Annotated in this window: 46 protein-coding genes (2 of these 46 cut by a window edge); 18 read left to right on the top strand and 28 right to left on the bottom strand. The window is 69.4% G+C overall.

The window, feature by feature from the left end; translation table 11 throughout:
• On the top strand, positions 1-360 hold the 3' end of the coding sequence (locus ACO2Q2_RS08685) for a complex I NDUFA9 subunit family protein (protein ID WP_423255369.1). The gene continues 579 nt to the left of window position 1, outside the view; 360 of the gene's 939 nt are visible here — the last part of the coding sequence; its start codon lies beyond the left edge, outside the window; its stop codon occupies positions 358-360.
• 135 nt (positions 361-495) lie between these two features.
• On the opposite strand, the gene ACO2Q2_RS08680 is transcribed toward ACO2Q2_RS08685, so the two are convergent.
• On the bottom strand, positions 496-2,175 hold the full coding sequence (locus ACO2Q2_RS08680; RefSeq protein WP_423255368.1) for a trehalase family glycosidase: 1,680 nt from the start codon (positions 2,173-2,175) through the stop codon (positions 496-498).
• A gap of 101 nt (positions 2,176-2,276) precedes the next feature.
• Between ACO2Q2_RS08680 and ACO2Q2_RS08675 the strand changes: the two genes are divergently transcribed.
• Both ACO2Q2_RS08675 and ACO2Q2_RS08670 read left to right on the top strand, forming a co-directional pair.
• Positions 2,277-3,509 (top strand): multifunctional CCA addition/repair protein, encoded by a 1,233-nt coding sequence (locus tag ACO2Q2_RS08675; protein ID WP_423255367.1) that lies wholly within the window; start codon positions 2,277-2,279, stop codon positions 3,507-3,509.
• 55 nt (positions 3,510-3,564) lie between these two features.
• Positions 3,565-5,778, top strand: coding sequence for a sulfatase-like hydrolase/transferase (locus tag ACO2Q2_RS08670; RefSeq protein WP_423255366.1), 2,214 nt, complete (start codon positions 3,565-3,567; stop codon positions 5,776-5,778).
• Positions 5,779-5,788: 10 nt separating this feature from the next.
• On the opposite strand, the gene ACO2Q2_RS08665 is transcribed toward ACO2Q2_RS08670, so the two are convergent.
• Positions 5,789-6,982 carry a class I SAM-dependent methyltransferase gene (locus tag ACO2Q2_RS08665; protein ID WP_423255365.1) on the bottom strand — a complete coding sequence of 398 codons (1,194 nt, stop codon included), beginning with the start codon at positions 6,980-6,982 and terminating at the stop codon, positions 5,789-5,791.
• Between the two features lie 185 nt (positions 6,983-7,167).
• Entirely contained in the window at positions 7,168-9,303 is a 2,136-nt protein-coding gene (locus tag ACO2Q2_RS08660) for a TonB-dependent receptor (RefSeq protein WP_423255364.1), read from the bottom strand.
• A 380-nt stretch (positions 9,304-9,683) separates the two neighbouring features.
• On the opposite strand from ACO2Q2_RS08660, the gene ACO2Q2_RS08655 reads away from it, so the two are divergent.
• Entirely contained in the window at positions 9,684-10,490 is an 807-nt protein-coding gene (locus ACO2Q2_RS08655) for a hypothetical protein (RefSeq protein ID WP_423255363.1), read from the top strand.
• A gap of 84 nt (positions 10,491-10,574) precedes the next feature.
• A complete protein-coding gene (locus ACO2Q2_RS08650) occupies positions 10,575-11,321 on the top strand; it encodes a pteridine reductase (protein ID WP_423255362.1) in 747 nt (248 codons plus the stop codon).
• A gap of 166 nt (positions 11,322-11,487) precedes the next feature.
• On the opposite strand, the gene folK is transcribed toward ACO2Q2_RS08650, so the two are convergent.
• The 4 genes from folK to tsaD form a co-directional block, all read right to left on the bottom strand.
• Entirely contained in the window at positions 11,488-11,988 is a 501-nt protein-coding gene (gene folK / locus ACO2Q2_RS08645) for a 2-amino-4-hydroxy-6-hydroxymethyldihydropteridine diphosphokinase (RefSeq protein ID WP_423255361.1), read from the bottom strand.
• Positions 11,989-11,991: 3 nt separating this feature from the next.
• Positions 11,992-13,257: a mechanosensitive ion channel family protein gene (locus tag ACO2Q2_RS08640; protein ID WP_423255360.1), complete on the bottom strand. Its 1,266-nt coding sequence runs from the start codon at positions 13,255-13,257 to the stop codon at positions 11,992-11,994.
• Between the two features lie 128 nt (positions 13,258-13,385).
• On the bottom strand, positions 13,386-13,745 hold the full coding sequence (gene folB, locus ACO2Q2_RS08635) for a dihydroneopterin aldolase (protein WP_423255359.1): 360 nt from the start codon (positions 13,743-13,745) through the stop codon (positions 13,386-13,388).
• Between the two features lie 122 nt (positions 13,746-13,867).
• Complete coding sequence (gene tsaD, locus ACO2Q2_RS08630) at positions 13,868-14,923, bottom strand: tRNA (adenosine(37)-N6)-threonylcarbamoyltransferase complex transferase subunit TsaD (protein ID WP_423255358.1); 1,056 nt, start codon at positions 14,921-14,923, stop codon at positions 13,868-13,870.
• Between the two features lie 78 nt (positions 14,924-15,001).
• Here tsaD and rpsU point away from each other — a divergent pair, with 78 nt between their 5' ends.
• The 5 genes from rpsU to ACO2Q2_RS08605 all read left to right on the top strand — a co-directional run bounded on the left by rpsU (position 15,002) and on the right by ACO2Q2_RS08605 (position 18,724).
• Positions 15,002-15,217: a 30S ribosomal protein S21 gene (rpsU, locus tag ACO2Q2_RS08625; RefSeq protein ID WP_017463750.1), complete on the top strand. Its 216-nt coding sequence runs from the start codon at positions 15,002-15,004 to the stop codon at positions 15,215-15,217.
• A gap of 188 nt (positions 15,218-15,405) precedes the next feature.
• Positions 15,406-15,852, top strand: coding sequence for a GatB/YqeY domain-containing protein (locus tag ACO2Q2_RS08620; protein WP_423255357.1), 447 nt, complete (start codon positions 15,406-15,408; stop codon positions 15,850-15,852).
• Between the two features lie 120 nt (positions 15,853-15,972).
• Positions 15,973-16,143: a DUF1328 domain-containing protein gene (locus ACO2Q2_RS08615; protein WP_423255356.1), complete on the top strand. Its 171-nt coding sequence runs from the start codon at positions 15,973-15,975 to the stop codon at positions 16,141-16,143.
• A 137-nt stretch (positions 16,144-16,280) separates the two neighbouring features.
• Entirely contained in the window at positions 16,281-18,065 is a 1,785-nt protein-coding gene (gene dnaG / locus ACO2Q2_RS08610; RefSeq protein WP_423255355.1) for a DNA primase, read from the top strand.
• Between the two features lie 38 nt (positions 18,066-18,103).
• Positions 18,104-18,724 (top strand): DedA family protein, encoded by a 621-nt coding sequence (locus ACO2Q2_RS08605; RefSeq protein WP_423255354.1) that lies wholly within the window; start codon positions 18,104-18,106, stop codon positions 18,722-18,724.
• Between the two features lie 43 nt (positions 18,725-18,767).
• Here the strand turns inward: ACO2Q2_RS08605 and ACO2Q2_RS08600 are convergent, their stop codons facing one another.
• The gene (locus tag ACO2Q2_RS08600) at positions 18,768-21,218 is read right to left on the bottom strand and encodes a CehA/McbA family metallohydrolase (RefSeq protein WP_423255353.1); all 2,451 of its coding nucleotides are present in this window, start codon (positions 21,216-21,218) and stop codon (positions 18,768-18,770) included.
• Positions 21,219-21,602: 384 nt separating this feature from the next.
• Between ACO2Q2_RS08600 and ACO2Q2_RS08595 the strand changes: the two genes are divergently transcribed.
• Entirely contained in the window at positions 21,603-22,586 is a 984-nt protein-coding gene (locus ACO2Q2_RS08595; RefSeq protein WP_423255352.1) for a bile acid:sodium symporter family protein, read from the top strand.
• A gap of 93 nt (positions 22,587-22,679) precedes the next feature.
• Here the strand turns inward: ACO2Q2_RS08595 and mgtA are convergent, their stop codons facing one another.
• From mgtA to ACO2Q2_RS08565, 6 genes are all read right to left on the bottom strand, one after another.
• Positions 22,680-25,334: a magnesium-translocating P-type ATPase gene (gene mgtA, locus ACO2Q2_RS08590; RefSeq protein ID WP_423255351.1), complete on the bottom strand. Its 2,655-nt coding sequence runs from the start codon at positions 25,332-25,334 to the stop codon at positions 22,680-22,682.
• A 155-nt stretch (positions 25,335-25,489) separates the two neighbouring features.
• Positions 25,490-25,654, bottom strand: a complete 165-nt coding sequence (locus ACO2Q2_RS08585) for a hypothetical protein (RefSeq protein ID WP_423255350.1) — start codon at positions 25,652-25,654, stop codon at positions 25,490-25,492.
• A gap of 281 nt (positions 25,655-25,935) precedes the next feature.
• Positions 25,936-26,844 carry a heme o synthase gene (cyoE, locus tag ACO2Q2_RS08580; RefSeq protein ID WP_423255349.1) on the bottom strand — a complete coding sequence of 303 codons (909 nt, stop codon included), beginning with the start codon at positions 26,842-26,844 and terminating at the stop codon, positions 25,936-25,938.
• On the bottom strand, positions 26,841-28,007 hold the full coding sequence (locus ACO2Q2_RS08575) for a COX15/CtaA family protein (protein WP_423255348.1): 1,167 nt from the start codon (positions 28,005-28,007) through the stop codon (positions 26,841-26,843). The genes cyoE and ACO2Q2_RS08575 overlap by 4 nt, the downstream gene beginning before the upstream one ends.
• Positions 28,007-28,603 carry a hypothetical protein gene (locus ACO2Q2_RS08570; RefSeq protein ID WP_423255347.1) on the bottom strand — a complete coding sequence of 199 codons (597 nt, stop codon included), beginning with the start codon at positions 28,601-28,603 and terminating at the stop codon, positions 28,007-28,009. Before ACO2Q2_RS08570 ends, ACO2Q2_RS08575 begins: the two co-directional genes overlap by 1 nt.
• A 15-nt stretch (positions 28,604-28,618) precedes the next feature.
• On the bottom strand, positions 28,619-29,353 hold the full coding sequence (locus ACO2Q2_RS08565) for an SURF1 family protein (RefSeq protein ID WP_423255346.1): 735 nt from the start codon (positions 29,351-29,353) through the stop codon (positions 28,619-28,621).
• 59 nt (positions 29,354-29,412) lie between these two features.
• Between ACO2Q2_RS08565 and ACO2Q2_RS08560 the strand changes: the two genes are divergently transcribed.
• The gene (locus ACO2Q2_RS08560; protein ID WP_423255345.1) at positions 29,413-29,628 is read left to right on the top strand and encodes a twin transmembrane helix small protein; all 216 of its coding nucleotides are present in this window, start codon (positions 29,413-29,415) and stop codon (positions 29,626-29,628) included.
• Positions 29,629-29,756: 128 nt separating this feature from the next.
• Here ACO2Q2_RS08560 and ACO2Q2_RS08555 read toward each other — a convergent pair whose 3' ends face one another.
• The 5 genes from ACO2Q2_RS08555 to ACO2Q2_RS08535 form a co-directional block, all read right to left on the bottom strand.
• On the bottom strand, positions 29,757-30,644 hold the full coding sequence (locus ACO2Q2_RS08555; protein ID WP_423255344.1) for a cytochrome c oxidase subunit 3: 888 nt from the start codon (positions 30,642-30,644) through the stop codon (positions 29,757-29,759).
• A gap of 97 nt (positions 30,645-30,741) precedes the next feature.
• Positions 30,742-30,864: a hypothetical protein gene (locus tag ACO2Q2_RS08550; protein ID WP_423255343.1), complete on the bottom strand. Its 123-nt coding sequence runs from the start codon at positions 30,862-30,864 to the stop codon at positions 30,742-30,744.
• Between the two features lie 48 nt (positions 30,865-30,912).
• On the bottom strand, positions 30,913-32,529 hold the full coding sequence (gene ctaD / locus ACO2Q2_RS08545) for a cytochrome c oxidase subunit I (protein WP_423255342.1): 1,617 nt from the start codon (positions 32,527-32,529) through the stop codon (positions 30,913-30,915).
• Between the two features lie 63 nt (positions 32,530-32,592).
• Positions 32,593-33,531, bottom strand: coding sequence for a cytochrome c oxidase subunit II (coxB, locus tag ACO2Q2_RS08540; RefSeq protein ID WP_423255341.1), 939 nt, complete (start codon positions 33,529-33,531; stop codon positions 32,593-32,595).
• 20 nt (positions 33,532-33,551) lie between these two features.
• Positions 33,552-34,034, bottom strand: coding sequence for a DUF2244 domain-containing protein (locus ACO2Q2_RS08535; protein ID WP_423255340.1), 483 nt, complete (start codon positions 34,032-34,034; stop codon positions 33,552-33,554).
• Between the two features lie 361 nt (positions 34,035-34,395).
• On the opposite strand from ACO2Q2_RS08535, the gene putA reads away from it, so the two are divergent.
• Both putA and ACO2Q2_RS08525 read left to right on the top strand, forming a co-directional pair.
• Complete coding sequence (putA, locus tag ACO2Q2_RS08530; protein WP_423255339.1) at positions 34,396-37,551, top strand: bifunctional proline dehydrogenase/L-glutamate gamma-semialdehyde dehydrogenase PutA; 3,156 nt, start codon at positions 34,396-34,398, stop codon at positions 37,549-37,551.
• Positions 37,552-37,627: 76 nt separating this feature from the next.
• Entirely contained in the window at positions 37,628-39,037 is a 1,410-nt protein-coding gene (locus tag ACO2Q2_RS08525) for a coniferyl aldehyde dehydrogenase (RefSeq protein ID WP_423255338.1), read from the top strand.
• Between the two features lie 77 nt (positions 39,038-39,114).
• On the opposite strand, the gene ACO2Q2_RS08520 is transcribed toward ACO2Q2_RS08525, so the two are convergent.
• Positions 39,115-40,614 (bottom strand): OmpP1/FadL family transporter, encoded by a 1,500-nt coding sequence (locus ACO2Q2_RS08520; RefSeq protein WP_423255337.1) that lies wholly within the window; start codon positions 40,612-40,614, stop codon positions 39,115-39,117.
• Positions 40,615-40,899: 285 nt separating this feature from the next.
• Here ACO2Q2_RS08520 and ACO2Q2_RS08515 point away from each other — a divergent pair, with 285 nt between their 5' ends.
• A complete protein-coding gene (locus tag ACO2Q2_RS08515) occupies positions 40,900-44,298 on the top strand; it encodes an ankyrin repeat domain-containing protein (protein WP_423255336.1) in 3,399 nt (1,132 codons plus the stop codon).
• Positions 44,299-44,431: 133 nt separating this feature from the next.
• Here ACO2Q2_RS08515 and ACO2Q2_RS08510 read toward each other — a convergent pair whose 3' ends face one another.
• A complete protein-coding gene (locus ACO2Q2_RS08510; protein ID WP_423255335.1) occupies positions 44,432-46,267 on the bottom strand; it encodes a monovalent cation:proton antiporter-2 (CPA2) family protein in 1,836 nt (611 codons plus the stop codon).
• A gap of 97 nt (positions 46,268-46,364) precedes the next feature.
• Between ACO2Q2_RS08510 and ACO2Q2_RS08505 the strand changes: the two genes are divergently transcribed.
• Positions 46,365-47,159: a glutaminyl-peptide cyclotransferase gene (locus ACO2Q2_RS08505; RefSeq protein ID WP_423255334.1), complete on the top strand. Its 795-nt coding sequence runs from the start codon at positions 46,365-46,367 to the stop codon at positions 47,157-47,159.
• A 22-nt stretch (positions 47,160-47,181) separates the two neighbouring features.
• Here the strand turns inward: ACO2Q2_RS08505 and ACO2Q2_RS08500 are convergent, their stop codons facing one another.
• On the bottom strand, positions 47,182-48,138 hold the full coding sequence (locus ACO2Q2_RS08500; RefSeq protein WP_423255333.1) for an alpha/beta hydrolase: 957 nt from the start codon (positions 48,136-48,138) through the stop codon (positions 47,182-47,184).
• A 138-nt stretch (positions 48,139-48,276) separates the two neighbouring features.
• A complete protein-coding gene (gene hemB / locus ACO2Q2_RS08495; protein ID WP_423255332.1) occupies positions 48,277-49,266 on the bottom strand; it encodes a porphobilinogen synthase in 990 nt (329 codons plus the stop codon).
• A gap of 222 nt (positions 49,267-49,488) precedes the next feature.
• Here hemB and ACO2Q2_RS08490 point away from each other — a divergent pair, with 222 nt between their 5' ends.
• Positions 49,489-50,985 carry a S53 family peptidase gene (locus tag ACO2Q2_RS08490; protein ID WP_423255331.1) on the top strand — a complete coding sequence of 499 codons (1,497 nt, stop codon included), beginning with the start codon at positions 49,489-49,491 and terminating at the stop codon, positions 50,983-50,985.
• A gap of 10 nt (positions 50,986-50,995) precedes the next feature.
• Here the strand turns inward: ACO2Q2_RS08490 and ACO2Q2_RS08485 are convergent, their stop codons facing one another.
• From ACO2Q2_RS08485 to ACO2Q2_RS08465, 5 genes are all read right to left on the bottom strand, one after another.
• Entirely contained in the window at positions 50,996-52,231 is a 1,236-nt protein-coding gene (locus ACO2Q2_RS08485; protein WP_423255330.1) for an ABC transporter permease, read from the bottom strand.
• Positions 52,228-53,481 (bottom strand): efflux RND transporter periplasmic adaptor subunit, encoded by a 1,254-nt coding sequence (locus tag ACO2Q2_RS08480; protein WP_423255329.1) that lies wholly within the window; start codon positions 53,479-53,481, stop codon positions 52,228-52,230. The genes ACO2Q2_RS08485 and ACO2Q2_RS08480 overlap by 4 nt, the downstream gene beginning before the upstream one ends.
• Positions 53,478-55,373, bottom strand: a complete 1,896-nt coding sequence (locus ACO2Q2_RS08475; protein ID WP_423255328.1) for an HlyD family secretion protein — start codon at positions 55,371-55,373, stop codon at positions 53,478-53,480. Before ACO2Q2_RS08475 ends, ACO2Q2_RS08480 begins: the two co-directional genes overlap by 4 nt.
• On the bottom strand, positions 55,357-56,031 hold the full coding sequence (locus ACO2Q2_RS08470; protein WP_423255327.1) for an ABC transporter ATP-binding protein: 675 nt from the start codon (positions 56,029-56,031) through the stop codon (positions 55,357-55,359). The genes ACO2Q2_RS08475 and ACO2Q2_RS08470 overlap by 17 nt, the downstream gene beginning before the upstream one ends.
• Positions 56,032-56,111: 80 nt before the next feature.
• The gene (locus ACO2Q2_RS08465) at positions 56,112-57,197 is read right to left on the bottom strand and encodes an ABC transporter ATP-binding protein (RefSeq protein WP_423255326.1); all 1,086 of its coding nucleotides are present in this window, start codon (positions 57,195-57,197) and stop codon (positions 56,112-56,114) included.
• A 134-nt stretch (positions 57,198-57,331) separates the two neighbouring features.
• Between ACO2Q2_RS08465 and ACO2Q2_RS08460 the strand changes: the two genes are divergently transcribed.
• Positions 57,332-57,671 carry the beginning of a GH1 family beta-glucosidase gene (locus tag ACO2Q2_RS08460; RefSeq protein ID WP_423255325.1) on the top strand. The gene runs 1,013 nt beyond the window's last position, so the window shows 340 of its 1,353 coding nt (coding positions 1-340); its start codon is at positions 57,332-57,334; its stop codon lies off the right edge, out of view.

Raw genomic sequence — 57,671 nt, 5'->3', positions numbered from 1 at the left:
GCCCGCTGCGTGGCCGACGACAGGCTCTCGCTCGACCGCAGCTTCGAGCTGTACGGTCCGCAGGTGCTGACGCTGGGCGAGATCGTCGCGGCGATCCGCGACGCCGCCGGCCTGCGCATGCGCATCCTGCCGCTGCCCGACGCACTGGGCCGGCTGCAGGCGCAGGTCGCCGAGCTGCTGCCGGGCAAGCCGTTCTCGCTGGACAACTTCCACTCGCTGCGCACCGACTCGGTGGGCAAGGTCGACGGCTACGCCGCGCTGGGCATCGTGCCGCAGCCGTTCACGCCGTGGCTGGCGCGGCTGATCCACGGCCTGCCGCGCCAGCGTCGGCTGGACCACGCGCGCACGCTGCGCCGCTGACCAGGGCGGCGTTGGGTCGATTCCTCCGGGATTGCAACCAGGGTTCGAACGGCTTCAAGCCGTCATTCCCGCGCACGGGAATGACGGCTCTTGTTCCTGAAGAGTCGCTTCCTGATTGGTCGCGCCACGGCTGCATCAATGCGCCGCGGCCTCCGCGACGTCTTTTTTCGTGCCCGCGGCCGCAGGCGCGGCGAGCAGCTCGCGCAGCTTGAGGTACACGCCGTTGGTCCAGCCGAAGCCGATCACGTTGTCGGTGTAGCCGGCGGTGATCTTGACGTCGGCGTTGCCGCTGACCATGTTGTATTTCTCGCGGATGGTGCCGTCGGCGGCGAGGCTGCGGTCGACGGTGGCGGTGAACTTCGCGGCGATGCGGCGCGCGTCGGCGCGGAAGCCGTAGTCGTCCAGCCCCTTGACCGCCAGCCAATGGGTCGGCGCCCAGCCGAACGGTTCGTCCCACTGCGCACCGCTGGCGTCGTCGCTCATCATCAGGCCGCCCTTGCGCTCGAACAACGCCAGGTGGTCGCGCACGGATTTCGCCTGGGCGGGCGTCGCCAGGCCCGCCCACAGCGGATAGAAGGTGGTGAGGTAGGGATCGTCGGAAGGCTGGCCGGTGGTGGTGTCGTAGTCCATGAACAGGCCGCGGTCGGCCCGCCACAGGTAGTGGTTGATGGCGGCCTTGCGCGCCGCGGCCAGCTTCGCCCAGTGCGCCGCCTCGTCCGGCTTGCCCAGTTGCAGGGCGAAGTCGTGCAGGTCGCGCTCGTAGCGGTACAGCAGGCTGTTCAGGCCCACCGCGGCGTAGTGGTGGGTGGCGGCGCCGTAGGGGCCGAAGTGGAAGTTAGTGTCGAAGCCGGATTCGCGCATGGCGCGGTCGCCGGCGTAATAGTCGGCGCTGAGCCGGTAACCGTCGGCCCAGGCCGCGGCGCAGATGGGCGACGCGGCCAGGTCGCAGCTGGTGGTCTTCAGCCGTGCGGCCTCGGCCGCATCGGGATGCTCGCTGGCCTTCACCAGGTAGCCGCGGTTCTTCGCCGGGTGCTTGAGCAGATAGCGGATCACGCCCTTGAGGTAATCGGCGTTGCGATGCTCCAGCACCGGGCCGGCACCGAGATCCATGTAGCGGGCCAGGCCGGTATCGCCGGCGCGATGCGGCCGGCTCAGCCAGATCGCGTGGTCCTTCACCGCCAGCGGATAGGCCTTGCGCAGCCACGCCGCAGCTGCGCCCGCATCGGGGAAGCTGGCCGGATCGTCGAGCACCGCGCGCATCATCGCGGTGAGGAAGGGCGGCTGCGAGCGGCTCAGATAGTAGGTGCGGTTGGCGTTGAGCACGCCGCCGTAGTGGTCGATCTCGTAGAGGAAGTTCTCCACCATGCCGCGCGCCAGGTCTTCGCGGTGGTCCGCGACGAGGCCGAGCACGATGAAATAGCTGTCCCAGCCGTACATCTCGTTGAACATGCCGCCGGGCACCACGTACGGATGCGGCAGGTACAGCAGGCCCTGCACCGGCAGCGTGCGCGCATCGACCTGGCCGAGCGCGGTGACCGGCTGCGGCAGCCTGCGCACGTCCACCTTGCAGCGCTGCTGGGTGGCGGCGAGCGCGGTCGGCATCGGCACGTCGGCCGGCAGGTAGAGCACCGGCTCGGTGGTCAGCTTGGGATCGACCAGCGAGGCGCAGTCGTCGGTGGCGCGGGTTAGCGTGCTCCACGCGTGGTCGATGTAGGCGCGGGTGCGGGCCGGATCGGGCGCGTGGGTCGCGGCGGTACCGGCGCAGGCGGCGGCGAGCAGCATGAAGGCAAGGGTGGAACGGAGCGGATGGATCATCGCGGGAATCCCGATGGCAACGACGGACCCGTTCGAGCATAACTCCCACGCGCCGCGCCTGCTGCGGCGAGAGGTGAAGACGCGCGTGGCAGAATACGCGGATGCACACCAGCTACCTCGTCGGCGGCGCCGTCCGCGATCATCTGCTCGGTCGTCCCGTGGTCGACCGCGACCACGTGGTGGTCGGCGCGCGCCCGGACGAGCTGCTGGCGCTGGGCTATCGCCCGGTGGGCAAGGATTTCCCGGTGTTCCTGCATCCGCGGACCGGCGAGGAATACGCGCTGGCGCGCACCGAGCGCAAGACCGGCCGCGGCTACCACGGCTTCGCCTTCCACGCCGATCCGTCGGTGACGCTGGAGGAGGATCTGGCGCGGCGCGACCTCACCATCAATGCCATCGCGCAGGACGAGACCGGCGTGCTGGTCGATCCCTACGGCGGCGTGCGCGATCTCGAAGCCCGCGTACTGCGCCACGTGTCGCCGGCGTTCGTCGAGGATCCGGTGCGCCTGCTGCGCGTGGCCCGTTTCGCCGCGCGCTTCGCGCCGCTGGGCTTCACGGTGGCGCCGGAGACGATGGCGCTGATGCAGCGGATGGTCGCCGACGGCGAGGTGGACCACCTGGTGCCCGAGCGCGTGTGGGCCGAAACGCGCAAGGCGCTGGCCGAGGCGCAGCCGTCGGCGTTCCTGCGCGTGCTGCGCGACAGCAGTGCGCTGGCGGTGCTGTTTCCCGAGCTCGACGCGCTGTACGGCGTGCCGCAGCGCGCCGAGTTCCATCCCGAGATCGACACCGGCATCCACATGGAGCTGGTGCTGGACGCGGCCGCCGCGATCGCGCCGGGCGACGACCTGGTGGGTTACTGCGCGCTGTGCCACGACCTCGGCAAGGCGCTGACGCCGGCCGGCGCGTTGCCGCGCCACATCGGCCACGAGCACGCCGGCGTGCCGCGCGTACGGGCGCTGTCGGCACGGCTGAAGGTGCCCACCGAACACGCGACGCTGGCCGAACTGGTGTGCCGCGAGCACCTTAACGCGCACCGCGCGCTGGAGCTCAAGCCGGCCACCGTGCTCAAGCTGCTCACCGCGCTGGACGCGCTGCGCCGGCCGGCGCGGCTGGAGACGTTCCTGGCCGCCTGCTGGGCCGACAAGCGCGGCCGGCTGGGCCACGCCAGCGACGACTACCCGCCGGGCGACTACCTGCGCCGCGCCTGCGCCGCGGCCGCGGCGGTGCAGGCCGCACCGTTCATCGTCGGCGGACTGCAGGGCCCGGCGGTCGGTGCCGCGATGAAGGCGGCCCGCGTCAAGGCGATTGCCGCGGTGAAATTCGCTAGCATCTAGTTTTTAGCGCGCCGCCGCCCCCCGGCCGCGCCGCCCCGATCTGCCGGAGTCGTCCGTGTCCCTGAGCTTCCATTTGCCCTCGCCGCTGCGCCAGCGGCTGCGCCCCCTCGGCTGGCTGGCCGCCAGCTATCTGCTGATCGGCGTGGCCACCCGCATCGCCCTGCTGGTGATGACCGGCAGCGGCGTGTCGCCCAACCCGCTGAACTACCTGTACGCGTTCGGCATCGGCGCGGTGTCGGACCTGCTCGCCTTCGTCTACGTCGCCTGGCCGCTGCTGCTGTTCCTGTGGATCGTACCCACCGACCGACCGGCGGTGCGCGGTCCCGGCCGCTGGCTGGCGTGGATCGGCGTGCTGCTGGCCGGCTTCGGGCTGGGCTGGGGCGTGCTGCACCTGATCTGGAAGGCCAGCCTGCACGAGGTGTGGCCGCTGGCGATCGTGGCGATCTACCTGCTGCCGCTGCCCGCACTGGCGTACAACCGCCGCAGCGGCCGCGGCTACCTGTACGGGCTGTGCCTGGCGCTGCTGTTCGGACTGCTGTTCGTGGCGGCGTCGGAGCTGGTGTTCTGGCAGGAGTTCGGCGTGCGCTTCAACTTCATCGCGGTGGACTACCTGGTCTACACCACCGAGGTGATCGGCAACATCCGCGAGTCGTATCCGATCGGCACCTGGCTGGCGCTGCTGGCGGCGGTGGCGGCGATCGTGCTGTGGGCCACGCGCCGGCGCGTGTACCGGCGCGATGCCGGCACCCGCTTCGCCCAGCGCAGCGTGCTGGCCGCGGTGTGGCTGGTGCTGAGCGTGGCGGTGACCGCCGGCATCACCGCCGACATGAAGGACCGCACATCGAACAACTACGTCAACGAACTGGCCGGCAACGGCATCTTCCAGTTCTTCGCCGCGTTCCGCTCCAGCCACCTGGACTACGCCAGGTTCTACCGCACCCTGCCGGAAATCGAGGCGTACACGCGGGTGCGCGAGCTGTTGAAGACGCCCGAGGCGAGCTACCTCAGCGACAACCCGCACGACCTCACCCGCGCCATCCGCAATCCCGGCCCGGAGCAGCACCTCAACGTGGTGCTGATCAGCGTGGAGAGCCTCTCGGCCGACTACCTGGGCGTGTTCGGCAACAAGGAAAAACTCACGCCGCAGCTGGACGCGCTGTCCGACCGCAGCCTGTTCTTCAAGAACGTCTACGCCAACGGCACGCGCACCGTGCGCGGGCTCGAGGCGCTGTCGCTGTCGGTGCCGCCGACGCCGGGCGACTCGGTGATCAAGATGCAGAACAACGAGAACCTGTTCTCGCTGGCGGACATCTTCAACGATCGCGGCTATGTGTCGGAGTTCGTCTACGGCGGCTTCGGCTACTTCGACAACATGAACTACTTCTTCAGCCACAACGGCTACCGGGCGGTGGACCGCAAGGACTTCCCCCCGGACGCCACCATCCACCACGAGAACGTGTGGGGCGTGTCCGACGAGGACCTGTTCACCATGGCGCTGGCGCAGATGGACCGGGTGCATGCACGGGGCAAGCCGTTCTTCCTGCACATCATGACCACCTCCAACCATCGCCCGTACACCTTCCCGGACGGGCGGGTGAAGTTCCCGCAGGGCTCGCGTGCCGGCGCGGTGGCGTACACCGACTGGGCGATCGGCGACTTCCTCAGGCGCGCGAAGGGCAAGCCGTACTTCAACGACACCGTGTTCGTGATCACCGCCGACCACGATGCGTCCAGCGCGGGCAAGTCGAGCATCCCGATCAACCGCTACCACATCCCGCTGTGGATCTACGCGCCGGTGCACATCGCGCCGCGCAAGGTCGAGCGCCTCACCGCGCAGATCGACATCCCGCCGACCCTGCTCGGCCTGCTGCACTTCAGCTACCGCAGCCGCTTCTTCGGCTACGACGTGTTCCAGCTCGAACCCGGCCGCGAGCGCGCGTTCCCGGCCACCTACGAGAAGCTCGGCTACCTGCGCCACAACGTGCTCACCGCGCTGGAGCCGGGCCGCAAGATGGAGCAGCTGATCCCCAACTTCGCCACGGGCGACGCCGCGCCGCACACGCCGGTGGACCAAGGCCTGGTCGACGAGGCGATCGCCTACTACCAGGTGGCCGCGAACCTGTTCAAGCACGGCGAGCTGGCGCGCCGGCCGGAGGACGCCACGCCGGTCAGCCCCGCCGAACCGGCGCCGGCAGCGGCCAGCAGCAGCGTCCACGCCATCAGCAGCGCGCCCAGCGCCACCCAGGTGCGATGGAAGTACAGGCGATGAGGTGCGGCGATCACAGGCGCGCGGCGTGGCCGCCGTCGGTGAGATCGGCCGGCAGCGGCAGCGGGTCCAGGCCGCGGGCGAACAGCATGGCCTGGAAGCGCTCGCCCATCTGCTCGGGCAGGGTGAGCCGCTTCACCTGCTGGGCGAGGCGATAACGCGCCGCCTCGTCCGGCGCGCTCGCGTAGGCCGCCTCGAACGCCTGCGGCAGGCCGGCGCCAAGCAGGAACGCGGACTGCGGCAGGTAGTTGGCGAGGGCAAAGCCGGCGCGCGTGCCGGCCTCGGCCAGCGCGCTGAAATCGACCGAGGCGGTGAGGTCGTTGAGCCCGGGCAGGTACAGCGGATCGGCGTGGCTGCGGTGGCGGTAGTGCGCCATCAGCGTGCCGTCGCGGCGCTCGGGCAGATAGAACTCGCGGCGGGTGTAGCCGTAGTCGACGAACAGCATCAGCCCGGCCTCCAGCGTGCCGGCGATCGCCTGCAGCCAGGCGGCCAGCTGCGGCAGCAGCTCGGAGCGGTAGCCGTCGTCGAACGGCGCGCCCAGCTCGCGTTCGAGCTGGCGCACGGCGTTGACCAGGGCGGCGTCGGCCGGGCGATCCTCGCGCACCAGGCGGCCGTCGTCGCCCAGGCCCACGCACTCCTCCCACACCTCGCCATAGCGGATCGCGAAGCGGGTGGCGGGCAGCGCATCGATCACCTCATTGGCGAACAGCACGCCCCGCCATGGATCCGTCGGTGGCCGGTCGAGCCAATGCGCGCGCGCGGCGACGTCGGGCGGGAGCGTGGCGGTCAGGCGGCTGCGCTGGCGTTCGCGCAGGTCGGCGCTGGGTTCGAGGATGGCGTAGCGGTGCGGCAGCGTGCCCGCCTCGTGCATGGCGCGCAGCGCGGCTTCAGCGAAGGCGCCGCTGCCGGCACCGAGTTCGAGGAACCCGGCCGCATCACCCAACTGCGCGAGTGTTCCTCGCACCGCGTGCACCACGCAGCGCGCGAACAGCTCGCCGAGTTCGGGCGCGGTAATGAAATCGCCGGCTTCGCCGAATTTGGTCGCGCCGGCGCTGTAGTAGCCCAGCCCGGGCGTGTAGAGGCAGCGCTCCATGTACTGCGCGAACGGCATCGGCCCGTGCGCGGCGATCTGCTCGCGCAGTTGGGCGAGCAGGCGCTCGGAGTGCGCGCGTTCGTCGGCGGACGGTTCGGGGAGTCGGTTGTGCATGCGCTCGTTGCTCGGGGAGAACGCGCGCAAGGATAGCGGCTCGTGCGGGCGGCGCCGTGCGCCTTGGCTGACCGGATGGCGGCACGCATGTGGCGGTCGCGCGTCCGGATGCCGCCAAGGTGCTTGCCCACGTCACGACGGCCGGGGGGGAGGAGCCAGTGGTCGTGACGCGGCAACCCGGGGGATCAGAAATCCTTCTGCACGGTGAGGTACACGCCGCGGCGCGGGCCGAACTGCGGTGCGCCTACGCCGATGCCGCTGCCGTCGCGGATCTGGTACGTGCGATCGAGTGCATTGATCAGCGCCAGCTGCGTGTGCAGCGTGCCGGTGCTGTCGAACTGGAAGTCGTGCGACAGGCTCAGGTTGAGCTGGAAGTACGCCGGCAGCGAGGCGCCGTTCGGCACGCTGCCGTCCTTGCGCAGGCCGCTGCCGAACAGGTAGTCGGCGCCCATGCGGGTGCCCTCGTCGAGCGCGTAGCTGATGCCGCCGGACGAGGAATACGCCTGGTCGTGGTCGAGGAAGATCCAATGGTTGGCCACGTAGGCCAGGTCGTCCGCCGCGAAGTTGTACTGGCTGGTGATCACCCGGTTGCCGATCGCCCGGCTGGCCGAGAGATTGAAGTAGGCGCTGAGCGGACCGTTGGCGTAGTTGGCGGTGAACTCCACGCCCTTGATCCGGCCGCGGGCGTAGTTGAAGGTGGAGTACACCAGCGCGGCACCAAACTGGCCCTCGTCCTGCAGGCGCTGCACCTTGCGGTAATAGGCGTCCAGGCCCAGCGTGAGGTGCGGCCCCACGTTCTGCGAGACGCCCGCGTCGAAGTAGTCGCTGCGCTCGGCCAGCGGCGTGTTGTTGCCGTTGTCCGGCAGCGCGTTGGTGGTGCCGTCGAACCTGGCGATGTTGGAGGTGGTGATCGCCTCGGTCGCCGGCGGCGTGAAGTAGCGCGAGTAGCCGGCGTGCAGCACGGTGGAGTCGGTGGCCTGGTACACCGCACCCAGACGCGGGCTGAGCTGGCTCTCGGTGCGGAACGCCTGGTACTGGTCGCCGCGCAGGCCGTAGTTCACGGTGAGCTTGTCGCCGATGCTCCACTCGTCCTGCACGTAGGCCGACCAGGTTTTCGCGGTGAGCCGGTTGCCGTCGAGGATGCGGATCGGCGTGGTGCTGGCCTGGCTGCCGTCGGCGTTGGCCGGGAATACGTACGCGTCGTTGCTGCTGGGCGCGCGCTCGAAGCTGCCGTAGACGCCGTAGCGCAGGGTGTGGCGATCGCCCAGCGGCGTGGCGAAGTCGGCCTGCAGCGTGCTGGCGCGGTTGCTGCGATCGATGGTCGAGGCGACGCCGTTGAACATCAGGTCGCCGATCGGATCCGGCATGAAGTTCAGGCTGGAATAGCGCTGGCCCAGCGACACCTGGTAGTCCGTCGATCCGGCCTTGCCCTGCAGCGACAGCACGCCGAAGCGGGTGGTCTCGCGCTGGCGCTCGTCGAGCAGGGCCGAGTTGAAGTCCACCGTGTCCAGATAGCCGAAGCTGGGCTGCTGGCCGGGATTGTCGGGAATCTGGAAGCGGCTGTTGGCAGCGCCGAACAGGAAGCTCAGGCGCGTGTCGTTGTCGATCAGGTAGGAGATGTCGCCGAATGCCTTGACCTGGTTGGTGTGGTCGTGGATCGGCTGGCGGCTGGCCGTGGGGTTCTCCACGCCGACGTCGTTCTCCAGGTAGTTGGCGGTGAGGAACCAGCTCCAGCGATCGGTGCTGCCCCAGATCGAGGCATTCGGGTTGAGCGTGCCGAACGAGCCGCCGGTGATGCCCACGCTGCCGCCGTGGCCGAGCTCGTGGCCGTTGCGGGTGGTGATGTCCACCACGGCCGCGGTACGCAGGCCGTACTGCGCCGGCAGCGCGCCGTCGAGCAGCTTGATGGTGTGGATGGTGCGCGTGTCCAGCGTCTGGCCGAAGCCGGAGATCGACTCGGGAATGATCACCCCGTTGATGCGGTACTGCAGGTTGGCGTGGTCGCCGCGCACGTGCAGGCCGCCGTAGGAATCCTGCACCACGCCCGGCGCCTGCAGCAGCACCTGGTTCACCGGCGTGGCGTCACCCAGCGGCAGCTGCGCGATGGCCTTGCGGTCGATCACGTACTGGCTGGAACCGGTGTCGGGTGACAACGCGTTGCGCGCCTGGTCGAGCGCCGCGGACACCGAAACCGCGCCCAGGTCCTTGACCGGCCTGGCCTGCTGCGCGGCACCGGCATCGCCCGGCACGTGGGTGGCGGCAAGCGTCGGCATGGCCACGAAGGCCAGCGCGAGACTGGCGGCGAGCAGGTTTGGCTTCATCGGGTAATCCGGGTGCGTGGAGGCGGCGAGGCGCCGTGATAGATATGTTATAACATTACTAAAACACCCGGTCGGCGTCGTAGGCCAGAAGTCACGGCCGCGCATGAGCCATGGCCGACTGCACGCCCTTGAGGCGGCTTTCACGCCTGGCGCCTAGGAGCGTGGGCCGTAGAAACGTTCGCGGCGAAGAGTTTTACAACAGCGAAGCTGGTCAAAGTCCTCTGTGCGAGGACAGTTTTTCGGCGGTTTGCCGGCCCATGGTGGTTCCATGGGCCAAAAAGCGACGGAAAAAATGGACCGCGCGGAGGGCTTTGCAGCCCGAATGATTTCTACGGCCCACGCTCCTAGACTCGGGTGCCTCCCCGCACCGGTTCGAGCCCATGCCTACTTCGCGCAAGACGTCTTCCGCCACGGCCGGCAGCACCCAGGTACCGGCGGTGATCGCGCCGGAGGACCACAGCCGGGTCACCCAGGCGATCCTCGATTTCGTCAGCCATATCCCGCCGAGCAGGCTGGGCAGCAGCGCCGACCCGCATGCCGAGGCGCGCCAGCTCGGCCAGCGCGCGGCGCAGCGCGCGGCGCTGACGGCCGGATCGCTGGCGCTGCCGCCGGGCCCGCTGGGCTGGCTCACCGTGCTGCCGGAGCTGATCGCGATCTGGCGCATCCAGGCGCAGATGGTCAGCGACATTGCCGCCGCCTACGGCAAGCAGGCCACGCTGGGGCGCGAACAGATGCTGTGGTGCCTGTTCCGCCACACCGCGGCGCAGGCGTTCCGCGACCTGGTGGTGCGGATGGGCGACCGGCTGCTGTTCCGGCGCGTGTCCTACGCGGTGGTGGAGCGCATCGCCAGGCAGGTCGGCGTGAAGATCGGCCAGCGTGCCGCCGGCAAGGGGCTGGCGCGCTGGCTGCCGGTGGTCGGTGCGCTGGGCGTGGGGGCGTATGCGTACTACGACACCGGGCAGGTCGCCGCCACGGCCATCGACCTCTTCAGCAGCGAGGCCATGGACGAGGCGGACACCCCGCCGGCCGCGCCGGCGAAAAGCCCGGTCCGCGCCGCGCGCAAGGCGGCCGGCGCGGCCATCGACAAGGCGGTGGCCAAGACCGTCCGCGGCGTGGCGAAGGCGGTCAACGAGGCCGGCGAACGCAAGGCCGCGCGCAAGCGCAAGACGCCGCCATCACCCGATTGAGGCGCTCGTCACCGCCGCCCCCCGATGACCTGTCATCGATGTTGCGGCAAGCTGCGTTGTCATCCCCCCCCTTCGGAACCGCCCATGAGCCCGCCGCATCCGCGTCCCGTCGCCCTGATCACCGGCGCCGGCCGCCGCGTGGGTGCGGTGATCGCCCGCACCCTGCACGCCGCCGGTTACGACCTGGCCCTGCACTACCGCCACTCGGCCGACGCCGCCCGGACCCTCGCCGAGGAGCTGGAGCAACAGCGCGCGGACAGCACGACGCTGGTGCACGGCGAGCTGGCCGAACTCGACGCGCTGCCGGTACTGGTGGGCAACGTGCTGGCCCGTTTCGGCCGGCTCGATGCCTTGGTCAACAACGCCTCGGCGTTCTATTCCACGCCGGTGGACAGCGCCACGCCCGCGCAGTGGGACGAGCTGTTCGCCTCCAACGCACAGGCGCCGTTCTTCCTCGCGCAGGCGGCCACGCCGGCGCTGCGACAGGCCGGCGGAGCGATCGTGAACCTGGTGGACATCTACGCCGAGCGGCCGCTGGCCAACCATCCGATCTACTGCATGGCCAAGGCCGCCCTGCTGGCGATGACCCGCGCGCTGGCGCTGGATCTCGGCCCCCAGGTGCGGGTCAACGCGGTGGCGCCCGGCGCGGTGATGTGGCCCAGCGAGGGCAAGGCCTACGACGACCAGCAGGCGATGCTCGAACGCACCCCGCTCAAGCGCGCCGGCACCCCGGAGGACGTCGCCAGCGCCGTACTGTGGCTGCTGCGCGACGCGCCCTTCGTCACTGGCCAGGTGATCCGCGTCGACGGCGGCCGCACGCTGTCGGTGTGACGCTCAGCCCTTGGGGCGGAACGCCTGTTCCAGCAGCGCCGGCGGGAAACCGTTGCCGGCCTCGCCTCCCTCTGCATAGCGATACAGCGCTGCGGCGTAGATGCCCATGGATTCCCCTCCCCGGTTGGCGCGGTCATGGTGGCGCAGGCCGGGGGTGCAGGGAAGATCAGCCGGCGGACGGCTCCGGCCACGACTCGATCGTCATCGGCTCGGTCTCGGCCGGAAACGCCGCCCACAGCTCGGCCATGGTGCGACCGGTCACCGGATGGGCGAACTGCGGCGCGATGTCGGCGATGGGCCGCAGCACGAACGCGTGCCTGAGCTCGTCGCGCGGAATCTGCAGGTGGCTCGGGCCCTCGGTGACCAGCGCGTCGTAGAACACGATGTCCAGGTCCAGCGTGCGGTCGGAGAAGCGCGGCACGTCACGGCGGCGGCCGTGGCGATCTTCCAGCGCGTGCAGCCAGTCGTTGAGGTCCTGCGGCGACAGGTCGGTGTCCAGGCCGACCGCGAGATTGACGAAGTCCGCGCCGTCGAAGCCCACTGCCTTGGTGCGGTACGCCGGCGACACCGCCAGCGCGCCGAAGCGCGCGCGCAGCTCGTCCAGCGCCGCGCTCAGATGACGCCGCGGCTCGACGTTGGAGCCGAGGCTCAGGTAGACACGGGCCATGGATCAGTCCCGGGCGAGGGCGGGTAGCGGATGCTCGCCGCCCCGCAGCGCGGCGCCCAGCCCCACGCGCAGGTCGTTTCCGCTCGGCGGCTGGTACAGCGCCAGGCCGAACTCCGGCAGCAGTGCGTAGAGGTGGTCGAAAATGTCGCTCTGGATGCCTTCGTAGGCGGCCCAGTCGGTGGTGTTGGTGAAGCAGTAGAGCTCCAGCGGAATGCCCTGCGCGTGGCTTTCCAGCTGGCGCACCATGCAGGTCATCTGGTGATGGATGTGCGGGTGCCCGGCCAGGTACGCGCTGACGTAGGCGCGGAACGTGCCGAGGTTGGTCAGCCGGCGCCGGTTCACCGCCTGCTCGCCGGCCTCGCCCAGGCTGCGGTTCCACTCGGCCAGCTCGGTGTGCTTGGCGCCCAGGTACTCGCGCAGCAGGCGGAAGCGGCCCAGCCGCTCCAGCTTCCCGGCGTCGAGAAAATGCACGGTGGCCGCGTCGACCAGCAGCGCGCGCTTGATCCGCCGCCCGCCCGACTCGGCCATGCCGCGCCAGTTCTGGTAGCTCTCGGAGATCAGCTTCCAGGTGGGAATGGTGACGATGGTGCGGTCGAAGTTGCGCACCTTCACCGTGTACAGCGTGATGTCGATGACGTCGCCGTCGGCGCCCGCGCCGGGCATGGTGATCCAGTCGCCCACCCGCAGCATGTCGTTGGAGGCGAGCTGGATGCCGGCGACGAAGCCCAGGATGGTGTCCTTGAACACCAGGATCAGCACCGCCGACATCGCGCCCAGGCCGGACAGCAGCAGGCCGATCTTCTTGTCGGTGACCGCGCCGATGATCACCAGCGCGCCGACGATGAACAGCAGCAGCTTGCCGAGCTGGATCACGCCCTTGATCGGCCGCTGCGCGCTGCCCGGCGTGGCCCGGTACATGGTTTCCATTGCCGACAGCACGGCGCTCAGCGCCAGCACCAGGAACAGCACCATCAGGCCCAGCGCCAGGTTGCCCACGAGCCGCGCCACCCCCGGCGGCAGGTCCGGCACCAGCGATATGCCGAACTGCACCACCACCGTGGGCACCAGCCGTGCCACCCAGCGGAACACGCCGTGGCGGAAAAGCTCGTCGTCCCATTTCCATGCGGTGCGCACGACCATCGTGCGCACCATGCGGAACAGGATCAGCCGTGCCAGCAGGCCGGCCAGCCATGCCACCAGCAGCAGCGCGGCGGCGGCCATGGCGGTATGCATCGCGGGTGTGTGGACCCAGTCGGGCAGGGCATCCAAAACGAAAGGTCTCCTCGTGCAGGCCGCGCCGGGGCCCAGGGGCGCATGGCGCAGCGGCAGTCGCGGGCAGGCGCACGAGGAGGCTCGGCCTCAGCGTGCGCGGCAGCAACGAATGGTAACAGGCCGCCCTACTGCGGCCGGATGCCCCGCTCGATCCGCACGCCGACCGCCTTCGCCCCGCGCACCGCGCCGGGCTTGGACAGTTTCAGCCGCACCCAGCTCACCCCGAACTCCTCGCGGATGATCGCCGCGCAGCGTTCGGCCAGGGTTTCCACCAGGCCGAAGCTGGACTTGTCCACGTAGGCGATCAGCCGCTTGGACACGTCCTTGTAGTTGAGCGTGTCGGCGATGTCGTCGGTGGCCGCGGGACGCGTGTTGTCGAACGCCATCTCGATGTCGAACGACAGCGTCTGGCGCACCCGCCGCTCCCAGTCGTAGATGCCGATGACGGTGTCGATGCGCAGGTCTTCGATAAAGACGATATCCATGGGGAGCCGGGAATCGGGATTAGGGAATGGGGAATCGTAAAAGCAATGGCCGGCTTACGGGGAATGCAGGGGCTTCCGATGCCCACCGGCCGAATCCCGAATCCCGAATCCCGAATCCCGAATCACGCCGCAGGCGGCAGGCTTTCCAGGTCCCAGCGCGGGAATACCTGCACGGTGGCGTTCTGGTGCTGGCCGTGGGCCAGCCGGATCGCGCCGGCCAGCGCGATCATCGCGCCGTTGTCGGTGCAGAACGCCAGGCGCGGAAAATAGGTGCGGAAACCATCCTTGTCGCCCGCCGCGGCCAGCTCGTCGCGCAGGCGATGATTGGCGCCCACGCCGCCGGCGATCACCAGCCGCGTGGCGTCGCTGGCCTGCAGCGCACGCCGGCACTTGATCACCAGCGTGTCGACGATCGCCTCCTCGAACGCGCGGGCGATGTCGGCGCGGGTGGGCTCGCTCCGGTCGCTGCCCTGCCAGGCCAGCAGCACCTGGGTCTTCAGGCCGGAGAAGCTGAAATCCAGCCCGGGGCGATCGGTCATCGGGCGGGAGAAGCGGAACGCGCCCGGTCTGCCCTGCCCGGCCAGCGCCGCCAGCGCCGGGCCGCCCGGATACGGCAGGCCCATCAGCTTGGCGGTCTTGTCGAAGGCTTCGCCGGCGGCGTCGTCCAGGGTGTCGCCGAGGATGCGGTAGTCGCCGATCGCCGCCACTTCCACCAGCATCGAGTGGCCGCCGGACACCAGCAGCGCCACGAACGGCGGCTTCGGCGGGTCGGCTTCCAGCAGCGGGGCCAGCAGGTGGCCCTCCATGTGGTGCACGCCGATCGCCGGCACGCCCAGCGCCCAGGCCATCGCCCGCGCGGCCGAGGCGCCCACCAGCAGGGCGCCGGCCAGGCCGGGACCGGCGGTGTAGGCCACCCCGCCCAGATCCTGCGGGGTCAGTCCCGCCGCGGCCAGGGTCTCGCGCACCAGCGGCAGCAATTTGCGCACGTGGTCGCGGCTGGCCAGCTCCGGCACCACGCCGCCGTAGTCCGCGTGCAGCTTGATCTGGCTGTACAGGGTGTGGGCCAGCAGGCCCTCGCCGGGCGCGTCCGGCTGCCAGCGCAGCAGGGCCACGCCGGTCTCGTCGCAGGAGGTCTCGATGCCGAGCACCGGGCCGGTGACGGCGGTTGCCGCGGCCACCTTTGAAAATTCTGTGGTACCCACGTTATACTTCGCGGCTCGCCCGATCAGATGGGCAGATTACCACTCGGAGATTCCATGCCCAACGTTAAAGTTCGCGAGAACGAGCCGTTCGAGCTTGCTCTGCGCCGTTTCAAGCGTACCTGCGAGAAGGCCGGTGTGCTTGCCGAAACCCGCAAGCGCGAGTTCTATGAAAAGCCGACCCAGGAGCGCAAGCGCAAGCGCGCCGCCGCGGTGAAGCGTCACCTGCGCCGTCTGTCGCGCGACACCACGCGCCGCACCCGGCTGTACTGAGTCAGGCGCGTCCGCCCACGAGCGGACGCCCGGATCGCGACGCCCCGCGTCGATCACGTTCCCTCGGCAGCTGGCGCGTTCATCCGCCGCCACTGCACTACGCTTCGAACACTGGCCGACGCTGCCCGCGCAGCGCCGGCCTTGTGCGTTTGTGCCCTTCCCATCGCCGCACCACGGAGCCCACCGCCATGTCGACCAAACTGCAGCTCACCGAAGACATGAAGACCGCCATGCGCGGCGGCGACAAGCACAGGCTCGGGGTGATCCGGCTGATGCTCGCCGCGATCAAGCAGCGCGAAGTGGACGAGCGCGTGGAGCTCGATGACGTCCAGGTGCTGGCGGTGCTGGAAAAGATGCTCAAGCAGCGCAAGGACTCGATCAGCCAGTACGTCGCCGCCGGCCGCGAGGACCTGGCCGAGGTCGAGCGCGCCGAGATCACCGTGATCGAGACCTACCTGCCGGCCAAGCTGTCCGAGGCCGAGCTGGACGCGCTGATCGAGGCCGCCATCGCCGAGACCGGCGCCAGCTCGGCCCGCGACATGGGCAAGGTGGTCGGCATGGTGAAGGCGAAAGCCGCCGGCCGCGCCGACATGGGCGTGGCCTCGGCCCGCATCAAGGCGCGCCTGGCCGGTTGAGGCGATCATCGGCAACCGCCCGTGCATCCTTCTGATGCACGGGCTTCACGGCCGGCCCCGTACAACGACGCTCGTTGATTCCGTGCCGCCCCGGGCGGCCACCAATCCAGGGAGTGTCACATGCTCAAGTGGGCCATCATTTTCGCCATCATCTCGCTGGTTACCGGCCTGCTCGGTTTCCGCGCCGTGTCCGGCGCCGCCGCCACCATCGCCAAGGTGCTGTTCGCGATCTTCGCGATCCTGTTCCTGATCGCCCTGCTCGCCGTGATCGGCGTATTCCACATCCTCTGACCGTCGCAGCCCGCGATCCGGAAAAAGGCGCCGCAAGGCGCCTTTTCCGTCTCCGCCGGAAGCCGCCGCCCGGGATGGCGGCCGTGGCCATCGGGCAAGGCGAAAGCCGCTCGCCCACCGGCTAGACTAGACGGCCCATGCGCGGCCGCATCCCAGACAACTTCATCGATGAACTGCTCGCCCGCGTCGACATCGTCGACGTGATCGAGCGGCGCGTGCCGTTGAAGAAGGCCGGGCGCGAGTGGACCGCCTGCTGCCCGTTCCACGACGAACGTTCGCCGTCGTTTTTCGTCAGCCCGGCCAAGCAGTTCTATCACTGCTTCGGCTGCGGCGTGCACGGCAGCGCGGTGAAGTTCCTGATGGAGTACGAGCGACTGGAGTTCCCCGACGCGGTGGAGGAACTGGCGCAGTCGGTCGGCCTCACGGTGCCACGCGAGGGCGGCCGCGACGAGCGCCCGCGCGAGGACAAGACCGACCTCTACGCCCTGCTCGACGCCTCCGCCAGCTGGTACCAGCAGCAGCTGTCGAAGAGCCCCGACGCGCAGGCGTACTGCACCAAGCGCGGGCTCGACGCCGACACCATCGCGCGCTTCCGCCTCGGCTGGGCGCCGGCCGGTTTCGATGGCGTGATCAAGGCGCTGGGCACCAGCGACAAGCGCCTGCAGCTGCTCGACGAAGCGGGCATGGTCGCCAGCAACGAGCGCGGCAGCAAGTACGACCGCTTCCGCGAGCGGCTGATGTTCCCGATCCTCGACCGTCGCGGAAGAGTGATTGCCTTCGGCGGAAGAATCCTTGAAAGGTCCGGCGATGGATCGCCGGCTCTTGATTCCCGCGCGCCGGACGCGCGCAAAAGTGACGGCCCGAAATATCTGAATTCGCCCGAGACACCGCTGTTCCACAAGGGCCGCGAGCTGTTCGCGCTGTGGCAGGTGAAGCAGGCCAACAGCAAGCTCGGGCGCATCGTGGTGGTCGAGGGCTACATGGACGTGATCGCCCTGCACCAGGCCGGCCTGCCAATCGCGGTGGCCACGCTGGGCACGGCGACCACGCCGGAGCACACCGAGGTGCTGTTCCGCGCCGCACCGGACGTGGTGTTCTGCTTCGACGGCGACCGCGCCGGCCGCGCCGCGGCGTGGAAGGCGCTGGAGTCGGCGCTGCCGCGGCTGCGCGACGGGCGCCAGGCGTATTTCCTGTTCCTGCCCGACGGCGAGGATCCCGATTCGCTGGTGCGCAAGGAAGGCAGGGACGGCTTCGAGAAGCGCATCGAGGAAGCGATGCCGCTGTCGGACTACTTCTTCAACGAGCTCTCGCACGACGTCAACATGAGCAGCCTCGACGGCCGCGCGCGGCTGGCCGAGCGGGCCCGCCCGCTGATCGCCAAGCTCCCCGACGGCGCCTTCCGCGACCTGATGGCGCAGGAGCTGGAGAAGCGCAGCGGCGCGCGCGCCACCTTCGAGACAGCGGCCGCGCAGCGCGCCGTACAGCGGCCGGTGGCGGTGCAGCGCTCGCTGGTGCGCAGTGCAATCGCATTGCTGCTGGCGCAGCCCGGCCTGGCCGACCAGGTGGAACGCCCTTATGGTTTCCTGCGACTGGACAAGCCCGGCGTCGGGCTGCTCGCCGAACTGATCGACCTGGTCCGCTCGCGCCCCGGCATCCACCCGGCCTCGCTGGTGGAACACTACGCCGAACGCCCGGAATATCCGGCGCTGCAGAAGCTGATGGCGGCCTCCGCCGTGGGCGAGCCGGAGACGCAGCGGGTGGAGTTCTTCGAGGCGCTGGCGCGGATGGAGCAGCAGGCGGTGGCGCAGCGCCGCGACGCGCTGGTGGCCAAGAGCCGTGAAGGCGCGCTGAGCGATGCGGAGAAAACCGAGCTGCGCGAACTGCTGGCCGCCAAGCGCGCACCGATGGCCGCGGCCGAGTGATCCGGGAGTGAGCATGCGGCATCGACAAGGGCGTGCCGATGGATCTGCTTGAGCGGCTGATCGGCATCTTCGCCGAGCACGGCTACGCGTCGGTGTTCATCGCGCTGCTGCTGTGCGGTGCCGGCGTGCCGCTGCCGGAGGACATCACCCTGGTCGCCGGCGGCGTGATCGCCGGGCTGGGCTACGCCAACGTGCACGCGATGGTGGGCGTGACGATGGTCGGCGTGTTGCTGGGCGACGCGTCGATGTTCCTGCTCGGCCACCATTTCGGCGCGCGGCTGCTGCGCCTGCCGCTGTTCGCGTGGCTGCTGCCGCCGGCGCGCTACGCGAAGGTGCAGCAGAAGTTCGAGCGCTACGGCAACCGCATGATGTTCGTGGCGCGCTTCCTGCCCGGCATGCGCACGGCGGTGTTCATCACCGCCGGCGCCACCCATCGGGTGTCGTTCTGGCGCTTCCTGCTGCTCGACGGCCTGGCCGCGCTGATCAGCGTGCCGCTGTGGGTGTACCTGGGCTATCTGGGCGCGGACAACCGCGACTGGCTGGCTACCTGGATCCATCGTGGCCAGGGTAGCCTGTGGATCATCGGCGGGGCCTTGCTCGCGATTGCCGCGGCGCTGTGGTGGCGCCACCGCCGCCGGCAGTGCGCCGAACGCTGCTGAAGCACGTGCGGGAGGCTCCATGATCTCCCGCACGCCGGGTCGCTTACTGCGTCTTCACGCTGACGTCGTCGACCACGAACGAGGTCTGCAGCGAGCCATCTTCCACGCCGTAGAAATTCACCTGCACGGTCTGCCCCTTGTACGCGCCCAGGTCCAGCGTGCGCAGCACGTAGCCGCTGGCGGCATTGACGTTGGAGTAGGTGGCGAGGGTGATGTACTTGCCGGTGGAGGTGATCACCTGCACCTTGAGCGTGTCGTAGGCGGTGCTGCCCGATTCGGCGGTATCGATGTGCAGGTAGAAGCTCAGCGTGGCCGAGGTGACGGTGGAGGGAATCGTCACGCTCTGGCGCACGTAATCGGTGTGGCTGGAGCCGTAGCCGTCGAGCCAGGCCTTCCAGTTGCCGGCGTGGGCCGCTTCACTGGTGTCGCTGGTGATCACGCCGCCGGTCTGCGTCCACACCGTGGCGCCGCTCTCGAAGCCGCCGTTGCCGATCAGTTCGGTCGTGCCGCCGCCGGTGCCGTTGGACACGCTGAAGCTCACCGTGCTGCTGGTGCCCACGTTGCCGGCCGCGTCATACGCCCTGGCGACCAGGTTGTGCGAGCCGTCGGCCAGCGTGGTGGAGTCGAGGCTGGCGCTGTATGGCGAGGCGGTGTCGGTCGCCTTGAGTGCGCCGTCCACATAGAACTCGACCCTGCTCACGCCCACGTTGTCGCTGGCGCTGGCCGACAGCGTGATGGTGCCGCTGGTACCGCTTTCGCTGGCGCTCACCGTGGGCGGCGTGGTGTCGCCGGCGGAACCGCCGCCCTCGGTCACCCACACCGGCGCCGACCACAGGCGCAGACCGTCGTCCTGGGTGATCCTGGCGTAGTAGAAGTGATCGCCGGCGGTGGGTGTCACCGTGGTGCTGGCCGTTTCCGACAGCGTGCTGACCGTGCCGTTGCTGCCCGGCACGCCCTCGAACACCTGCACGCGCTGGGCGGAGTGGCCGGTGCTGCTGGCGTAGTTCACGGTCAAGGTGAGCGGACCGGTATTGCTGAAGCGCTCGCCCATCACGTGGCCGTTGGCGGTGAGCACGATCTGCGCGGTCTTGTCCTCGGTGGCGAATACGCGGCGCGCGCGCAGCGCATCGAGGAAGTTCGACAGGTTCAAGGCGCTGCCGCTGGGCAACAGCACGCCGGTGCGGTTGGTGAAGCTGGCGCCCCAGTTGGCGCAGTGGTTGTCCTGGTCCGAGCTCGGCGCCACATGGAAGCCGCGCTCCAGAATGGTGTTGAACGCCGCCTCGTAGGTGCTGCGGTTGGTCTCGGTCTCGGTGGTGTTGTGCGAGAACGCCGAGCTGTTGAGCACCTCGGCCAGCACCATCACCTGGTCGCCGTCGGCGGTGTAGCCGAAGTTGGTGCCGTTGACGATGAACTGGCCGCTGGTGGCCGGATGGTTGAACTGGCCGACCCAGCCGTTGTTCTTCATCAACGTGTAGAGCGGACCGTAGTCGCTCTTGGCGGTGAATACGTCGCCGATCAGCTGGTGGGCGCTGTTGTATTCCCACTCCAGCAGGCTCGGGACGTTGAAGATGTTGAGGTGGCCGCCGTTGCTGATGACGCCCCATTCCAGGCCGTAGAGGGCGAGGAAGTTCGGATGCCCGGCGTTGAACGTGCTCGCCGCCTGCAGGCCCGACTGGTAGAGGTTGTGCGCCGTGGCGGGACTGGCCGAGCTGTTGGTGCCGGTCGACCCGTCGTACATGTGGTTGTGCTCGGACGTCATCAGGAAGTCCAGACCGCGGTTCATCGCGTACTGGTAGGCGTCGGCCGGGCCGTACGGGGCGCTCTGCGGGGCCTGCGCGTCCTTGCAGGTGGACACGTCGCCGCCGCCGTCGCTGTGGTTGGTCTGGCTGTGCAGGTTGCCGTAGTAGATGGTGTACGGCAGGCTGCCGGCGCTGGTCGCCTGCATGGTCAGCGTCGGCGTGCTGCCGCCGGCCACGCTGCGATGCTGCGGCAGGGCGTGGAACACGGGCATGGCCGGCCTGGCCACGCTGCCGACCAGCACGTCGTAGCGTTGCTCCTCGATCAGTTCCGGCGCCCGCGCCTGTGCCTGCGCCAGCGCCTGGCCGACCAGGCCGGTGCCGATGCGCGCGACGGTCGCCTGGTCCAGCGCCAGGGCGCGCAGGCGCACCGTGTAGTAGCCCGATGCCAGTGCCGCGCGCTGGGCGCCCAGTCCGTCCCAGCTCACCTGCACCTGGGCGGTGCGCGCCCGCAGCGTGGTGTCGCCCTGCCAGTGGCGCAGCACGCCGCCGGAGGCGTCGAGCAGGTCGACCTGCCAGGCCACCGGCGTGCCGGCCGCGGCGCCGGGATACTCGAAATGCAGCGTGATCGGCCGCGCCGCCGCGGCCGTGAACGGCACCTGCAACGCCGCGTCGAACTCCTGGTGATCCGGCAGTGCGCTGGTGGCGCCCACCGACGAACAGAACACCGCACCGGCCAGCACGAGGCTGCCGATCATCCTTTTCCTTGTGAACATGTTTCCTACCCCTACGCGTGAGTGAGAGTTCCCCCGCGGCGTTATATGGCAGCGTCTGCTTGCAGTGGTATGACCAAAGTTCCCAGGAAATCCGCCAGGGGCCGCGAAGCCCTGCCCCGGCGCGCCCTCGTCCGCACGATGCGCTGCGGCCAGCGTGGTGATGCACGCTAGGAGCGTGGGCCGTAGAAACTTTGGATAGCGAGATTGGGCTATCGCCATAGGATGCGTCTATCGGAGGGTGCGCATAGTCACACTATGCAAGCCCGACGAGAGGCGCAGCCAATGGATGAGAGCACAATCGCAGCCCAAAGATTTCTACGGCCCACGCTCCTAGACTTGCCGATTTGCCGACTGCGTCACGAGAACATGCGCCGCCTGCCGATCGACCCCTTCACTCTGGCCCTGGCCGCCACCGTGGCGCTGGCCAGCATGCTGCCGTGCGAAGGCGCCACGGCGATCGCCTTCGATCGCCTCACCGACGCGGCGATCGCGCTGCTGTTCTTCCTGCACGGCGCCAAACTTCCGCGCGCGGCGGTGCTGCAGGGCATGACGCACTGGCGGCTGCATGCCACCGTGTTCGCCTGCACCTTCGCGCTGTTTCCGCTGCTGGGCTGGGCGCTCAGGCCCCTGATGGGCGCCACGCTCACGCCGACGCTGATGCTGGGCGTGCTTTACGTGTGCAGCCTGCCCTCCACCGTGCAATCGTCGATCGCCTTCACCTCGATGGCCGGCGGCAACGTGCCGGCGGCGGTGGTGAGCGCCTCGATGTCGAGCCTGCTCGGCACCGTGCTCACGCCGCTGCTGGTGGGCCTGACGCTGGCCGTGCACGACAGCGGCGGCCACGGGTTTTCGTGGAGCGCGCTGACCGACATCCTGCGTCTGCTGCTGGTGCCGTTTGCGGCGGGCCACCTGCTGCGGCCGTGGATCGGCGCGTGGGTGGATCGCCATCGTCCGCTGCTGCGCTACAACGACCAGGGCACGATCCTGCTGGTGGTCTACACCGCCTTCAGCGCCGCGGTGGTGGAGGGCCTGTGGAAAACCACGCCGCCGCTGGCGCTGCTGGCCACGCTGGGCGTCGATGCGCTGCTGCTGGCGCTGGTCATGCTGGTGGCCTGGTTCGGCTCCGGTGCGCTGAAGTTCGCGCGCGAAGACCGCATCACGATCTTCTTCTGCGGCTCCAAGAAGAGCCTCGCCACCGGCGTGCCGATGGCGAAGATCCTGTTCGTCGCGCTGCCCGGCGGACTGGGCGCCATCGTGCTGCCGCTGATGATCTTCCACCAGCTGCAGCTGATGGTGTGCGCGGTGATCGCCCGGCGCTTTGCGCAAAGCGCCGACATCGCCTCCATGTAGGAGCGCACCCTGTGCGCGAAGGCTTTTGGCTGTGATGTCGATCAGGAGCAAGAGCCTTCGCGCACAGGGTGCGCTCCTACAGCATGCGACGCGCTACAGCCAGCGGCCGTAGCGCCGGATGTACAGCCGCTTCACCCCCTGGGTCAGCACGCTGTAGCTGACCAGGGTGAGCACCAGCCAGCCGAAGTAGGCCGGCGGCAGCGGCACCATGCCGAGCTTGGCGCCGACCACGGTGAACGGGATCACCAGGCCCAGCGTGATGATCGCCGCGGTCAGCGCCAGCACCGGCGCCGAGGCCATGCTCTGCAGGAACGGGATGCGCCGGGTGCGGATCATGTGCACGATCAGCGTCTGCGACAGCAGGCCCTCGATGAACCAGCCGGAATGGAACAGCGACTGGTGCGCCGGCGAGTTCGCGCCGAACACATGCCACAGCAGCCAGAACGTGGTGATGTCGAAGATCGAGCTGATCGGCCCGATCCACGCCATGAAGCGGCCGATGTCGCTGGCATCCCACTTGCGCGGCTTGCGCAGGTACTCCTCGTCGAGCCGGTCGAACGGGATCGACAGCTGCGACACGTCGTACAGCAGGTTCTGCACCAGGATCTGCAGCGGCAGCATCGGCAGGAACGGCAGGAACGCGCTGGCGATCAGCACGCTGAACACGTTGCCGAAGTTCGAGCTGGCGGTCATCTTGATGTACTTCATGATGTTGCCGAAGGTGACGCGTCCTTCCAGCACGCCCTCCTCCAGCACCATCAGGTTCTTCTCCAGCAGGATGATGTCGGCCGACTCCTTGGCGATGTCGGTGGCGGTGTCCACCGAGATGCCCACGTCCGCCTCGCGCAGCGCCGGCGCGTCGTTGATGCCGTCGCCGAGAAAGCCCACCGTGTGGCCCTGGCGCTGCAGCGACTTCACCACGCGCGCCTTCTGCAGCGGCGACATCTTGGCGAACACGGTGGTGCGCGCCACCAGCGCGTCCAGCGCCGCGTCGGCCAGCGGCTCGATGTGCCGGCCCTGCGCCGAGTGCTCCACGTCCAGGCCCACCTCGCGGCAGATCTTGCGCGTCACCGCCTCGTTGTCGCCGGTAATCACCTTCACCGCCACGCCGTGGTGGTTGAGCGCGCGGATCGCGATGGCGGCGGAGTCCTTCGGCGGATCGAGGAAGGCCAGGCAGCCGACCGCGGTGAGCCCGGCCTCGTCGGCCACGCCGTAGGGGCGGCCGGCCGCCGGCTGCTGGCGGATCGCCACCACCAGCACGCGCAGGCCGTCCTCGTTGAGCTCGCGCGTCATCGCCTTGATCGCGGCGCGGCGCGCCGGCGTCATCGGCACCAGTTCGCCGCCGATGCGCGCGTGATCGCAGATCGCCAGCATCTCCTCCACCGCGCCCTTGCACACCAGCAGGTGCTCGCCGCTGCGATCGCCCAGCACCACCGACATGCGCCGGCGCTGGAAGTCGAACGGGATCTCGTCCACCAGCCGGTACATGCCGGCGGCGGGCTCCAGGTGGCGGTGCTCCAGCACCGCCTTGTCCATCAGGTTCTTCAGGCCGGTCTGGAAGCGGCTGTTGAGGTAGCCGAACTCCAGCGCCTCGTCGGACTCCTCGCCGTCGAGGTCGAGGTGGCGTTCCAGCACGATCCTGTCCAGCGTCAGCGTGCCGGTCTTGTCGGTGCACAGCACGTCCATCGCGCCGAAGTTCTGGATCGCGTTGAGGCGCTTGACCACCACCTTGCGCCGCGACATCGCCAGCGCGCCCCGGGCCAGGTTGGCGGTGACGATCAGCGGCAGCATTTCCGGGGTCAGGCCCACCGCCACGCTGAGCGCGAACAGCAGCGCCTCGAGGAAGTTGCCCTTGTCCCACCAGTTCAGCGCGAACACGATCGGCACCATCACCGCCATGAAGCGGATCAGCAGCCAGCTGACCGACTTCACGCCGCGGTCGAAGCTGGTCTGCACGCGCTGACCGGCCAGGCTGCGCGAGATCGAGCCGAGGTAGGTGCGCCCGCCGGTGGCCACCACCAGCGCGGTGGCGGTACCGCTGATCACATTGGTGCCCATGTAGCAGACGCTGGGCAGATCCAGCGGATTGGCGCTGCCGGCATCGAGCAGGTCGCGGCCGCTGGGCGCGGCCTTCTCCACCGGCAGCGATTCGCCGGTGAGGATCGCCTGGCTGATGAACAGGTCCTTGGCGGCGAGCAGGCGCAGGTCGGCCGGCACCATGTCGCCGGCGGCCAGGTGCACGATGTCGCCGGCCACCAGCTCGCCCACCGGCACCTCGATCCGCTCGCTGTGGCCGTCGGAGGCGCGGCGGGTGACGCTGGCGGTGTTGCGCACCATCGCCTTGAGCTTTTCCGCTGCCTGCGAGGAGCGGTATTCCTGGGTGAAGCTCAGCAGCACGCTGATGCCCACCATCACCATCACGATGACCGGTCCGGTGAGGTCGCTGGCGTCGGTGGCCAGCTGCACCACGGCCAGCACCAGCAGCACGATGATGAACGGGTTGAGGATCGCGTGCAGCAGTTGCCGCGACCAGTGCGGCGGCTTCTCGTGCGACACCTCGTTGGGGCCGTCGGCCTGCAGGCGCGCCCGGATCGCGTCCTCGTCGAGGCCGTCCAGGCCGGTGGCGAAGGCGGTGAACAATGCGTCGCTGGCGCGCCAGGCCTCGGCCGCGGCGGCGACGTGGAAAGGAGCCTGGGTGAACTTGCCCGCGGCCTTGCGCACCGCGTGGAAAAGGGGCTGCCGGGTCATCGAGTGGCTTCCGTCGTTGCGGGTCGGCGTTGGCCGGAAGCCAGGACCGGATCAGCTGGCTGGCGGCACGGGAGCAGGCGGCCGCGACCGCGGAAGCGATCGCGGCACGATAGACCCTGGCGGAGGCCAGCCCTTGCACAGCAGCATGGCGCGCATCAGCCGTGCAGCGCGGGAGCGGGAGCGGACGTGCGCTCGCTCGACCGCACGGCGGCGGCACGCGGCGCGGGCACGGTGACCACGTAGACGCGGCGGTCGCGGCGGGCGGCAAACAGCTGCTGACGCAGCACGCGCCAGCGGAAGGAATCGCGAAGGAGCTTCATCGGCCCATCTCCTCGGTAACGGTGCCTGCCGGCACCGTCGGGAGTGGGCCGGATTTCCCCTAGTGGGAAGATCCAGCCAACTGCAGGCGGTCGCCGCAGGCGTTCGACTTGTTTTGCGTCGCCGGCACCCGATGCTCGCGGATGTCGGCGTTGCGACTAGGGTAGACGTCCATATGCCTTGGGTTGGTTGGACTGGGGTTGCGTACCGGCACGAGCGCGCCGGACGGCGCGCGGATTGTTGTGCTGCAGCAGGGCGCTGTCAACCCTTGCGGCTGCGAAAGTTATTGCGCGGACTGGAACACCAGCGTGGGCGTGGGCGACATGGCGCCGACGATCCAGTGATCGGCCAGCAGCAGCGCGAACAGCGCCATCAGGTAGACGATGGAGTAGTTGAACACGCGCATCGGAAAGTAGTCGTCCGGCGGGTTCAGCAGGCGGACCGCGTAGTACAGGAACACCGCGTCGAGCACGATCGCGCCGCCGAGGTAGACCAGCCCGGTGTAGCCGGTGATCGCCGGCAGCAGGGTCACCAGCACCAGCAGCACGGTGTAGAACAGCACGTGCCAGCGCGTGTAGACCACGCCGTGGGTCACCGGCAGCATCGGCACCTGCGCGCGGGCGTAGTCGTCGCGGCGGAAGATCGCCAGCGCCCAGAAATGCGGCGGCGTCCACACGAAGATGATCAGGCACAGCTGCAGCGCGAAGGCGTGCAGCTCGCCGGTGACCGCGGTCCAGCCCAGCACCGGCGGAATCGCGCCGGCGAGGCCACCGATCACGATGTTCTGCGGGGTGGCGCGCTTGAGGTAGGCGGTGTAGACCAGCGCATAGCCGATGAGCCCGCCGAAGGTGAGCACCGCGGTGAGCAGGTTCACCAGCAGTGCCAGCACCAGCATCGACGCCACGCCCAGCAGCACCGCGAACGCCAGCACCTGATGCGCGCTGAGCGCACCGGTGGCCAGCGGGCGCCGTGCAGTACGCGCCATCAGCTTGTCGATGCGCTCGTCGATCAGGTGGTTGAACGCCGCCGCGGAACCCGAGGCCATCCAGATGCCCAGCGTGCCGAACACCAGCGCCCGCCACGGCGGCACGCCGGGCACCGCCAGGAACATGCCGATCACGGCACAGAACACCAGCAGCGCGACGACGCGTGGCTTGGTCAGTTGCAGGTATTCGCGGACGTGGGCACTCATCCGGTCGATTCTACCAGCGGCGGGCCATCCGGCCGGCGGTGCTGGGTGCGGGCAAGCGTAGCCAGCAGGGTGAACAGCAGCAGGGCAGCCATGCCGTTGTGCGCGGTGGCCACCCACAGCGGCAGGCCGAAGTGCACGTTGCCGATGCCCAGCAGCACCTGCGCCACCAGCGCCACGCCGATCGCGATGCCGAGCCCGCGCAGGCCGGCGCGCGCCGCCTTGTGCGAGAGCCAGCCGAGGTAGCAGAACACCACCAGCGCACCGATGCGGTGGACGATCTGGATCGCGCTGCGCGCGGCCATGTCGAGCACGCCGCCTTCGTAGTTCACGCCGATGCCGCGCCAGAGCACGAAGCCTTCCCTGAAGTCGGTGGCCGGCATCCACTGGCCCAGGCATTTCGGGAAATCGGTGCCGCAGGCCAGCGCGGCGTAGTTCGACGAGGTCCAGCCGCCCAGCGCGATCTGGCATGCCAGCAGTACCACGCCTACGATTACCGCCTTGCGCAGCGCCGCGTGGCGGTCGTCGTCGGCGCCCACGCCGGCATAGCGCATCGCCGACCAGGCCAGCAGCGAGAACGTGGTGAGGCCGCCCAGCAGGTGGCCCATCACCACGATCGGCTTGAGCAGCAAGGTCACCGTCCACATGCCGAGCATGGCCTGGAAGATGATCACCGCCAGCGCCAGCACGCTGACGCGCCAGGCGCCGGGACGGCGCAGCGTGAACGCGGCCATGAGCGGCAGGCCGATCGCCAGCACCGAGATCACCGTCGAGATCACGTACGCGCCGCGCATGTACAGCGCCACGCCCACTGCCGCGAGCACGGCGCCGGCCAGCACCGCCAGCGCGTTCCAGCGCTGCCGCCAGGCGGCGATCAGCGCCATCGCGAACACGGCAAGGCCCAGCGTGCCGGCGAGGATGCGGTGCACCTGCTCGCGCCAGGCCTTGGCATCCTCGTACGGTCGCTGCGGGAAGGCCGCATCGGCCTTCGCCACCTCGTGCACCGCGGTGGGCCAGGTCGCCTTGCCGTAGCAGGTGGGCCAGTCCGGGCAGGACAGCCCGGCGTTGGACAGGCGCACGAAGGCGCCGAACATCACCAGGCCGAAGGCGAACAGCGCGGCCAGCAGGGCGAGGCGACGCAGCACGAGCGTGGAGCGCGGCGTCATCAGCGGATCACCTTCTGCAGATCCTTGCGCAGGCCGGTGGTGTCGAAGCCGGCCGGATACAGCGACAGCGCGGTGCCGTTGGACTCGACCAGCACGGCGCTGACGCTGTCGGGCGCGGTGGGCGCGAACGCGGCGAGCTTGCCGGCCACGTCGCGGCCCAGCAGGAAGGAGGCATCCGGGTTGGCGCCCAGCGCGACGCGACCGTCCTTCACCGGCTCGCCCGCCGGCGGCGTGCCCAGCAGCAGCAGGCGCAGCCGCGGCATGTTGCGCGACAGGGTGACCCGCGCGGCGGCCATTTGGGTCAGCGTGTCGACGCAGCGCGCGGCGCACTGCGGCCCGACCAGGGCGATCAGGGTCAGCCGTGGCTGCGTGTCGCGCCACGCATAGGTGCCGCCGTCGGCCAGCTTCACGGTCACCGCTTCGGCGACGAAGTTGCGCTGCGGCATGATCGGCAGACCGTTGCCCTTGCCTTCGGGCTGCCAGCCGGTAACGGTGAGGATCGCGGCGACGACGATCGGCGCGGCGAACACCGCTGTGATCAGCAGCAGCTTGGCGCGACTGGCGCGCTGCGCGCGATCGGGAGCAGGGACATTCATGGCGTGCGACTCGTGCTAGGAACGCGCCCGGGGGCGGCGCTTGCGGTGGAGCACCAGGAAGATCACCACCGCCGCCACGGCGAAGGTGAACCACTGGAACGCGTAGGCGCGATGCCGCGAGGGCGGCATCGCGGAGAAATCGAGGGTGTGCTTGCGCACGTAGATCGCCGCCGGATCGGGGTCCAGCGCGAGCAGGCGCGGATACAGCGGGCGACCCAGATCGCGCGCCACCTGCGCGGGATCGAGGTAGACGGTCTTTTTCGGGTACCTGTCCTGCTGCGCCAGCGCGTCGCCGCCCATCTCCAGCGCCACGCCCGGCGGCGGCACGTACAGGCCCTGCAGCGCGACGTCGCCCGTCGGCAGCGGCGGCACCTGCGGCGCGGTATCGGTGCCGTTGCCCGGCAGGAAGCCCAGGTCGACCAGCAGCAGTCGTGCGTGCCCGGGCCGTTGCAGCGGCGCGTACACCTCCACGCCGCCCAGTGCATCGTGCTTCGGATTGTCGAGCAGGTAGATCCGGCCGGGCAGATACCGGCCGCTCAGGCGCACCCGTGGATACGCCGTGGCCGGTGGCGCCGCGGCCACCCGATCGAAGGCCTGCACGGGCGCCGTGGCCGACGTGGCATAGCGACGCAGCAGCGCTTCCTTCTCGTCGGCGCGATGCAGCTGCCACAGGCCCAGACGCACGAAAAGCAGCGCGCCGGCGACGGTCAGTGCGACAGACCACCACGCGGGACGACGCAGCCCGCTCACCCGGTCACCCCGAGCGAGCGGGCTATACTCGCAAAATCGTCGTTTTTCGAGTCAGTCACGTGGAAACCGTCTATAAATATGCGCTGGTCGTCATGCTGTTCGTGGTGTTGTTCAACCTCGGCCAGGCGCTGTACTTCATGATGACCGACAGGGGGGACAGCAAGCGCACCGTGTGGGCGCTGACCCGGCGTATCGGCCTGTCCGTGCTGCTGATCCTGATGGTGATGTTCGGTATCTGGATGGGCTGGCTGCACCCGCACGGCGTCAACCGCTGACGTCGTCGATCCCGGATTGTAGCGGGAGGCGGCGGCGCACATCGCGCGATGCGGCGATGCGTCCGGCCTCCCGGGCAAGCAAAAGCCCGCCTTTCGGCGGGCTTTTGCGTATCCGCAGCGGACGCGGCTCAGAGGATATAGACGAACATGAACAGGCCGAGCCAGACCACGTCGACGAAGTGCCAGTACCACGCCACCGCCTCGAAGCCGAAGTGGTGCTCCTTGTTGAAATGGCCCTTCGCCACGCGCAACCAGATCACCGCCAGCATGATGGTGCCCAGCGTCACGTGCATGCCGTGGAAGCCGGTGAGCATGAAGAAGGTCGAGCCGTACACGCCCGAGTGCAGCGTCAGGTTGAGCTCCCTGTAGGCCTCCATGTACTCGTGCGCCTGGCAGTAGAGGAACGTCGCGCCGAGCAGCACCGTGAGGCCGAGGAACACCAGCACCTTGCCGCGGTGGGCGGACTTGAGCGCATGGTGCGCGATGGTCACCGTCACGCTGGAGCTGAGCAGGACCAGCGTATTGAGCAGCGGCAGCCCCCACGCACCGACCGTCTGGAAGTGGCCGCCGATCGCCTGCGGGCCATTGCCACCGGCCGCGCCCCAGCCGCCGGTATACGACGGGTAGAGGAACTGGTTGGTCAGCACGCCGTGGCCTTCGCCGCCGAGCCACGGCACCGCAAACATGCGCGCGTAGAACAGCGCGCCGAAGAAGGCGCCGAAGAACATCACCTCGGAGAAGATGAACCACAGCATGCCCAGGCGGAACGAGCGGTCCACCTGGCTGTTGTAGTTACCGGCGAGCGACTCGCGAATCACCGAACGGAACCATCCGAAGAACATGCCCAGCACGCCGAGGATGCCGACGGTGAGCACGGTCTTGCCGAAACCGGTGTCACCCGGCTGGGCACTGAGCCAGTGGCTGGCGCCGAACATGGTGACGAACATCACCACGGCGGCGACGATCGGCCACGAGCTCTTGGTTGGAACGAAGTAAGCGTCTTGCTGCTGACCCATCGTGAAGATTCCCGTGGATATCTCTTTCTGACATCGACCCCGCCATGCCACGCAGGGAACTGCTCTGTTTCGCGCCGGCCCGCATCGCGCGTCGGCGTTATCGCACCATCTGGAACAGCGACAGCGCAAAGATCGCCAGCGCCACGCTGCCCATGATCAGCGCGGTGCGCCTGGCGGCGCGGCGACGCGTTTCCATCATGGCCTGCGGCGATTCGTGCATGTCGGCTGCCCCGTCAAGCCACCGCCTGCGCGGTGGCGTGCAACTTTATCAGTGGTCGGTATGGCCGTGCGCCAGTTCGTCGTCGTTGATGACCGGCGGCACCTCGAAGGAATGGAACGGAGGCGGCGACGGCAACGTCCACTCCAGGCCCTTGGCTCCCTCCCACACGCGGTCGGTGGCCTTCTTCTTGGAGCCCCACACCGTATGGATGATGACTCCCACGAAGATGATCTGCGACGCGCCGAACAGGAAGCCGCCGATCGAGCTGATCATGTTGAAGTTGGCGAACGCAACGTTGTAGTCGGGGATGCGCCGCGGCATGCCGGCCAGGCCCAGGAAGTGCTGCGGGAAGAACAGCACGTTGACCCAGATCACCGAGTTCCAGAAATGGATCTTGCCCCAGGTCTCGGAATACATCCGGCCGGTCCACTTGGGCAGCCAGTAGTAGGTGGCGGCAATGATCGCGAACACCGCGCCGGTCACCAGCACGTAGTGGAAATGGGCCACCACGAAGTAGGTGTCCTGGTACTGGAAGTCGGCCGGCGCCAGCGCCAGCATCAGGCCGGAGAAGCCGCCGATGGTGAACAGGATGACGAAGGCGATGGCGAACAGCATCGGCGTCTCGAACGTCATCGAGCCGCCCCACATGGTGCTCACCCAGTTGAACACCTTCACGCCGGTCGGCACCGCGATCAGCATCGTGGCGTACATGAAGAAGATTTCGGCACCCAGCGGCAGGCCGACGGCGAACATGTGGTGCGCCCACACGATGAACGACAGGAAGGCGATCGAGGCGATCGCGAACACCATCGCCTTGTAGCCGAAGATCGGCTTGCGGGCGAAGGTCGGGATGATCTCCGAGATGATCCCGAACGCCGGCAGGATCATGATGTACACCTCGGGGTGCCCGAAGAACCAGAAGATGTGCTGGTACAGCACCGGGTCACCGCCGCCGGCGGCATTGAAGAAGCTGGTGCCGAAATACTTGTCGGTCAGCAGCATGGTCACCGCGCCGGCCAGCACCGGCATCACCGCGATCAGCAGGAAGGCGGTGATCAGCCAGCTCCAGACGAACACCGGCATCTTCAGCAGGTCCATGCCCGGCGCGCGCATGTTGAGGATCGTGGCGATGATGTTGATCGCGCCCATGATCGAGCTGATGCCCATCAGGTGGATCGCGAACACCATCTGCGCCACCGAACCGCCCTGCAGCGCCAGCGGCGGATACATCGTCCAGCCACCGGCCGGGGCGCCGCCCGCGGTGAACAGCGTGGACAGCAGCAGCGCGAAGGCGAACGGCATGATCCAGAACGACAGGTTGTTCATGCGCGGCAGCGCCATGTCCGGCGCGCCGATCATCAGCGGGATCATCCAATTGCCCAGGCCCACGAAGGCCGGCATCACCGCGCCGAAGATCATCACCAGCGCATGCATGGTGGTCATCTGGTTGAAGAAGTACGGCTGCACCAGCTGCAGGCCCGGCTTGAACAACTCGGCGCGGATCACCATCGCGAAGCTGCCGCCGATGAAGAACATCACCAGCGCGAACACCAGGTACAGCGTGCCGATGTCCTTGTGGTTGGTGGACATGAACCAGCGCGTGAAGAAATTCGACGGCGCGCCGTGATGGTCGTCGTGGTGGTCGTGGGTGGCTGTGTGGGCCATGGCCTTGAACCTCTGCCTGATGCGTAATGGCGTGGGACCGCCGGAAGGCGGTCCTCCGGAAAATCAGCCCTGGTTGCCCGGGGCGGGAGTCTTGACCTGCGTGGTGGCCGGTGCGGCGGCGGGCGCCGCCGGCTTCGGCGCGTTGGCTGCCTGCTGCTGCGCCAGCCACTGCTCGAACTCGGCCTTCGGCAGCGCCTTGACCACGATCGGCATGAAGCCGTGGTCCTGGCCGCACAGCTCGGCGCACTGGCCGCGATAGATGCCCGGCTCCTTGATGTTTGTCCAGGCGGCATTGACGATGCCCGGGATGGCATCCATCTTCCAGCCCAGCGCCGGCACCCACCACGAATGGATCACGTCGCCGGCGGTGATGACGAAGCGGATCTTGGTGCCCACCGGCACCACCAGCGGCTTGTCGACGTCGAGCAGGTAGGTGTTCTCGCCGTTCACCTGCACCGCCTTCGGATCCATGCCCGAATCCAGCTGGCGGGTCTCGTTGCTGAGGTCGTCGAGCTTGGACATGAAGCCGACCTTGTCGATCGCCTTGCCCTTGTAGTCGACGTAGTCGTAGCGCCACTTCCACTGGTAGCCGGTGACCTTGACGGTCATCTGCGAGCCGGTGGTGTTCGCGAACGAGGTCAGGCCGCCGGTGGCCAGGTAGGCGAGCACGACCAGGATGATCACCGGGATCGTCGTCCACACCACTTCGAGCATGGTGTTGTGCGACCACTTCTCGGCCACCGCCCCGCGCGATTTGCGGAAGCGGAACATCGCGATGAACATCGCGCCGAACACCAGGATGCCGATCGCCACGCACACGCCGAGCGACACGTTGTTGAGGAAATAGGCTTCCGGCGACCATTCGCTGGCGCCGCGCGTCATGTTGAGCTGCCATTCCTTCGGGTTGGCCGTCGCCGCGCCGCCGAACAGGGCGAGCGCGCCGGCGAGGCCGGCCAGCACCGCGCGCTTGATACCGTGAGGCTTGATGCCGCCAGATGTCATGTCTTGCACCTTTGTTGAACCTACCTGCACCACGGACCCTTGAGCTCGGCCAGCAGCACCATGAGTTTCCTCGACAGCTCGGCGCGCTCCCCGTCCGCGAGAAAGGCTCCGATCTCCAGCTCGCGACCATGCGATGACAGCACCAGCCGCTGGCGGCCCTGTCCCGGGGCCAGCTTCACCCGCACCCAGTGGGACTGGAACCGGATGCATCGTCGCCCCGGCAGCACCCGCACCTCCAGCGACGTTTCGTCGAGGGTGATGCGCTCGCCGCGGTCTCCTGCCCGCCAGGCGGCGCTGAGGGCCACAGCCACGACCACGGATTCAACCAAGGCGAACAGCGGAGCAAACACGTTCCCCTGCCACGCACCCAGACCGGCGGTTGTCAGCGCCAGCACTGCCAGCACCATGATCAGTCGACGCAGTCCGTGTCGGCTCAGCATGCGATTGGGGCGAAGCCACAGTGCGCACGGCAGACCATCGGCAGCAGGTCGAAGCACGATCATGGGGATCCGGCGTGCCTGGAACGATGGAATGATAGGCCGCACCCGCGCACTGGGCAACAATGACGCAGGCGCATGATCGGGATCAGGGCGTCGCGCAGCCCTTTGCGATATGCGTGACCGCGCCATTCGTGAGGCTTTCCGCGGACTACGCAGACAACATGCCATCACCCGCGACGGATCACTTGCGACACTTTGCCCGGGCGTCGCGACGTTGTATCGCACCCCGATCGTGGTGCCGCCCGACGATCGCCGCCATACCCGTCCGCACGTCGGATCCGATGGTTGGGTGCCGGCTGGGGGCCGCGTACAATGCGCGGCTTGCCCGCCCCCACCCGCACCCGCACCCGCCCGGATCCCACCCGTGACCGACGTCATCCTGAGTCCCGAACTCCCGCCGAGTGTCGCGCCGGCGCGTGCGCGCATCACCGCCGCGTGGCTGCGCGACGAGACCGAGGCCGTGCTCGACCTGCTCGACCAGGCCAGCCTGCCGAGCGAGGAGCGCGAGCAGGTGGTCGACCGCGCCGCCGCGCTGGTCACCCGCGTGCGGGCGCGCGCCAAGGACCAGAGCGTGGTCGAGTCCTTCATGCGCCAGTACGATCTGTCCAGCGAGGAAGGCGTACTGCTGATGTGCGTGGCCGAGGCGCTGCTGCGCATCCCCGACACGCGCACCGCCGACATGCTGATCCGCGACAAGCTCGGCGACGCCAACTGGCGCAAGCACCTGGGCCGCAGCGAGTCGCTGCTGGTCAACGCCTCCACCTGGGGCCTGCTGCTCACCGGCCAGCTGGTGAACCTGGCCGACGGCACGCGCAACGATTTCACCGGCGCGCTGCGCCGGCTGGTGGCGCGCATCGGCGAACCGACCATCCGCGGCGCGGTGCGCCAGGCGATGCGCATCATGGGTCACCAGTTCGTGATGGGGCAGACCATCGACGAGGCGCTGGACCGCTCGACGAAAAAGGAGAACGCGGCCTACCGCTACTCCTTCGACATGCTCGGCGAGGCCGCGCTCACCGCCGCCGACGCCGAGCGCTACCAGCAGGCCTACCGCGACGCGATCGCCGCGCTCGGCCGGCGCGGACCGTTCGCCAGCCACACCGAGGCGCCGTCGATCTCGGTCAAGCTCTCCGCGCTGTTCCCGCGCTACGAGCTGGCGCAGCGCGAGCGCGCCCGCAGGGCGCTGGTCGAGAAGCTGCTGGAACTGGCCCGGCTGTCGATGCAGGCCGGCATCGCGCTGTCGGTCGATGCCGAGGAGGCCGACCGGCTGGAGCTGTCGCTGGACATCCTCGGCGACGTCTTCGCGCACCCGTCGCTGGAGGGCTGGAACGGTCTGGGCATCGTGGTGCAGGCCTACGCCAAGCGCACCCCGTTCGTGATCGACTGGCTGGTCGAGATGGCCTTGGCGCACGACCGCCGCTGGTACGTGCGGCTGGTCAAGGGCGCCTACTGGGATGCCGAGATCAAGAAGGCGCAGGAGCAGGGCCTGTCCGGCTATCCGGTGTACACGCGCAAGCCGAACACCGACGTGTCGTATCTGGCCTGCGCGCGGCGCCTGTTCGCCGCCGGCAGCCACCTGGTCTACCCGCAGTTTGCCACGCACAACGCGCACACCATCGCCGCCGTGCACCACCTCGCGCAGGGCCGGCCGTTCGAGTTCCAGCGCCTGCACGGCATGGGCACCGACCTCTACGCCGAGGTCATCGGCCCGAAGGATTTCAACGTGCCCTGCCGCGTCTACGCGCCGGTGGGCACGCATGAGGATCTGCTGCCCTACCTGGTGCGCCGCCTGCTGGAGAACGGCGCCAACACCAGCTTCGTCAACCGCGTGGTGGACGAGGACATGCCGGCCCGCGAGCTGGTGGCCGACCCGTGCGAGACAGTGCGTGCGTTCGATTCCATCCCCCATCCGCGCATCCCGCTGCCGGCCAATCTCTACGGTGAACTTCGGAAGAATTCCATGGGCGTCAACTTTGCCAACGACAATGAACTGGCCGCACTCGCCGAGGCGGTGAACGCCCATACCGGCCCGTGGACCGCCGGTCCGCTGGTGCCCGGCGCCGCGAGCAAGGGCGCGCTGGTCGAGGTGACCAACCCGGCCGATCGCCGCCAATGCATCGGCAGCTACCTCACCGCCGACGACGCCACGGTGGAACGCGCGCTGGCCAACGCGCACGCCGCGCGCGAGCGCTGGAACAACCTGCCGGTGGCCAACCGCGCGGCGATGCTCGAGTACGCCGCCGAGCAGATGGAAGCGCGCCGCGGCGAATTCATCGCGCTGTGCGTGCGCGAGGCCGGCAAGACCCTGCCCGACGCGATCGCCGAGATCCGCGAAGCGGCCGACTTCCTGCGCTACTACGCCACCATGGCGCGGCGCCTGTTCGCCGAGCCGGAAGTGCTGCCCGGCCCCACCGGCGAGAGCAACCGGCTGTTCCTGCAGGGTCGTGGCGTGTTCGTCGGCATCAGCCCGTGGAACTTCCCGCTGGCGATCTTCGTCGGCCAGGTCAGCGCCGCGCTGGCGGCGGGCAACCCGGTGATCGCCAAGCCGGCCGAGCAGACCAGCCTGATCGGCTACCTCGCCACGCGCCTGCTGCACGAGGCCGGCGTGCCGGAGGACGTGCTGCAGTTCGTGCCGGGCGACGGCGCCACCGTCGGCGCCGCGCTGACCCGCGACCCGCGCGTGGCCGGCGTGGTGTTCACCGGCTCCACCGAGACGGCCTGGGCGATCAACCGCGCGCTAGCCGCGCGCAATGCGCAGATCGCCGCGCTGATCGCCGAGACCGGCGGCCAGAACGCGATGATCGCCGACTCCTCCGCGCTGCCCGAGCAGATCGTCAAGGACGTGATCGCCTCGGCGTTCCAGTCCGCCGGCCAGCGCTGCTCGGCCGCGCGCGTGCTGTACGTGCAGGACGACATCGCCGACAAGGTGATCGCGATGCTGGCCGGCGCCATGAACGAACTGAAAGTCGGCGACCCCGGCCTGCTCTCCACCGACGTCGGCCCGGTGATCGACGAGGACGCCAGGGCGATTCTGGTCGAGCACACCGCACGCATGGACACCGAGGCGAAGAAGATCGGCGAGGTGCCGATGGATGCGACAGCCACGGCGCACGGCACGTTCTTCGCGCCGCGCGCCTATGAAATCCCCTCGCTGTCGGTGCTCACCCGCGAGATCTTCGGCCCGGTGCTGCACGTGATCCGCTGGAAGGCCAGCGAGCTCGACCAGGTGATCGGCGCGATCAACGCCACCGGCTACGGGCTGACGCTGGGCATCCACAGCCGCATCGACGCCACCATCGACTACATCAGCCGCCACGCGCGGGTGGGCAACTGCTACGTCAACCGCAACCAGATCGGTGCGGTGGTCGGCGTGCAGCCGTTCGGCGGCGAAGGCCTCTCCGGCACCGGCCCCAAGGCGGGCGGCCCGCACTACCTGCTGCGCTTCGCCGGCGAGCGCACGCTCACCATCAACACCACCGCGGCCGGCGGCAACGCCTCGCTGCTGACCATCGGCGAGTAGGCCCGGTCACGCGCCTCCCGTGGCGCTGTGCCACCATCGCCGGACGTTTTCGACCCAGATGCGTGCGGGGATCACCATGACTCCAGCCAGCGACCTCTCCGACCTGCTCGCGCGCCAGCGCGAGGCGCATGGCCGCGACCCGATGCCGGGGTGGCCCGCCCGGGCCGCGCGACTGCGCGCGCTCGATGCGCTGATCCGCCAGCACCGCGGCGAGATCGCCGAGGCGATCCATGCCGATTTCGGCTGCCGGCCGCGCGAGGAAACCGACCTGCTGGAGGTATTCCCCAGCCTCTCGGCGATCCGCCACGCGCTGGCGCACGGCCGGCGCTGGATGCGCCCGCGGCGGCGGCTGGCCGACCTGGCGTTCCTGCCGGCGCGCACCGAACTGCGGCCACAGCCGCTGGGCGTGGTGGGCATCATCGTGCCGTGGAACTACCCGCTCTACCTGGCCGTCGGCCCGCTGGTGGACGCGCTGGCCGCCGGCAACCGCGTCATGGTGAAGATGAGCGAGTACACGCCGCGCTTCTCGGCACTGTTCGCCGGGCTGGTCGCACGGCATTTCAAGCCGGACGAGGTGGCGGTGGTCAATGGCGATGCCGGCGTGGCGCAGGCATTCTCCGCGCTGCCGTTCGACCACCTGCTGTTCACCGGCTCCACCGCGGTGGGTCGGCACGTGATGCGAGCGGCCGCGGCCAACCTCACCCCGGTGACGCTGGAACTGGGCGGCAAGTCGCCGGCGATCGTCGGGCCGAACGCGGACTTCCCGCGCGCGGTGGAGCGCATCGTGTTCGGCAAGCTGGTCAACGCCGGGCAGACCTGCATCGCGCCCGACTACGTGCTGCTGCCGCGCAACCGCGTGGGCGACTTCACCGCCGCCGCCCGCACCGCGGTGGCGCGCTTCTACCCGGACATCGGCCGCAATGACCAGTACGCCAGCATCATCTCCGGGCGCCAGCACGATCGCCTGCTCGGCCTGCGCGACCAGGCGATCGCCGCCGGCGCGCGTGCCGAGGTGCTGGGCCATGGCAGCGATCCCCGGCAGCCACGGCGGCTGCTACCGACCTTGCTCACCGGCGTGCGCGACGACATGGCGGTGATGCAGGAGGAGATCTTCGGCCCGCTGCTGCCGGTGGTGACCTACGACACGCTCGACGACGCGATCGCCTACGTCTCGGCGCGACCGCACCCGCTCGCGCTGTACCTGTTCGAACGCGACCGCGGCGCGATCGAGAAGGTGCTCGCGCGCACCATCGCCGGGGGCGTGACGGTGAATGACACGCTGTACCACATCGCCCAGCACCACCTGCCGTTCGGCGGAGTCGGACCGTCCGGCAGCGGCGGCTATCACGGCGAGGCCGGCTTCCGCACGTTCTCACACCTCAAGCCGGTGTTCCGCCAGGCCCGCCTCAACGGCACGGGGCTGCTCAACCCGCCCTACGGTGCGCGTTTCCGCCGGCTGCTCGAGCTGCTCCTGCAGCGCGGCTGATTTCCGTAATCTCCCAGCGCAAAAAATCCTCCCCGCTCGCGCGGGGAGGATTTCTGTTTTTCTGCAGCAGCGAAGGCTCAGAACTTGTAGACCGCCGACAGGCTGAGCAGGTTGCCGTAATCGTTGAACTTGCCGGTGACCACGTCGCCGGTCGAGCTGGTGCTGTTGATGTGCGCCTGATTGACGAAGATGTGCGCGTAGGAAGCGTTGATCTCGAAGTGCTCGCTCGCCTTGTAGCCGATGCCCACGGTGGCCAGCTTGCGGGTGGAGTCGGGCACGCGCACGTCGCGCACGGCATTGTAGGTCGGCGAGGTGTCCACCGCGACGCCGGCGCGCAGGGTGACCTTGTCGTTGAGGTAGTAGTCGCCACCGACCGAGGCGTAGATCGTGTTGCGCCAGTTGTACTCCTCGACGCTGTCCGGCTGGCCCGGGTTGCCGTACTTCACGCGCAGCTCCTTGAACACGTCCCACTTGGTCCAGGCCAGGTCGATGCCCAGGCCGAACTTCTCCGCCTGGTGCCAGTAGCTGGCGCTGACCACGGCGGGCGTGGTGAAGTCGGCGGTGCCGGTGGTGTGGGCGAATGGCGGGATGCTCGAGGCCAGCGCGGGGTTGGTGAGCAGCAGGTCATAGCCGGCGGTGGTGGTGAAGTTGCCGGTGCCGCTGAGCTTGTGGCTGATCTTGGAGCGGTAGTTCAGCGCGAACTTGTCGTTCGGCGTGAGCTTCCACAAGCCGCCGACCTGGTAGCCGTAGCCCCAGTCGTCGCCCTTGATGCGGGCATAGCCGTCGACGCCCGGCGGGGTCAGCGCCGCCACGCCGGCGGCCTGGGCCTGGCCCTGCTGCATGGCGGCCTGGATCATCGCCGCACCCTGCGCGGGCGGAATCTGACCGGCGGCGATGGCCGCCTGGATCTGCGCCACGCCCGCGGCAGTCTGCGCGCCGATGCCCTGCTGCACCTGCAGGCCGACGGCGTTGAAGTTGACGGCGCTGGTCAGCTCGGCCGAGGTGCGCTGCGCAATGGCGCTCACGCCCAGGGCGAAGGTGTCCGACACGTCGTAGGACGCCGAGAAGGTGGCATCGAGCGACTGGAACTTGGACTTGATGCCGTTGTAGCGGCCGACCCAGTCACGGTCGTATTCGGTCTGGAAACCGAACGGCACCGAGAAGCCGAAGCCCAGGTGCACCTTGTCCGACACCTTGGTGGCGAAGAACAGCGCGGGCACCGGCAGCGTGGTGCCGGCATCGCCGCCGTTGCCGCCGCTGATCGGGCGGCCGAGCACGTCGTGCGCGCTGCCGTGGAACTTGGCGCTGAAATTGATGGCGGTCACGTCCGCCTGGAAATACGTACCATCCAGCTCGCTCATCGCGGCGGGATTGTTCGCCACCACCGAGACGTCGCCGCCGGCGGTCGCCGAGCCGGCATAGGCACGGCCCAGGCCCTTGGCGCTGTTCTCCTTGAGCTGGAACGCGCTGGCGTCGGCAGCGTTCGGCGCCACCAGCGCACCGGCAATGGCCAGGCTCAGCGCGGCGAACGCGAGCGGGCGGACGGTGGCCTTGAAGGGACGGATGGACATCTGCATCGGTGGCTCCTGCTGTTCGTGTATGCGGCTCGGGACGAGTGGCGGGAACAGCCGGCGTGCCATTTTCATACGCGCGTTTGATGTCCCCGCGTGGCACTGTGCCGACTGATCCGCGACCAATGCAAGTGCGGTTGCAGCAAATTCCTAACATCTGGTGGCGAGCCGCGCCGTCGTCGTCTCCGGCACGAGGATGGCCGGGCATGCGCTGATAAGCTCCGCCGATCGAAAAGCGCCGGTTAACGCCGGGTTACCGTCTGCTTCTTCTCCAATTTCTATACTCGCCCCATGACCGAACCTAAATTGCGTCGCCGCCCGCCCCCCTTGCTGCAAGCTCTGGCCTGGTTCATTCCCGGATGGGTCGCCGTCGCAATCGCCGCCAGCAGCACGCATCCGCTGGTGCTGATCCCGCTGCTGCTGGCCAATGCGCTCACCATGGCAGCGGTCTGCCACGCCATCGGCTTCGATCCGGAGCCGCGCTTCAGTCGCACCGTGCTGCGCCGGGGCGCGGCACATCTGGTGATGTTCAGCACCTACGTGGCGGTGGTGTTCGTGCTGATCGCCTGGCCGCTGCTGCACCTGAGCCAGGCGCCGAGTCTGAGCGGGGTGCTGCTGCTGGCCGCGGCGCTGGTGATCGCGCTGGTGCTGCTGTGGCGGCTGTGGCCGGCATTCGGGCTGGTGTTCGTGTGGGACGACGCGTACCCGGCGCAAAGTGATGGTTCGTGGATCTTCACCGCCGCCGCGCGCAGCATCGCCTTCGGTCGCCACCTGTCGCGCGAGGAGCGCTTCTTCACCCACTTCCTGCCGGCGGCGTTTTCGCTGCTGGTGCTGGCCTTTCTCGCGCTGGCGCTCACCGGCCTGTATGGCGTGCTGCCGCAGGAAATGCGCACCGCGGCGATGGTGGTCTACGGCATCTTGCTGATGCCGCTGGGTTGCCTGGTGATCGCCAACCGCACGCTGCGCGCGCTGCTGTGCGAACGGCGGCAGACCAGCGGTGCGTCGGCGGCTCCCGCGCGTGCCGCGCCGCTGACCGAGGCCGAACGCGCCGCCGGCACGCCGGAGCAGGCCGCCGCACTGCTGGCGGCGATCCGTGAGGCCGACGTGGAACGCGCGCTGACCTTGGTCGAAGCCGGCGCCGATCCCAATACCGCCCCGCCACCGGACGACCGCGACCAGCGCCCGGCCCTGCTGCTGGCCGCCCTGCTGCCGGACACCCGCCTGCTGCGCGCGCTGATCGCCCGCGGCGCCGACCTCAACCACAGCGCCGGCGGCCTCACCGCGCTGCTGGCCGCCACCCGCGACAGCCTGCAAGGACGCGCCGAGGCGGTGATGACGCTGATCTCCAACGGCGCCAATCCGCGGGTCACCGACGCCGAAGGCAACACCGCGCTGCACGGCGCCGTGCTCAGCGACGAACCGGTCGTGGCGGCGATGCTGCTGGACGCCGGCGCCGACCTCAATGCCATCAACCGCGACGGCCTCACCCCGCTGGCCGTCGCCTGCCGCGCCGCCAACTGGCCGCTGGCGAAGTTCCTGCTCGAACGCGGCGCCAAGACCCAGCTGGCCGGCGCCGAGCCGGCGCTGGTCGCCGCCGCCAGCCTCGCCGACGACGACCCCGAGGGCGTCCGCCTGCTGCTCAAGCATCGCGCCGCCATCAACGCCGTCGACACACGCCAGCGCAGCGCCCTGATGACCGCCGCCGCCGAGGGCCACGAGGAGATCGCCCGCGCGCTGCGTGCTGCCGGTGCCGACGTGAACCTGGTCGACCGGCACGGCAGCACCGCGCTGATGGAAGCCGCCCGCGCCGGCGCCGTGGCGATCGTGCAGCTGCTCGCCCAGGCCGGACCGGACGCCGCGGTGCGCGACCAGCACGGTCGCGATGCGCTCACCCTGGCGTGCCAGTCGCCGCACGCGCGCGCCGAGACCGTGCGCGCCCTGCTCGGCCTGGGCGTCGACCCGAAGGCGCCCGGCGGCGATGGCCGCAGCGCGCTCGACCACGCCGCGGCCGCCGGCCGCTGGGACCTGGTCGCCCTGCTCGATCCGGACACGCCGCTGCCGGCCAGCCTCAGCGCGGATGCGCTGGCCGCCGGCGAAGACACGCCCGGCCACCTGCTCGACGCCCTGCGCTTCGGCCACTGGGCGGTAGTTTCCACCTTCAACCAGCGCGCGCGCGCGTGGACACCGGCAGAACTGGCGCGGCTCTACGTCGAACTGAGCGCGCCCGGCCTCGGCGCGGCGCGGCGCTGGCTGCTCGAACACGGCCTGTCCGCCGAAATGCATCTGGAGGGTAGCGACGGCCAGCGCGGCCCGCGCCTGTTCGACGCCCTGCTCGATCGCCTGCCCGCCGCCACCGAGGCGATCGACGACCTGCTCCAGGCTGGCGCCACGCCGGCCGGCGCCGGCCTGCTGGCGCGCGCGCTGAACCATCTGAACGGCGACGCGCAGAGCGTCGGCCTGCCGCTGGCCCTGCTCGAACGCGGCGCCGATCCGTTCGGCCCCGATCAGCGCCAGCGCACCCCGCTGCATCTGGCCGCGGCGCACGGGCAGGTCACGCTGGTCGCCGCCCTGCTGGCGCGTGGCTGCGATCCGAACGCGCGCGACGCCCGCGGCTGCACGCCGCTGTTCGCCGCGCTGGAATGCGGCGCGCGGGCGCCCGAGGTGGTGCGCTCGCTGATCGCGCACGGTGCCGATCCCGAAGCCAGCGACGCCAACGGCGAAACGCCGCTGGGCCTGGCGATGGAACATCCCGAACTCAAGCACTGGCTCGACTGGGACCCGCACTGGCCGCGGCCGGTGCGCAGGCTGCGTGCCGAGGACCTCCCGGCCGCCGCCGCCGCCGGCGCGCTGGTGGCGGTGGAGCGGCTGCTCGAACTGGGCATGCCGGTGGACACGCGCGACGCGCAGGGCGCCACCGCCCTGCTGCATGCCTGTGGTGCGGGCCGGCGCGAGGTGGCGCAGCGCCTGCTCGATGCCGGCGCGGATACTTCGCTCACCGCGCAGAGCGGCATGACCGCGCTGGCCGCCGCCGTCGCCGCCCGCCGCGAGGCGCTGGTCGCCCTGCTTCTGGAACGCGGCGCGGCGGTGGATCTGCGCCTGCCCGGCGAGAGCACCGCGCTGATGGTGGCCGCGGCGATGGGGTATCCGGAGATCGTCGAGCGCCTGCTCGATGCCGGCGCCGAGGTGAACGCCGTCGACGCTTGCGGCCGCAACGCGCTGCACGCCGCGGCGCAGTTCGGCTTCGAGAGCCAGGACAGCCTGCGCGCGCGCCGCCTGTTCGACGCCCTGCTCAAGCGCAACGCCGACGTGAACCACGCCGACGCCGAGGGCAAGACGCCGCTGCTGTTGCTGCTGGGCGCGCAGCTGCGCCCGGGCAGCGACTGCGACGCCACCCACATCGGCGCGCTGGTGCCGGTGCTGCTCGACGCCGGCGCGCGGCTGGAGCACGCCGACCAGCGCGGCGTCACCGCGCTGCACGCCTGCGCCATGCACGCCCTGCTGCCGCCGGCCCGCGTGCTGCTGGCGCGCGGCGCCGACCGCCACGCCGCCGACGGCTTCGGCCGCACCGCGGCCGACGTGGCCCGGCACCTGGGTTACGTCGACATCGCCCACGAGCTGGCCGCGCGCGGCGGTGCGGCGATTCCCAGCGTGCGGCAGACGCTGCGCCAGCCGGCACAGCCGTCCGAATAACCCAGTAACCCAGGCTCGATCGGCAACGCCTGCGGGTGTTGCCGGCGTGATGCCGCCGGCGCTCAGAGGCTGAGAAAAATTCGACCGCCGTAGCGAGAGCGCCGCAGTAGGCGGGCGATTTTTTCTCGCCCTCTCAGTCCGGGTCGGCCGCGGCCACCGGCGCCGCGCTCTGGCGTTCCTGCGCCGCTTCGGGCGCCATGTCGGCATCGAGCAGTTTCTGCAGGTCGCTCAAGGCTTCGAGCGAGGTCTGTACCAGCCGCGTCTCGTCGTCGTAGACCAGGTACTGGGTCTTGAGCAGCTTCTCGTCGTGGCGGCGGAAACGCTCGACCCGGTCCACCGCCTGCCCGTGCGGCATGCCCAGCGCCTCCAGCGTCTTGCGCGTCATCTTCAGACTGGAGTGGAAGGTCTCGCGCACCGGCTCGTCCACGCCCAGGTCCATCAGGCGGAAGGCGTGCTGGCGATTGCGCGCGCGAGCCACCAGCTTGAGGTGGGGAAACTGCCGGCGCACCAGCCGCGCGATGCGCAGGTTGGCCTGTGGGTCGTCGGTGGCCAGCACGAACACCTCGGCCCGGTCCGCCTGCGCCGCGCGCAGCAGGTCCGGCCGCGCCGGGTCGCCGAAGAACAGCGAGGTGTTGGCGAAGCGGCGCAGCGTGTCCATCTGCTCCACCGACGATTCCAGCGCCACGAACGGGATGTTCTGCGCGCGCAGCATGCGCCCCACGATCTGCCCCACGCGGCCGAAGCCGGCGATGATCACCCGCGGCGGCGCGTCCGGCGCGATGGTGTCGTATTCGCGCTCGGGCTTCTTCGCCTGCACGTCGAGCAGCTTCGCCGCCAGCACCACCAGCAGCGGCGTCAGCGCCATCGAGAGCGTGATCGCCAGTACCAGCACGCCGTGCACCGTGGCGCTCACCAGCTGCCGCTCGGCGGCCTGCTTGAGCACCACGAAGGCAAACTCGCCGCCGCACGCCAGCAGCACCGCCAGGCGCAGCGCGTCGTGGCCGTCGAGCCCGCCCAGCGTGCGCCCCAGCGGCCACAGCAGCAGGCCCTTGGCCAGCAGCAGCGCCGCCACCAGGCCGAACACCAGCAGCGGCATGTGCCGCAGCAGGCCCAGATCCATCGACATGCCCACGCTGATGAAGAACAACCCCAGCAGCAGGCCCTTGAACGGCTCGATGTGCGATTCCAGCTCGTGCCGGTATTCCGAATCGGCCAGCAGCACGCCGGCGAGGAAGGCGCCCAGCGTGATCGACACGCCCACCTCATCCATCAGCCACGCGGTGCCCATCACCACCAGCAGCGCGGTGGCGGTGGACACCTCCACCGCGTTGGCCTTGGCGACGAAGCGGAACACCGGCCGCAGCAGGAAGCGCCCGCCCACCATCACCACCACGATGATGCCCACCGTGCGCGCGATGCCCACGAGATCCACGCCGTGGCGGGCGGACGAGGTGGCCAGCAGCGGCACCATCGCGATCAGCGGGATCGCCGCCAGATCCTGGAACAGCAGGATGGAGAACGCCTGCCGCCCGTAGTCCGAGCCGGCCTCCTTGCGCTCGGCGAGAATCTGCAGCCCGAACGCGGTGGACGACAGCGCCAGGCTGCCGCCGACGATCACCGCCGCCTTGCCCGGCAGGTCCACCAGCAGATACGCCACCGCACCGATCACCAGCGCACTGGCGATCACCTGCAGCGCACCGGTGCCGAACACCGAGCGGCGCATCACCCACAGCCGCTGCGGCGACAGCTCCAGGCCGATCACGAACAGCATCAGCACCACGCCGAACTCGGAGATGGTGGCCACGCCGTCGGTGTCGCTGACCAGCCCGAGCAGCTGCGGTCCGATCACCACGCCGGCGCCGAGGTAGCCCAGCACCGCGCCCAGCCGAAAGCGCTTGGTCAGCGGCACGGCGATCACCGTGGCGACCAGGAACACCAGCGCGGTCTGCAGGAAGTGCGGGCTGTCCAAGCGGGGCGCTCCGTGGGGGTCGGCGCGATTATGTCACGCAGCCTTCTGACCACTGTGACCGATGCCATGCCGTGGGCAAATGTGGAATCATCGCCGGATGAAAACGCCTGCCCTGCCCGCCTTCGTCGCCGTGCTCATGATCGCCCTGAGCCTGCCAGCATGCGCTTCGCGCGCGGCGGTGCCGGTCTACGGCTACCGCGTGGTGCACAACTACCCGCACGACACCGCCGCCTACACCGAGGGCCTGTTCTATCGCGACGGCTACCTGTACGAGAGCACCGGCAACGTGGGCGAGTCGAGCATCCGCAAGGTCGACCTCGCCACCGGCCGCGTGCTGCAACAGCGCGAGCTGCCGCCGCCGGACTACGGCGAGGGCATCGTGGCGTGGCGCGACACGCTGGTCGAGCTGACCTGGCAATCGCACAAGGGCTACACCTACGAGCTGGACAGCTTCCGTCCCACCGGCAGCTTCCGCTATCCCGGCGAGGGCTGGGCGCTGACCGCCGACGACCGGCACATCTACATGAGCGACGGCACGCCGATCATCCGCGTGCTCGATCCGCAGACCCTGAGCCAAGTCTCGGCGATCTTCGTCACCGCCGACGGCACCCCGGTGCAGAACCTCAACGAGCTGGAATGGGTGCAGGGCCAGCTCTACGCCAACGTCTGGCTCACCTCGCGCATCGCGCGGATCGACCCGGCCAGCGGCCACGTGGTCGGCTGGATCGACCTCACCGGCCTCGGCCCCAAACCCGAGGAAACCGCCGACCCGGCCAACGACGTGCTCAACGGCATCGCCTGGGACGCCAAGGGCCAGCGCCTGTTCGTCACCGGCAAGCGCTGGCCGAAAGTCTACGAGATCACGCTCACGGGGCCGAAGTCCCCGCGTTGAATGCTCGCGAGGTTTCGTGGATTCAGCGCGCGCTGATCCCGATCGTGCGCAGCCAGGTATCGGCCAGGTCGGTCCATGCGGTGATCGGCTCGCCGGTGCGGCGCAGGCCGAAAGCGTGGCCGCCGTGGGCGTATACGTGCAGCTCCGCCGGCACGCCGGCCGCCTGAAGCGCGGTGTAGTAGACCAGTGCCTGCTGCACGCCGTCGACGTCGTCGTTGCCGGCCTGCAGGATGAAGGTTGGCGGCGTATCCGCCGTGACCGGCACGTTAGGATTGAGCTTGCCGTCGCCGCGGGTCAGGTGGCCCGGGTAGATCGCCAGCGCGAAATCCGGTCGCGCGCTTTCATGATCGGCAGCATCCACCGGCGGGTAGAGGCGCCGCCGGTAGTTGGTGCTGGCCTCGGCCACCAGGTAGCCGCCCGCGGAGAAGCCGATCACACCGATCCTGTGCGGGTCGATGTGCCAGTCGCGCGCGTGGAAGCGCACCAGCCGTAGCGTGCGCTGTGCGTCCTGCAGCGACGGCACGGACAGCGCGAAGTTGTGCGGGCGACAGTGGCAATGCCAGTCGTACGTCGCACTGGGTACGCGGTACTTGAGCAGCACGCAGGTGATGCCGCGGGTGGTTAACCAGTCGCAGATCTCGCTGCCTTCCAGGTCGATCGCCAGCACCTCGAAGCCGCCGCCGGGAAACACCACCACGACCGCGCCGGTGTTGCGGCCTGTAGGCGGGTACACGGTCATCGTCGGCGTGGCGACGTTGGTCACCGCCCGCCACGGCCGGCCGCCGACCTGCTCCGTACGGATGGTTACCGTCTCCGGCCCGGGCATGGGTTGCGCATCGGGCGGCATGGCCGGCCAGATCGGCGTCTGCTTCAACCCACCTGCCGGCTGCCACAGTGGGGTTCGGCCACGGGCCGGGGTTGCAGCGTGCGCGCACGCGCACGCCAAGATCAGGCACAGCACGGTCGCCCAGAGTTTCATGCCATCGCTCCATGGCGGAGGCCTGGCCGCCGCGCACGATCGGGTTGAGAACCGGGTCGCTCCCGGGTCCGCCATCGTGCCGGACGCGTCGGGCGCTGGACGGCTGAGCTGCGGGAATTTTGCGGGCAGGACGACTGTCTATTCGCCGCGCAGCCAGCGCGCGGCATCGATCGCGAAATAGGTGAGGATGGCGTCAGCGCCAGCGCGCTTGAAGCAGGTGAGCGTTTCCAGCACCACCGCCTTCTCGTCCAGCCAGCCGTTCTGGCAGGCGGCCTTGAGCATCGCGTATTCGCCCGACACCTGGTACACGAAGGTGGGCATGCCGAAGGCGTCCTTCACCCGGCGCAGCACGTCCAGGTACGGCAGGCCCGGCTTGACCATCACCGCATCGGCGCCTTCGTGGATGTCCAGCTCCACCTCGCGCAACGCCTCGTCCGAGTTGCCCACGTCCATCTGGTAGGTGTGCTTGTTGCCCTTGCCGAGATTGGCCGAGGAACCCACCGCATCGCGGAACGGGCCGTAGAAGCTCGAGGCATACTTGGCCGAGTAGGCCAGGATGCGCGTGTGGATGTGACCGGCCTCTTCCAGCGCCTCGCGGATTGCGCCGACGCGGCCGTCCATCATGTCCGACGGCGCCACGAAATCCATGCCCGCCTGGGCCTGCGCCAGCGACATCTTCACCAGCGCCTCGATGGTCGGCTCGTTCATCACGTAGCCGTGCGCGTCGATCAGGCCGTCCTGGCCGTGGCTGGTGTACGGGTCCAGCGCCACGTCGCCGATCAGGCCGAGCTCGGGATACTTCGCCTTGAGCGCGCGCGCGGCGCGCTGCATCAGGCCATCGGGATTCCACGCCTCGGCGGCGTCCTCGGTCTTGGGCGTGTCGGTGATCGGAAACAGCGCCAGCGCGGGAATGCCCAAGCGAACGCATTCGCCGGCCAGTTCCAGCAGCAGGTCGATCGACAGCCGCTGCACGCCCGGCATCGAGGGCACGTCCACCCGCCGGTGCTCGCCCTCGATCACGAACGCCACCATGATCAGGTCGCTCGCCAGCAGCGTGTGCTCGCGCATCAGCGCACGGGAAAACGCGTCACGGCGCATGCGGCGGAGGCGGATGGCGGGATAGCTCACGGGGACGTTCCTGGCAATGGCATGCCGACATGATAGGACCCCGCCGGTGGCTGCACGCGGGCAGCGACCATCCGACGCGCACTTCGCGCCGTCTCCACGATGCACGCCGGGGGCTGAACGGTGAAGCGCGAAGGCGCTTGCGGCCGCATCACATGGCCGGGAACGAGGCGCATGCTGCGCTGGTCCGCTGCCGTCCTGGAGTCCGACACGATGGAGTCCGCCATGAATACTTCCACGCGCACGCCGTTTCCCGCCGCCTGCCGTTACCTCGGGCCGGCCGCTCCGGATACCCCGATCACCGTCACGCTGGTGTTCCGCCATCGCGCGCCGCCGGCACCGGCCGGCACGCGCGGTGCCGCAATGAGCCGCGAGGCGTTTGCGCAGGCGCACGGTGCCGATCCCGCGGCGCTGACCCGGGTGCGTGCGCTGGCCGGCCGGCATGGCCTCGAGGAGGTGGATTGCCAGCCGCAGCGGCGCATCCTGCGGCTGCGTGGCTCGGCGCAGCAGATCGGCACGATGTTCGGGGTCAGCCCGGCGCACTATGCGATGGGCGACAGCGATCAGCGTGTCCTCGGCGTGGCGCAGGCGCCGAACCTGCCCGACCCGTCGGTGATCGCGGTGCTCGGGCTGGACCAGCGGCCCGTGGCCAAGCCGCATTTCCGGCCGCTGCTGACCACGGGGACCGCCAGCTTTACGCCGCCCGAACTCGGAGCGTTGTATGGCTTTCCGGCGGGCACCGACGGCGGCGGCCAGACCATCGCGATCATCGAGCTCGGCGGCGGCTACCGCGAGGACGACCTGAGCAGTTACTTCGCCAGCCTGGGCATCGCCGGTCCGACGGTGACCCCGATTGCCGTGGACGGGGCCGGCAATGCACCGGGCGGCGCGGCTGACGGCGAGGTGGCACTGGACATCGAGGTGGCCGGCGCGCTGGCGCCGGCGGCGCGGCTGGCGGTGTATTTCGCGCCCAATACCGATGCCGGCTTCTTCGATGCGATCTCGCAGGCCGCGCACGACACCGGCCAGCAACCCAGCGTGATCTCGATCAGCTGGGGCGGGCCCGAGGACAACTGGAGCGCCGCCTCCCGCGAAGCGATGGAATCGGCATTGCAGGATGCCGTGGCGATGGGCGTCACGGTCACCGTGGCCGCTGGCGACGATGGCGCCACCGACGGCCAGAGCGATGGCCAATTGCACGTGGACTATCCCGCCGCCAGCCCCTGCGTGCTGGCCTGCGGCGGTACCCGGCTGATCGCCAGCGCCGGCACGATCGGCAGCGAAACCGTGTGGAACGAGAGCGCCAGCGGCAACGGCGCCACCGGTGGCGGGGTCAGCCGGATCTTTGCGCGACCGGCCTGGCAGGCCGGCATGAACGTGCCGGCCACTCCCGATGGATTCCAGGGACGCGGGGTGCCGGATGTCGCCGGCGTGGCCGACCCGCTCACCGGCTACCGGATCCGGCTCGACGGCCAGGACCTGGTCTACGGCGGCACCAGCGCAGTGGCACCGCTGTGGGCGGCGCTGGTGGCACGACTGAACCAGTCGCTGGGCCATGACCTCGGCGATGGCCACGCCTCGCTCTACCCGCTTGACGGACAGGGCTTCCACGACATCACCCAGGGCGACAACGGGCACTACCGTGCCGGCAAGGGGTGGGACGCCTGCACCGGGCTGGGCAGCCCCGACGGCACCGCGCTGCGCAGCGCACTGGCCGGCTGAAAGGGCGGCGCTATTCGTCGCGGATCGCCGCGATCGGATCCAGCGCCGCCGCCTGGCGCGCCGGATAGATGCTGAAGGCGATGCCGATCAGCAGGCAGGCGGTCACCGAGGCGAAAATGCCGAGCGGCTCCCATGCCACCTGCCAGCCGGCGAACGCGGCGATCGCATACGCCAGCAGCGCGCCGAACAGCAGGCCAATCAACGCACCGGACGCACAGATCACCACCGCTTCGCGCAGGAAGCGCGCCACGATGTCCTGCCGGCGCGCACCGATCGCGCGCAGCAGGCCAATCTCGCGACGCCGCTCCAGCACATTGGCCAGCATGATGTTCATGATGCCGATACCGCCCACCAGCAGGCTCACGCCGGCGATCGAGCCCATCACGATGGAGAAGATCCGCTGGGTCTTCTGGTTCTGCCGGTACAGCTGTTGCGGCACCACCATCCGGTAGTCGGCGGCGCCTGCGTGGCGCTGGTCGAGCACCTGGCCCAGCACCCGCGCACCCGCCGCCAGCCGGTCAGGATTCTTCAGCCGCAGCAGGAAGCGGTCGATCTCGTCTTCCATCGGCTGAAAACGGAACCGTGCGCGTGCGCTGCCCAGCGGCACGAACACGCGGTCGGCGTCGGCGCCCAGCGCCACGCCTTCGAACTGATCCTTGCCCAGGTCGCGATCGGCCAGCACGCCGACCACGCGCAGCCACACCTGGTTGACCTTGATCAGCCGGTTCAGCGGCTTGCCGTCGGGAAACAGCTCGTGCGCCGCCTGCGCGCCCAGGACGGCGACCGCCGCCAGTCGCTGATCATCGTTGGCGTCAAGCGCGCGGCCGGCTGCCACGCGCAGCGAGGCGAGCTTGAAATAGCCCGGACTGATGCCGCTGACTCCCGCCTCGCTGCGGCCCACGTCGCTGAACACGTCCCAGCGACGCACGCGCTTTTCGGCGGCGTAATCCTCTGCCGCGGGCACCACGTCGAGCGCGGCGCGCGCATCGGCCACGGTGAGCCCGAGGCTGCGCGCGCGGGTCTCCTTGAGGCTGTCGGCGTCCTGCGTCCTGGCCTCCACGATGAGGTTGTGCAGGCCCAGGCTTTCGACCAGCTTGAGCGCCTCGCGCCGACTGCCCGCACCCACGCCCTGCATCGCCACGATCGCGGCGACGCCGAAGATCATGCCGAGCAGAGTCAGCAAGGTGCGCAGCTTGCGCCGCGAGAGCGCCTCGATGGCTTCGCGCCACGCCGGCGCGAGCGTCACGGCGCCACCTTCCCGGCCGAGGCGGCCGTTGGCACCGGCGGCGCGGTCGGTTCCGCGACGGCATCGCCGAGCAGTACGCGATCGCCCTCCGCCAGCCCACCGAGCACCTGCGCGCGGGTAGGACCGCGTACGCCCAGGGTGACGGCCCGGCGCTGCGGCTTGCCGTCCACCAGTACCTGTACGCTCGGACCGCCGTCGCCGCTGCCGAGCGCCACGTTCGGCACGCTCAGGCCGTGATCGAGTTTGAGCAGCACGATCTTCCCCACGAAATGCTGGCCCGGCGTCCAGCCGTAGCGATGCGCCACGTCGGCGGGAACCGTGGCTTTCATCATCAGGTACTTCACCGGGTTCTGCCGGCTGCGCGACTGTGCGGCAGCGGCAACCCAGCTCAACTTTGCCGTCACCCGCTGGCTGGGCTCGCCCCACGGATGCAGTTCCACGGTGTCGCCGACACGTATGCCTTGGGTTTCGATCTGCGGCACCGCCAGCTGCACTTCCAGCGCGGCCAGGTCGGGCAAGCTGCCAAACGGGCTGCCGGCGTACAGGCTGCCGCCGGTGTGCGCGACTTCGCCGCTCCAGCTTTTCTCCAGCACCAGCACGCCATCATGCGGCGCGCGCAGTTCGAGCGCGTCGAGATCGTCCTTCTTTTGCCTGGCCACCGTGTCGAAGGTGGCGTGCTGGGCATCGAGCACGGCCAGCTCGGCGCTGCCGCGCTTGCTCGACTGCTGCTCGCGCCACTGCAGGATGCCCTGGCGCACGCCGAGGTAGTGCGCGTCCTGCACCGCGTCGAGAATGTCGTTGCGCGCCATCGCCTCGGGGCCGGCATTCGCGTAGCGCTGGGCAATCGCGAGCTGGCCGGCTACTTGGGTGAGATCCACGCCAAGCTTGCCGTGGCTATCCTCCAGCTCGGCCTGCTTGCCGCGCCGGGCCAGCAGGTTGCGCTCCAGATCGATGCGCGCCTGCGCCAGATCCTGCTTGCTCTGTTCGGCCGAGAAGCGCGCGACCAGATCACCCTTGGCGACTTGACTGCCGTCGGGCAGCATCCAGGTAATCTGCCGCGGCGTCCACATCGGACCGGGTACCAGCAGCGCGGTCGACTTGGCGGCGCGCAATTCGCCCTCGCCGTGCACGCTGAACTCCAGCGGCGCGGCATGCACGGTCTCCAGCACGGTCGTATCCGGCGCCTTGTCGGCGCAGCCCACCAGCAGCAGGGCGAGCAGCACGAAGGCGCATCCGTTCTTCCTGTTCATCGGCTCGCCACCGCATCGTCCTTTACGCTGACCCGCACCGCCTGCCCGGGCTTGAGCCCCTGCGTACCGGCATCCAGATGCACCACCAGGTCGACCACCGGCACCGCCTCCACGCGTGACTTGCTGTGCACGGCGTTGCCGATCTCCACGATGTGGCCGGCGAGTCGCCGACCGCCACCACCGGAGAGCACCACCTGCACGCGCTGGCCGTCATGCACGCGCGGCAATGCCCGTTCGGGCAGCGCGGCGCGCACGGCGAGCGAGGAGAGGTCGGGCATTTGCGCCACCGACTGGCCCATCCAGACCTGCGAGCCGGTATCGATCTTGTCACCGTTCCAGCCGCTCCGGTGCAGCACGATCCCGGCGCGCGGCGCCTTGACCGTGAGCGAGGCCAGCGAAGCCTCCAGCTCGGTCACCTGGCTCTGCAACTGGGTGACCTCCGCGTCGGCCAGCTGCTGCTCGGCCGCACGCGCGCGCGCAGCTACCACGGCGCGCTGCTGGCTGAGCGCAAGACGACGCTCGGCCTTGTGGCGATCAATCACCAGTTTGGCGTACTGCACGCCGGGTACGTAGGCCTGCGGCTGGTTGGCCTTGCGCTGGGCCTTGTCCAGATCGGCCTGGGCCTTGGCGGTATCCAGTTCAATGTCACGCGCACGATCGGCCAGATCGAGCTTCAGCTGCTCCTGCTTGCGCAGCTTCTCGGCCAGTTCGCTGCGCTTGGCCGTGAGATTCTTGTTGACCTCTGATGGATCGAACACCACCAGCGGCGCGCCCTTGGCGAGGGTCTCGCCGTCGCCGGCCATCGCCGTGACGGTGAGCTGCCACAGGCCGTCCACGGCTGGCGGCACGATCGCCAGGCTGCGTTGGGCGAAGATTTCGCCGTCGATGTCCAGTTCGCCATTGTCGCTCGACGGCGCGGCAGCGCGCGATGCCGCCGTGTCGGTATCCACCCGCACACTCATGCCCGAGCGCAGCGCCAGCGTCGTATCGGCTGGCAGCGCGATGTCCACCTGCACGTAGCGGCCGTCACCCCACTCGGGCCGCGCGCCGGCGGCACCGGCGATCGTCTCGATGGTGCCGGCCAGTGCGCGGCCCGGCAGCGCATCCACGCTCAGCGCGACCGCCTGCCCCAGCCGCAATCCGGCACGATCGGGCTCCAGTACCCATGCGCGCACGGCGTACTGGCGGCCGCCGCCGATCACCTCGCCGACGGTCTGGCCCGGGTAGCTGGTGGAACCTTCCTCGTAGCGTCCCCCGGCGCCGAACAGGTTGTCGAAACCGTGCACCACGGTGCCGGCACGCGTGGCCTTGACCACCGCGGAGGTCACCTGGTCGGCGAGAAAGGTCAGCGACAGCGTTTTCTTTTCAAGCTCCAGCGCGGCGTCCTGACGACGGCGCGCCACCGCCGCCTGCGCCTGCGCAGCCTCGGCCCGCTTGAGCGCGAGCGCACGCTCGGCACGCTGCATCTCGCTCTGGTAGCGGTCGTGGTCGAGCGCGGACAGCAGCGCCCTGGGCAATGCCGCATCCACCGCGGCGGTGTCGCGCTCGGCCTGGGCGTCGACGAGGGCCAATTCGGCGTCAGACTGCTTCAGCTCAAGGTCGGCGATGTCCTTGGCGGCCTTGGCCTGCGCCTGCACCAGTTCGGCGCGACGGTTGCGCAGCTGCGCCTCGGCCGGACCGGCATCGATGCGCAGGACCACGTCGCCCGGCTTCGCCTGCGCTCCGTCGGGCATGAAGTAGCGCAGCACCACCGGCGAGCTCAGCGATGGCGGCGTGTCGATGGCCTGGGCGTCGAGCATGCGCACTTCGCCGCTGAACACGGTGGCCGACACTGGTGTCGTCAGCAGCAGGATCAGTGCCAGCGCGGCGCCGCGCTCACGCCACCGAATCATGCTCGACCCTCCCATCGCGCAGGGTGATCTGCCGCTGCGCGCGTGCGGCGACGTCGGCGTCATGGGTGACCAGAACCACGGTTTGGCCGCCGGCATGAACTTCATGGATAAGCTCCAGCACATCGGCAGTGCTCTTGGAGTCGAGGTTGCCGGTGGGCTCGTCGGCCAGCAGCAATGCCGGCTGCATCAGCAGCGCGCGGGCGATCGCCACGCGTTGCATCTGCCCACCGGAGAGTTGACCGGGGCGGTGCTCCAGCCGCTGGCCCAGACCCATGCGGTCAAGCAGGTGGTGCGCGCGCTCCTCCAGCCCGCTCGCGTCGCCGCGCAGGAAACGGCGCGGCAGCAGCACGTTCTCGAGCACGCTCAAGCGCGGCAGCAGGTGGAAGGACTGGAACACGAAACCGATGCGCCGGTTGCGAAAGTCGCTGGCGTGCTCGTCGTCGAAGGTGGATACGTCCACGTCGTCGAGCAGGTAGCGGCCGCTGTCAGGCCGGTCCAGGCAGCCGAGCATGTTCAGCAGGGTGGACTTGCCCGAGCCGGATGGTCCGACGATGGCGGTGAACTGTCCCCTGGGTACTTCGAAGCCAACGCCATCCAGCGCGGCAATGACCTGTCCGCCCACCTGGTAGCGGCGGGTTATTGCCTCCATGCGAACCATGTGCCGGATCTCCCCTGTCGCAGTCCTGTCCTGCTTTGTCAGTCTTGCGTGAAAAAAGTTCGGCCGGCAAGCGCAGAGGCTCAGAGGCTGAGCCGCGCACCGCTGGCCGCATCGAACACGTGCAGCATCGCCGGATCGGGCACCAGGTGGATGAGGTCGCCCGGCTGCGGCACCACCCGCGGCGGCAGGCGCACCACCAGCGGTTTCTCGCCACTGCGCAGGTTGAGGAAGACCTCGTTGCCGACCGGCTCGACCACATCCACCCGCGCGCTCAACGCGGCGGGGCCGGCGGCGTCGACCGGATGCAGGTCTTCCGGGCGCACGCCGATCACCACCTCGCGTCCGGCCCAGTCGGCCGGCCAGGCCACGCCGGGCAGCGCCAACGCGCCGTGCGGGCCGACCAGTTCGGTGGTCGTGTCCATGCGCACGCTGCCGGAAAGAAAGTTCATCGCCGGGCTGCCGAGGAAGCCGGCGACGAAGCGGTTGGCGGGGCGGCGGTAGAGGTTCATCGGCGTGTCGATCTGCTGGATCACGCCGCGGTCCATCACCACGATGCGCTGGCCCAGCGTCATCGCCTCGATCTGGTCGTGGGTGACGTAGATCATCGTGGCGCCCAGCCGCCGGTGCAGCCGCGCGATCTCCACGCGCATGTGCAGGCGCAGGCGCGCATCGAGGTTGGACAGCGGCTCGTCGAGCAGGAACACCTTCGGATCGCGCACCAGCGCACGGCCCAGCGCCACGCGCTGCTGCTGGCCGCCGGACATCGCGCCGGGGCGCGCGCCCAGCAGCGGCTCCAGCTCCAGCAGCTGCGCCACCTCGCGCACGCGCCGGTCCACCGCGGCGCGATCCATGCCGCGCAGGCGCAGCCCGAAGCCGAGGTTTTCCGCCACCGTCATGTGCGGATACAGCGCGTAGTTCTGGAACACCATGGCGATGTCCCGGTCTTTCGGCGGCAGCTCGTTGACCACGCGCTCGCCGATGCGCAGCGTGCCGGCGCTGATCGATTCCAGCCCCGCGATCATCCGCAGCAACGTGGTCTTGCCGCAGCCGGACGGTCCCACCAGCACCAGCAGCTCGCCGCTGGCGATCTCCACGCTGGCGCCGGCGACGGCCACATAGCCGTCGGGATAGACCTTGCGCAGCGCGTCCAGCCGAACCACCGCCATCGAGACCTCCGCGTGAGGGGGCGCACCCGTCCCCGCGCCATCATGCGCGATGGTGCATCGGAGGAGAGCATTCGGCTATTCTCCCGATGTAATCGTTTACATCAAGCCGCGCCGCGGCAACCGGACCTCCCGCGATGACAGGACGCTTTCTTTTCCCGGCGGATTTCGTCTGGGGTGCCGCCACTTCTGCCTACCAGATCGAGGGCTCGCCGCTGGCCGACGGCGCCGGGCCCAGCATCTGGCAGCGCTTCGCGCACACGCCGGGAATGATGGCCAACGGCGACCACGGCGACGTGGCCTGCGATCACTACCGCCGCTATCGGTCCGACGTGCAGTTGATGCAGGCGCTGGGGCTGCAGAGCTACCGCTTCAGCATCAACTGGGCGCGCGTGCTGCCCGAGGGCACCGGCCGCATCAATCCGGCGGGACTCGATTTCTACTCGCGCCTGGTCGACACCCTGCTCGAACACGGCA

The sequence above is a fragment of the Dyella sp. KRB-257 genome (assembly GCF_049445995.1).
Taxonomy (GTDB): Bacteria; Pseudomonadota; Gammaproteobacteria; order Xanthomonadales; family Rhodanobacteraceae; genus Dyella_A.
Note: the sequence above shows the minus strand (reverse complement) of the source record. Positions and strands in the feature narration are given on the sequence as shown.

Bases quoted from the DNA above. Each gene is read 5' to 3' on its own strand.
- ACO2Q2_RS08680 (WP_423255368.1), bottom strand. From the start codon at position 2,175: ATGATCCATCCGCTCCGTTCCACCCTTGCCTTCATGCTGCTCGCCGCC.
- ACO2Q2_RS08675 (WP_423255367.1), top strand. From the start codon at position 2,277: ATGCACACCAGCTACCTCGTCGGCGGCGCCGTCCGCGATCATCTGCTC.
- ACO2Q2_RS08665 (WP_423255365.1), bottom strand. From the start codon at position 6,982: ATGCACAACCGACTCCCCGAACCGTCCGCCGACGAACGCGCGCACTCC.
- ACO2Q2_RS08660 (WP_423255364.1), bottom strand. From the start codon at position 9,303: ATGAAGCCAAACCTGCTCGCCGCCAGTCTCGCGCTGGCCTTCGTGGCC.
- ACO2Q2_RS08655 (WP_423255363.1), top strand. From the start codon at position 9,684: ATGCCTACTTCGCGCAAGACGTCTTCCGCCACGGCCGGCAGCACCCAG.
- ACO2Q2_RS08650 (WP_423255362.1), top strand. From the start codon at position 10,575: ATGAGCCCGCCGCATCCGCGTCCCGTCGCCCTGATCACCGGCGCCGGC.
- folK (WP_423255361.1), bottom strand. From the start codon at position 11,988: ATGGCCCGTGTCTACCTGAGCCTCGGCTCCAACGTCGAGCCGCGGCGT.
- folB (WP_423255359.1), bottom strand. From the start codon at position 13,745: ATGGATATCGTCTTTATCGAAGACCTGCGCATCGACACCGTCATCGGC.
- rpsU (WP_017463750.1), top strand. From the start codon at position 15,002: ATGCCCAACGTTAAAGTTCGCGAGAACGAGCCGTTCGAGCTTGCTCTG.
- ACO2Q2_RS08620 (WP_423255357.1), top strand. From the start codon at position 15,406: ATGTCGACCAAACTGCAGCTCACCGAAGACATGAAGACCGCCATGCGC.
- ACO2Q2_RS08615 (WP_423255356.1), top strand. From the start codon at position 15,973: ATGCTCAAGTGGGCCATCATTTTCGCCATCATCTCGCTGGTTACCGGC.
- dnaG (WP_423255355.1), top strand. From the start codon at position 16,281: ATGCGCGGCCGCATCCCAGACAACTTCATCGATGAACTGCTCGCCCGC.
- ACO2Q2_RS08605 (WP_423255354.1), top strand. From the start codon at position 18,104: ATGGATCTGCTTGAGCGGCTGATCGGCATCTTCGCCGAGCACGGCTAC.
- ACO2Q2_RS08600 (WP_423255353.1), bottom strand. From the start codon at position 21,218: ATGATCGGCAGCCTCGTGCTGGCCGGTGCGGTGTTCTGTTCGTCGGTG.
- ACO2Q2_RS08595 (WP_423255352.1), top strand. From the start codon at position 21,603: ATGCGCCGCCTGCCGATCGACCCCTTCACTCTGGCCCTGGCCGCCACC.
- mgtA (WP_423255351.1), bottom strand. From the start codon at position 25,334: ATGACCCGGCAGCCCCTTTTCCACGCGGTGCGCAAGGCCGCGGGCAAG.
- ACO2Q2_RS08585 (WP_423255350.1), bottom strand. From the start codon at position 25,654: ATGAAGCTCCTTCGCGATTCCTTCCGCTGGCGCGTGCTGCGTCAGCAG.
- cyoE (WP_423255349.1), bottom strand. From the start codon at position 26,844: ATGAGTGCCCACGTCCGCGAATACCTGCAACTGACCAAGCCACGCGTC.
- ACO2Q2_RS08575 (WP_423255348.1), bottom strand. From the start codon at position 28,007: ATGACGCCGCGCTCCACGCTCGTGCTGCGTCGCCTCGCCCTGCTGGCC.
- ACO2Q2_RS08570 (WP_423255347.1), bottom strand. From the start codon at position 28,603: ATGAATGTCCCTGCTCCCGATCGCGCGCAGCGCGCCAGTCGCGCCAAG.
- ACO2Q2_RS08555 (WP_423255344.1), bottom strand. From the start codon at position 30,644: ATGGGTCAGCAGCAAGACGCTTACTTCGTTCCAACCAAGAGCTCGTGG.
- ACO2Q2_RS08550 (WP_423255343.1), bottom strand. From the start codon at position 30,864: ATGCACGAATCGCCGCAGGCCATGATGGAAACGCGTCGCCGCGCCGCC.
- ctaD (WP_423255342.1), bottom strand. From the start codon at position 32,529: ATGGCCCACACAGCCACCCACGACCACCACGACGACCATCACGGCGCG.
- coxB (WP_423255341.1), bottom strand. From the start codon at position 33,531: ATGACATCTGGCGGCATCAAGCCTCACGGTATCAAGCGCGCGGTGCTG.
- ACO2Q2_RS08535 (WP_423255340.1), bottom strand. From the start codon at position 34,034: ATGATCGTGCTTCGACCTGCTGCCGATGGTCTGCCGTGCGCACTGTGG.
- ACO2Q2_RS08525 (WP_423255338.1), top strand. From the start codon at position 37,628: ATGACTCCAGCCAGCGACCTCTCCGACCTGCTCGCGCGCCAGCGCGAG.
- ACO2Q2_RS08520 (WP_423255337.1), bottom strand. From the start codon at position 40,614: ATGCAGATGTCCATCCGTCCCTTCAAGGCCACCGTCCGCCCGCTCGCG.
- ACO2Q2_RS08515 (WP_423255336.1), top strand. From the start codon at position 40,900: ATGACCGAACCTAAATTGCGTCGCCGCCCGCCCCCCTTGCTGCAAGCT.
- ACO2Q2_RS08505 (WP_423255334.1), top strand. From the start codon at position 46,365: ATGAAAACGCCTGCCCTGCCCGCCTTCGTCGCCGTGCTCATGATCGCC.
- ACO2Q2_RS08500 (WP_423255333.1), bottom strand. From the start codon at position 48,138: ATGAAACTCTGGGCGACCGTGCTGTGCCTGATCTTGGCGTGCGCGTGC.
- ACO2Q2_RS08490 (WP_423255331.1), top strand. From the start codon at position 49,489: ATGAATACTTCCACGCGCACGCCGTTTCCCGCCGCCTGCCGTTACCTC.
- ACO2Q2_RS08480 (WP_423255329.1), bottom strand. From the start codon at position 53,481: ATGAACAGGAAGAACGGATGCGCCTTCGTGCTGCTCGCCCTGCTGCTG.
- ACO2Q2_RS08475 (WP_423255328.1), bottom strand. From the start codon at position 55,373: ATGATTCGGTGGCGTGAGCGCGGCGCCGCGCTGGCACTGATCCTGCTG.
- ACO2Q2_RS08470 (WP_423255327.1), bottom strand. From the start codon at position 56,031: ATGGTTCGCATGGAGGCAATAACCCGCCGCTACCAGGTGGGCGGACAG.
- ACO2Q2_RS08465 (WP_423255326.1), bottom strand. From the start codon at position 57,197: ATGGCGGTGGTTCGGCTGGACGCGCTGCGCAAGGTCTATCCCGACGGC.